49 protein-coding genes and 2 other RNA genes (1 of these 51 running past the window's edge) are annotated in these 56,940 nt (G+C 65.4%); 27 read left to right on the plus strand and 24 right to left on the minus strand.

Translation table 11 applies throughout. The annotated features are described in order from the left end of the window. Positions 1-356 precede the first annotated feature (356 nt). Positions 357-899 carry a GNAT family N-acetyltransferase gene (locus ABQZ00_RS05300; RefSeq protein WP_055849802.1) on the minus strand — a complete coding sequence of 181 codons (543 nt, stop codon included), beginning with the start codon at positions 897-899 and terminating at the stop codon, positions 357-359. A gap of 395 nt (positions 900-1,294) precedes the next feature. Beyond that, positions 1,295-2,203: a 23S rRNA (adenine(2030)-N(6))-methyltransferase RlmJ gene (locus ABQZ00_RS05305; RefSeq protein ID WP_323537419.1), complete on the minus strand. Its 909-nt coding sequence runs from the start codon at positions 2,201-2,203 to the stop codon at positions 1,295-1,297. A 204-nt stretch (positions 2,204-2,407) separates the two neighbouring features. Here ABQZ00_RS05305 and creB point away from each other — a divergent pair, with 204 nt between their 5' ends. After that, positions 2,408-3,112 carry a two-component system response regulator CreB gene (gene creB / locus ABQZ00_RS05310; RefSeq protein ID WP_193552624.1) on the plus strand — a complete coding sequence of 235 codons (705 nt, stop codon included), beginning with the start codon at positions 2,408-2,410 and terminating at the stop codon, positions 3,110-3,112. 49 nt (positions 3,113-3,161) lie between these two features. Further along, a complete protein-coding gene (gene creC, locus ABQZ00_RS05315; RefSeq protein ID WP_323537418.1) occupies positions 3,162-4,610 on the plus strand; it encodes a two-component system sensor histidine kinase CreC in 1,449 nt (482 codons plus the stop codon). Positions 4,611-4,614: 4 nt separating this feature from the next. Here creC and ABQZ00_RS05320 read toward each other — a convergent pair. Both ABQZ00_RS05320 and ABQZ00_RS05325 read right to left on the minus strand, forming a co-directional pair. Then, a non-coding RNA gene (locus ABQZ00_RS05320) (sX9 sRNA) lies at positions 4,615-4,685 on the minus strand. A gap of 204 nt (positions 4,686-4,889) precedes the next feature. Continuing rightward, entirely contained in the window at positions 4,890-5,702 is an 813-nt protein-coding gene (locus tag ABQZ00_RS05325) for a C1 family peptidase (protein ID WP_323521262.1), read from the minus strand. Positions 5,703-6,144: 442 nt separating this feature from the next. Here ABQZ00_RS05325 and creD point away from each other — a divergent pair, with 442 nt between their 5' ends. The 7 genes from creD (at position 6,145) to ABQZ00_RS05360 (ending at position 12,942) form a co-directional block, all read left to right on the plus strand. Next, a complete protein-coding gene (gene creD / locus ABQZ00_RS05330; protein WP_323518515.1) occupies positions 6,145-7,464 on the plus strand; it encodes a cell envelope integrity protein CreD in 1,320 nt (439 codons plus the stop codon). A gap of 7 nt (positions 7,465-7,471) precedes the next feature. Beyond that, positions 7,472-7,894, plus strand: a complete 423-nt coding sequence (locus ABQZ00_RS05335) for a hypothetical protein (RefSeq protein ID WP_115562502.1) — start codon at positions 7,472-7,474, stop codon at positions 7,892-7,894. 51 nt (positions 7,895-7,945) lie between these two features. Beyond that, a complete protein-coding gene (locus ABQZ00_RS05340) occupies positions 7,946-8,548 on the plus strand; it encodes a GNAT family N-acetyltransferase (RefSeq protein WP_323537417.1) in 603 nt (200 codons plus the stop codon). Positions 8,549-8,618: 70 nt separating this feature from the next. Next, entirely contained in the window at positions 8,619-9,515 is an 897-nt protein-coding gene (locus ABQZ00_RS05345) for a carbon-nitrogen hydrolase family protein (RefSeq protein ID WP_323537416.1), read from the plus strand. Positions 9,516-9,671: 156 nt separating this feature from the next. Next, complete coding sequence (locus ABQZ00_RS05350; protein WP_323537415.1) at positions 9,672-10,763, plus strand: DUF3616 domain-containing protein; 1,092 nt, start codon at positions 9,672-9,674, stop codon at positions 10,761-10,763. Between the two features lie 243 nt (positions 10,764-11,006). Then, the gene (gene gltX, locus ABQZ00_RS05355; protein ID WP_115513430.1) at positions 11,007-12,410 is read left to right on the plus strand and encodes a glutamate--tRNA ligase; all 1,404 of its coding nucleotides are present in this window, start codon (positions 11,007-11,009) and stop codon (positions 12,408-12,410) included. Positions 12,411-12,423: 13 nt separating this feature from the next. Continuing rightward, positions 12,424-12,942 (plus strand): transcriptional repressor, encoded by a 519-nt coding sequence (locus tag ABQZ00_RS05360; protein WP_104616814.1) that lies wholly within the window; start codon positions 12,424-12,426, stop codon positions 12,940-12,942. 489 nt (positions 12,943-13,431) lie between these two features. Here ABQZ00_RS05360 and ABQZ00_RS05365 read toward each other — a convergent pair whose 3' ends face one another. Continuing rightward, complete coding sequence (locus ABQZ00_RS05365) at positions 13,432-14,052, minus strand: TetR/AcrR family transcriptional regulator (RefSeq protein WP_055849822.1); 621 nt, start codon at positions 14,050-14,052, stop codon at positions 13,432-13,434. Between the two features lie 127 nt (positions 14,053-14,179). On the opposite strand from ABQZ00_RS05365, the gene ABQZ00_RS05370 reads away from it, so the two are divergent. From ABQZ00_RS05370 to ABQZ00_RS05385, 4 genes are read left to right on the plus strand one after another with little or no spacing between them, the layout of a single operon-like run. Next, a complete protein-coding gene (locus ABQZ00_RS05370) occupies positions 14,180-15,379 on the plus strand; it encodes an efflux RND transporter periplasmic adaptor subunit (protein WP_323537414.1) in 1,200 nt (399 codons plus the stop codon). 15 nt (positions 15,380-15,394) lie between these two features. Then, positions 15,395-18,541, plus strand: coding sequence for an efflux RND transporter permease subunit (locus ABQZ00_RS05375; protein ID WP_115528493.1), 3,147 nt, complete (start codon positions 15,395-15,397; stop codon positions 18,539-18,541). 1 nt (position 18,542) lies between these two features. Beyond that, positions 18,543-20,036 (plus strand): efflux transporter outer membrane subunit, encoded by a 1,494-nt coding sequence (locus ABQZ00_RS05380; protein ID WP_323537413.1) that lies wholly within the window; start codon positions 18,543-18,545, stop codon positions 20,034-20,036. A gap of 7 nt (positions 20,037-20,043) precedes the next feature. Further along, positions 20,044-20,718 carry a TetR/AcrR family transcriptional regulator gene (locus ABQZ00_RS05385; protein ID WP_323537451.1) on the plus strand — a complete coding sequence of 225 codons (675 nt, stop codon included), beginning with the start codon at positions 20,044-20,046 and terminating at the stop codon, positions 20,716-20,718. 92 nt (positions 20,719-20,810) lie between these two features. On the opposite strand, the gene ABQZ00_RS05390 is transcribed toward ABQZ00_RS05385, so the two are convergent. After that, the gene (locus ABQZ00_RS05390) at positions 20,811-21,710 is read right to left on the minus strand and encodes a LysR family transcriptional regulator (protein ID WP_323537412.1); all 900 of its coding nucleotides are present in this window, start codon (positions 21,708-21,710) and stop codon (positions 20,811-20,813) included. Between the two features lie 340 nt (positions 21,711-22,050). Between ABQZ00_RS05390 and ABQZ00_RS05395 the strand changes: the two genes are divergently transcribed. After that, the gene (locus ABQZ00_RS05395) at positions 22,051-22,557 is read left to right on the plus strand and encodes a (R)-mandelonitrile lyase (RefSeq protein WP_161961654.1); all 507 of its coding nucleotides are present in this window, start codon (positions 22,051-22,053) and stop codon (positions 22,555-22,557) included. A gap of 144 nt (positions 22,558-22,701) precedes the next feature. Here ABQZ00_RS05395 and ABQZ00_RS05400 read toward each other — a convergent pair whose 3' ends face one another. Next, complete coding sequence (locus ABQZ00_RS05400; RefSeq protein WP_323537411.1) at positions 22,702-23,613, minus strand: AraC family transcriptional regulator; 912 nt, start codon at positions 23,611-23,613, stop codon at positions 22,702-22,704. 210 nt (positions 23,614-23,823) lie between these two features. Between ABQZ00_RS05400 and ABQZ00_RS05405 the strand changes: the two genes are divergently transcribed. Continuing rightward, on the plus strand, positions 23,824-24,027 hold the full coding sequence (locus ABQZ00_RS05405; RefSeq protein ID WP_323515712.1) for a hypothetical protein: 204 nt from the start codon (positions 23,824-23,826) through the stop codon (positions 24,025-24,027). 242 nt (positions 24,028-24,269) lie between these two features. Here ABQZ00_RS05405 and ABQZ00_RS05410 read toward each other — a convergent pair whose 3' ends face one another. Next, complete coding sequence (locus tag ABQZ00_RS05410) at positions 24,270-25,190, minus strand: LysR family transcriptional regulator (protein WP_323537410.1); 921 nt, start codon at positions 25,188-25,190, stop codon at positions 24,270-24,272. A 98-nt stretch (positions 25,191-25,288) separates the two neighbouring features. Here ABQZ00_RS05410 and ABQZ00_RS05415 point away from each other — a divergent pair, with 98 nt between their 5' ends. Then, a complete protein-coding gene (locus ABQZ00_RS05415; protein ID WP_323537409.1) occupies positions 25,289-26,497 on the plus strand; it encodes an MFS transporter in 1,209 nt (402 codons plus the stop codon). A gap of 156 nt (positions 26,498-26,653) precedes the next feature. Then, positions 26,654-27,685: an aldo/keto reductase gene (locus ABQZ00_RS05420; RefSeq protein WP_323537408.1), complete on the plus strand. Its 1,032-nt coding sequence runs from the start codon at positions 26,654-26,656 to the stop codon at positions 27,683-27,685. Between the two features lie 69 nt (positions 27,686-27,754). Here the strand turns inward: ABQZ00_RS05420 and ABQZ00_RS05425 are convergent, their stop codons facing one another. The 5 genes from ABQZ00_RS05425 to ABQZ00_RS05445 form a co-directional block, all read right to left on the minus strand. Continuing rightward, entirely contained in the window at positions 27,755-28,339 is a 585-nt protein-coding gene (locus tag ABQZ00_RS05425) for a hypothetical protein (RefSeq protein ID WP_323537407.1), read from the minus strand. A 1-nt stretch (position 28,340) separates the two neighbouring features. Continuing rightward, positions 28,341-30,167 (minus strand): S8 family serine peptidase, encoded by a 1,827-nt coding sequence (locus ABQZ00_RS05430; protein ID WP_503064240.1) that lies wholly within the window; start codon positions 30,165-30,167, stop codon positions 28,341-28,343. 93 nt (positions 30,168-30,260) lie between these two features. Then, entirely contained in the window at positions 30,261-30,872 is a 612-nt protein-coding gene (locus tag ABQZ00_RS05435; RefSeq protein WP_115528486.1) for a hypothetical protein, read from the minus strand. Between the two features lies 1 nt (position 30,873). After that, the gene (locus ABQZ00_RS05440) at positions 30,874-32,622 is read right to left on the minus strand and encodes a S8 family serine peptidase (protein WP_503064267.1); all 1,749 of its coding nucleotides are present in this window, start codon (positions 32,620-32,622) and stop codon (positions 30,874-30,876) included. A 922-nt stretch (positions 32,623-33,544) separates the two neighbouring features. Then, the gene (locus ABQZ00_RS05445; protein WP_323537405.1) at positions 33,545-35,923 is read right to left on the minus strand and encodes a TonB-dependent receptor; all 2,379 of its coding nucleotides are present in this window, start codon (positions 35,921-35,923) and stop codon (positions 33,545-33,547) included. 289 nt (positions 35,924-36,212) lie between these two features. On the opposite strand from ABQZ00_RS05445, the gene ABQZ00_RS05450 reads away from it, so the two are divergent. Further along, positions 36,213-36,287, plus strand: a non-coding RNA gene (locus ABQZ00_RS05450) — sX9 sRNA. A 102-nt stretch (positions 36,288-36,389) separates the two neighbouring features. Here ABQZ00_RS05450 and ABQZ00_RS05455 read toward each other — a convergent pair. The 3 genes from ABQZ00_RS05455 to ABQZ00_RS05465 form a co-directional block, all read right to left on the minus strand. Continuing rightward, on the minus strand, positions 36,390-37,619 hold the full coding sequence (locus ABQZ00_RS05455) for an MFS transporter (RefSeq protein WP_323537404.1): 1,230 nt from the start codon (positions 37,617-37,619) through the stop codon (positions 36,390-36,392). Next, positions 37,616-38,038, minus strand: a complete 423-nt coding sequence (locus tag ABQZ00_RS05460; RefSeq protein ID WP_115528483.1) for a MarR family winged helix-turn-helix transcriptional regulator — start codon at positions 38,036-38,038, stop codon at positions 37,616-37,618. Before ABQZ00_RS05460 ends, ABQZ00_RS05455 begins: the two co-directional genes overlap by 4 nt. A 453-nt stretch (positions 38,039-38,491) precedes the next feature. Continuing rightward, complete coding sequence (locus ABQZ00_RS05465; RefSeq protein WP_323515692.1) at positions 38,492-40,558, minus strand: TonB-dependent receptor; 2,067 nt, start codon at positions 40,556-40,558, stop codon at positions 38,492-38,494. Positions 40,559-40,717: 159 nt separating this feature from the next. Between ABQZ00_RS05465 and ABQZ00_RS05470 the strand changes: the two genes are divergently transcribed. Then, entirely contained in the window at positions 40,718-41,134 is a 417-nt protein-coding gene (locus ABQZ00_RS05470) for a MerC domain-containing protein (RefSeq protein ID WP_115529109.1), read from the plus strand. A gap of 279 nt (positions 41,135-41,413) precedes the next feature. Beyond that, complete coding sequence (locus ABQZ00_RS05475; protein WP_055849858.1) at positions 41,414-41,596, plus strand: 30S ribosomal protein THX; 183 nt, start codon at positions 41,414-41,416, stop codon at positions 41,594-41,596. A gap of 266 nt (positions 41,597-41,862) precedes the next feature. Here the strand turns inward: ABQZ00_RS05475 and ABQZ00_RS05480 are convergent, their stop codons facing one another. The 4 genes from ABQZ00_RS05480 to ABQZ00_RS05495 are packed head-to-tail and all read right to left on the minus strand — an operon-like array spanning position 41,863 to position 46,592. Next, positions 41,863-43,200, minus strand: coding sequence for a chloride channel protein (locus tag ABQZ00_RS05480; RefSeq protein WP_323537403.1), 1,338 nt, complete (start codon positions 43,198-43,200; stop codon positions 41,863-41,865). A gap of 45 nt (positions 43,201-43,245) precedes the next feature. Next, positions 43,246-44,550, minus strand: a complete 1,305-nt coding sequence (locus ABQZ00_RS05485) for an alkaline phosphatase family protein (protein ID WP_323537402.1) — start codon at positions 44,548-44,550, stop codon at positions 43,246-43,248. Between the two features lie 36 nt (positions 44,551-44,586). After that, positions 44,587-45,132, minus strand: a complete 546-nt coding sequence (locus tag ABQZ00_RS05490; protein ID WP_115513415.1) for a methylated-DNA--[protein]-cysteine S-methyltransferase — start codon at positions 45,130-45,132, stop codon at positions 44,587-44,589. Continuing rightward, complete coding sequence (locus ABQZ00_RS05495; RefSeq protein WP_323537401.1) at positions 45,129-46,592, minus strand: AlkA N-terminal domain-containing protein; 1,464 nt, start codon at positions 46,590-46,592, stop codon at positions 45,129-45,131. Before ABQZ00_RS05495 ends, ABQZ00_RS05490 begins: the two co-directional genes overlap by 4 nt. Before the next feature lie 145 nt (positions 46,593-46,737). On the opposite strand from ABQZ00_RS05495, the gene ABQZ00_RS05500 reads away from it, so the two are divergent. The 4 genes from ABQZ00_RS05500 (at position 46,738) to ABQZ00_RS05515 (ending at position 49,496) form a co-directional block, all read left to right on the plus strand. Further along, entirely contained in the window at positions 46,738-47,922 is a 1,185-nt protein-coding gene (locus ABQZ00_RS05500) for a COG3904 family protein (protein ID WP_503064241.1), read from the plus strand. A 77-nt stretch (positions 47,923-47,999) separates the two neighbouring features. Next, on the plus strand, positions 48,000-48,254 hold the full coding sequence (locus ABQZ00_RS05505; protein ID WP_115528477.1) for a hypothetical protein: 255 nt from the start codon (positions 48,000-48,002) through the stop codon (positions 48,252-48,254). A 275-nt stretch (positions 48,255-48,529) separates the two neighbouring features. Beyond that, positions 48,530-49,069 carry a DUF4019 domain-containing protein gene (locus ABQZ00_RS05510; RefSeq protein ID WP_055849873.1) on the plus strand — a complete coding sequence of 180 codons (540 nt, stop codon included), beginning with the start codon at positions 48,530-48,532 and terminating at the stop codon, positions 49,067-49,069. Between the two features lie 25 nt (positions 49,070-49,094). After that, positions 49,095-49,496 (plus strand): MAPEG family protein, encoded by a 402-nt coding sequence (locus tag ABQZ00_RS05515; RefSeq protein ID WP_055849874.1) that lies wholly within the window; start codon positions 49,095-49,097, stop codon positions 49,494-49,496. Positions 49,497-49,703: 207 nt separating this feature from the next. Here ABQZ00_RS05515 and ABQZ00_RS05520 read toward each other — a convergent pair whose 3' ends face one another. The 4 genes from ABQZ00_RS05520 to ABQZ00_RS05535 form a co-directional block, all read right to left on the minus strand. Continuing rightward, positions 49,704-50,018 carry a hypothetical protein gene (locus tag ABQZ00_RS05520; protein WP_323537400.1) on the minus strand — a complete coding sequence of 105 codons (315 nt, stop codon included), beginning with the start codon at positions 50,016-50,018 and terminating at the stop codon, positions 49,704-49,706. Beyond that, on the minus strand, positions 50,015-50,269 hold the full coding sequence (locus tag ABQZ00_RS05525) for an RNA-binding S4 domain-containing protein (RefSeq protein WP_104617131.1): 255 nt from the start codon (positions 50,267-50,269) through the stop codon (positions 50,015-50,017). The genes ABQZ00_RS05520 and ABQZ00_RS05525 overlap by 4 nt, the downstream gene beginning before the upstream one ends. A gap of 134 nt (positions 50,270-50,403) precedes the next feature. After that, positions 50,404-51,051: a hypothetical protein gene (locus ABQZ00_RS05530; RefSeq protein ID WP_115528473.1), complete on the minus strand. Its 648-nt coding sequence runs from the start codon at positions 51,049-51,051 to the stop codon at positions 50,404-50,406. 23 nt (positions 51,052-51,074) lie between these two features. Further along, positions 51,075-51,569, minus strand: coding sequence for an RNA polymerase sigma factor (locus ABQZ00_RS05535; RefSeq protein ID WP_323537399.1), 495 nt, complete (start codon positions 51,567-51,569; stop codon positions 51,075-51,077). 177 nt (positions 51,570-51,746) lie between these two features. Here ABQZ00_RS05535 and ABQZ00_RS05540 point away from each other — a divergent pair, with 177 nt between their 5' ends. The 3 genes from ABQZ00_RS05540 to ABQZ00_RS05550 all read left to right on the plus strand — a co-directional run. Further along, complete coding sequence (locus tag ABQZ00_RS05540; protein WP_323537398.1) at positions 51,747-53,657, plus strand: DEAD/DEAH box helicase; 1,911 nt, start codon at positions 51,747-51,749, stop codon at positions 53,655-53,657. Positions 53,658-53,922: 265 nt separating this feature from the next. Continuing rightward, positions 53,923-56,328 (plus strand): putative bifunctional diguanylate cyclase/phosphodiesterase, encoded by a 2,406-nt coding sequence (locus ABQZ00_RS05545; RefSeq protein WP_323537397.1) that lies wholly within the window; start codon positions 53,923-53,925, stop codon positions 56,326-56,328. A gap of 79 nt (positions 56,329-56,407) precedes the next feature. Beyond that, on the plus strand, positions 56,408-56,940 hold the 5' portion of the coding sequence (locus ABQZ00_RS05550; RefSeq protein WP_055849889.1) for a pseudouridine synthase. 190 nt of this gene lie beyond the right edge of the window; 533 of the gene's 723 nt are visible here — the first part of the coding sequence; the start codon lies at positions 56,408-56,410; the stop codon falls past the right edge of the window.

The following is a 56,940-nucleotide window of genomic DNA, read 5'->3' on the forward strand; positions in this document are numbered from 1 at the left end:
CCCGACGATCTCGACTGGTCCTTGCCCGCCTACGGGCGCGGGACCTTACGCGGCGTGGATGCCGCGTAAGAGCCTACAGGGACGTACAGGAGAGTTTTTTGGGCCCGGTGCTGGTTCGGCATGCCGTCGATAGGACCGCTCACCGCGCCTGGCTTGAACCATGCACACCGACGATCTCGACTGGTCCTTGCCCGCCTACGGGCGCGGGACCTTACGCGGCGTGGATGCCGCGTAAGAGCCTACAAGGACGTAGTTGCGGCGTGTCCCGCGCTGGTGGGCGGGCAGGACCCTGCAACCAGCAAGCACCGTAACGGCCTTTAGCGAATCCCCAATCCCGACTCCCCAATCCCAGCCCCTCAGGCATCCAGCTCCAGCACCATCCGCACCAGTTCCGGCGAATCCGGATGCGCCTGCGGCTTGAAGCCCAGCGATTCGGCCAGCTGCAGCATCGGGACGTTGCTTTGCAGCACGTCGCCGAACAGGCAATCCAGATACTTGCGGCGCGCCCACTTCACCAGCTTGCGCATCAATTGCCGGCCCAGGCCCTGGCCGGCGACGAAGCTGCTGACCAGGATGGTGTATTCGGCCTGGCGGGTGCCCGGCACCAATGCTGCGCGGGCCACCGCGCCGACCAGGGCTTCGCCCGGGGGCAATTGCTCGGCGGCGACCAGCACGATTTCGGTCTTGGGGTTGGGATGGGTCAGGCGCTGCACCATCTCCGGGGTGATTTCGGCGGAGGAGCGCACGAAGCGCGCGCGGATTTCCTCCGGTCCCAGCAGGCTGAATGCCCCTTGCAGCGGCGGGCCGTCCTCGGGACGGATCGGGCGGAGCAACAGGGTGCGGCCATTGGGCAGGCTGAAGTTTTCATGCCAGGGAGGCATGCGATTGCGAATGGCCATGACCGGTGTTCCTTAAAGATCGGAAGATTCTGGCACCAGCCCGGCGCGCAACCATGAATGAATCCGGTGCGCCGCTGAGGGCCATCAAGGGGTGGCAGTGCTTCCCAGACAACTGTAACGAGCGGAGCCGTGAGCCGGTCGTGAGCTTGCCCGCACGCGATCACCCCCGCCGTTGCCGCCTGTTGGCGGGGGCTGGATGGCGGCCTGCTGGATCGATCACGACTGTTTGAGACCAGGCCCGGCGGTCGCGCCAAGGCCCTGCCTCATGCCAATGCCAGGCTGCTGCGGCCGTCAGTCAGCAGCCGATGCGCACTGACGCCGGTGCAAGGCGCACCGTGCGACGTGTGCAGTCGCCGCACAGCGGCCAGGCGAATGCTGCACGGATTACGGGTGTATCAGGCGTCCTGGCGCAGCCATTCCAGCCGCGTGGAAGCGCCAAGTTCGCCAAGATGCTTCTTGAGCACCGGCAATGCCGGCGCCAGCACCTTGTCGAATTGCCAGGGCGCGTTGACGATCAACAGCCCGCTGCCGGTCAGGCGCAGCGGCGAGTCGTCCGGGCGCACCTGCAGCTCGGCCACCAGCACCGACTTGGCCGGCAACGTGGCCGCTTTGCGCATGAACGGCTGCAGGCTGCGACGCAGCTTGATCGGGTACCACACCATGCAGATCGCCTGCGGCCAGCGCGCCAACGTCTCGCGCACGCTATGGATGATCTGCTGGTATTCGGCGTCCTGCGACTCGTACGGCGGGTCGATCAGCACCAGCCCGCGGCCGATCTTGGTGTCGCCGGCGCGCGGCGGCAAAAATGCGCGGATGGCCGCATAGCCGTCGCCGGCATGCACGCGCACGCGGCTGTCCTTGGCGAACAGGGTCTTGAGCGCCTCCGCCTCGTCCGGCTGCAATTCGCAGAACGCCATGCGGTCCTGCTCACGCAGGGCCTGCGCGGCCAGCAGCGGCGAGCCGGGGTAATGGTTGAGCTGGATGCCGGCGGTGGGGCGGGCCGGCTTTTGCCCCGGTAAGGCGGGGCGGGCGACGGTCTGGTTGTCGGCCTGGACCGCACGCAGATAGCGCTCGACCACCTCCGGCAAGGTGGACTCGGCCATCAGCCGCATCACGCCGGCATCGGCTTCGTTGGTCTTGCGGCTTTCTTCGCCACCGAGCTGGTAGCGGCCGCGCCCGGCGTGGGTGTCGAGCACGAAGAACGGCGTGTCCTTGCGCTTGAGGGTGTCGATCAGCGCCAGCAAGGCGATGTGCTTGAGCACGTCGGCATGGTTGCCGGCATGGAAGGCGTGGCGATAGTTCATCGGGGAAGTGTAGAGCGTGCGCGGCCCTTTGCGCGGCGCGCGGGTGCGCGGCGTGGCGGGATGCACCAGCGGTATGGGCTTGAGGGCGTGGCGCCGGGCGCGCGCAGCTGCCCCGGCTATCTGTTGCCAACGTCTGTTGCCGACGCTTGCCTACGTGCCGCGGCCTGGCAGCGTGCGCGCTATGGGGCGCGCCGGCATGCGGCTATGCTGCGCGCCATGTCCGACTCTCCCGCCCGCGTACTCGTCGTCGAAGACGAAGCCGCCATCGCCGATACCGTGCTTTACGCGCTGCGTAGCGAAGGCTATGCGGCGGAACATTGCCTGTTGGGCCGCGACGCACTGGCGCGGCTGCGTGCCGACCCGGCCGATGTGGTGGTGCTGGACGTGGGTTTGCCGGACATCAACGGCTTCGAGGTGTGCCGCAGCCTGCGCAGTTTCAGCGAGGTGCCGGTGATCTTCCTGACCGCGCGCAACGACGAGATCGACCGCGTGCTCGGGCTGGAGTTGGGCGCCGACGATTACATGGCCAAGCCGTTCTCCCCGCGCGAGCTGGTGGCGCGGGTGCGCGCACGTCTGCGCCGCCGCAGCGTGGCAGCAGTGGCCGAACCGGGTTGGCAGCCGCATGGCGCGTTCGCGATCGACCGCGACGGCAGCCGCATCCGCTACGGCGATGCCTTGTTGCCGCTGACCCGTTACGAATACGCGTTGCTGGCTGCGCTGCTGCAACGCCCCGGTGCGATCCTGAGCCGTGCGCAGTTGATGGATCGCGGCTGGGATGCCAGCGCCGACAGCGCCGATCGCACCGTCGACACCCATATCAAGACGCTACGCGGCAAGCTGCGCCTGGCCGGCGTGCCGGCCGACCCGATCCGCACCCATCGTGGCCTTGGCTACGCCCTGGAGCTGTAGCCGATGGACGGGCATGTGCGTGATGCGTTGAACGGGGTGGGGCGCTGACATGCGGCTCGGTCTCAAGCTGTTTCTGGGCTTCTTCCTGATCGTGGGCCTGGCCGCGTTCTTCGTGATGCGGGTATTCGTCAACGAGGTCAAACCCGGCGTGCGTCAGGCGATGGAATCCACGTTGGTGGATGCGGCCAACGTGCTGGCAGAAATGGCCAGCAGCGACCTGGCCGCCGGGCACATCGTCGACGGCCGCTTTGCGCACAACCTGGCGCAGGCGCAGCAGCGCGACCCCAAAGCCTGGGTGTGGCGCTTCCGCAAGAACAATGTGGATTACCGCGTCACCGTGACCGATGCGCGCGGGGTGGTGGTGTTCGATTCGCTGGGCCGCGACGTGGGCCGCGACAACTCGCGTTGGAACGATGTCTACCGCACCTTGCGTGGCGAATACGGCGCGCGTTCCAGCCCGGAACTCGATGGCGACCCTAAAGCCACCGTCATGCATGTGGCCGCACCGATCTACGCGCCCGACCAACCCGGCAAGTTGATCGGCGTGCTGACCCTGGCCCAGCCCAATCGCAGTATCGACCCGTTTATCGAAGCCAGCCAACGCAACATCCTGCAGCGCGGGGCCTGGTTGATCGGTATTTCCGCGTTGATCGGCATCCTGATGACCTGGTGGCTGATGCGCGGCATCGGCCGGCTCAACCGCTATGCGCAGGCCGTGAGCGCCGGTATCCCGGTGCCGCCACCCAAACCGCGCGGCGATGAAATCGGCGACCTCGGCCAGGCGCTGGAAACCATGCGCCGCAAGCTGGAAGGCAAGGCCTACGTCGAGCATTACGTGCAGTCGCTGACGCATGAAATGAAAAGCCCGTTGGCGGCGATCCGTGGTGCATCGGAGTTATTGACCGAGCCGTTGCCGGAAGCCGATCGCCAGCATTTTGTCGCCAGCATCCGCGCGCAGGAACAACGGCTCACCGAAACCATCGACAAGCTGCTCGCACTGGCTGAGGTGGAACAACACGGTCGGCTGCAGACGCGCGCGCGCATCGCTGTGAGCAGCGTGCTGCAAGCGGCGTTGGAGGCGGTTGCGCCGCGTGCCGCCGCAGCGGGTGTGCAGCTGGAGAGTGCCGCGCCGCCCGATTCGAGCGGCGAGCAGCACGTGTCTGGCGATGGATTTTTGTTGCGTCAGGCGCTGATCAATCTGCTGGAAAATGCGATTGCGTTTTCGCCGCAGGGCAGCAGTGTGCAGCTGCGTGCGCACATACATGCAGGGCACTGGCAGCTGTCGGTCGAAGACCGGGGCAGCGGGGTGCCGGACTACGCCATCGAACGCGTCTTCGAGCGCTTTTACTCGTTGGCGCGGCCGCAGACCGGGCAACGCAGCTCCGGCCTCGGCTTGCCGTTCGTGCGCGAGGTGGCACGCCTGCACGGTGGCGACGTGGCGCTGGGTAATCGCGACGGTGGCGGTGCGATTGCGACCTTGCGGCTGCCGATCGGCTAAGCGCGGCTGACACAACGTCGCGAGCAGTTGTCAGGTGAGTGTGGACGGCGCGCTCAGACCCGGAGAGAGGGCCATGTCGCATCGGCCACGCCCGCCTGGCGGTGACGCCGGCATGTTGTTGGCCGCTCTTGGTATTGGGTTGAGCTTGTGCAGCAGTAGGACGCCGAGAACGCACCATCGCTGCACGAAATGCGGCATGCGGCATGCGGAATACGGCATGCACCAGCGCGCATGCCGTATCCGTATCAGCCGTACATCGCAGTGCGCATCCGCGGTGCGCTAGTGCACCACGTCGGCGGCGGTGACGTCCTTGGCCACCACCGACCAGGACAGCTTGCCAAAGCCTTTGTTACCCCACTCGGTGCCCCAGCTGTTTTCGACGATCAGCCCTTCGCTGTCGTAACCCAGTGCGATCACCGCATGTCCGCCCAGGATCGGGGTCTTGATGTCGTAGTCGACCTGATTCTTGGGTGTGAGGTCCTCAAAACCCTGCCGCACATAGAAGCCGATGGCGACCGGCGTGGAGGAGGCCAGCGCCAGTTTGATCTGCTCGATCAGGGCGCGCCCGCCATCGCCGTTGCCCGCATACAGCACGGTGTATTTCCGGTAGGGCGTGGGGTTTTTGGCGGCGTTGGCGCGGTCGGCGGCGGTGGGTGGGTTCTTCCAGTTGTAGTTGCCCCACGAATACTGCTGCTCGGTAGCGATGCCTTGCGCCAGCGCCACTTCCAGCGGGGCTTCCAGCGTGGAGCCGTCATCGACGCCACCGTTGACCTGGCTATAGAGATACATCGGGGCAAAGCGGGTTTGCGCCTGTTTGCTGGCATTGGCGTACCAGCCGGTCAAGGTGTGCGCGGTGGCCCACGACGCACACGATCCCACCTGGCCCTGATCGCCCGGCGTGATCGCCCAGGCGGTCAGATCCACCGAGGCGGGAAGGGATTTGGCCGCGCTCGCGGTTCCGAATAGCGGGGTGACCGGCTGCATCAACGACGATGGCTTCAAACCCATTCCGTGCGTTGCCGCCTGCGCTGCGGCGGAGGACAGGCTCAGGGCGGCGAGCACGCAAAGCGCAAGTGAACATTGCTTGTTCATGGAAGACAGACTCCAGGGAGTAGAGGAATGCAGTCGTGCGCACTGTTGGAACCACGGCCGGCAAGCGGGCACACGGGTGGGACGACACCGATGCGGTGCACGCAGAAAAAAGGAAAGAGACGCCGAAGACCGACAAAACCAGAAAGCCGTAAGCGGAATAACTCAGGAAAAGAAGGGATGGCCCTGAAGTGCGTAGCTGCATGCTCATCCTTGCGCCTGGCGCGAAAGAACGCGGCGGTGATGCGAAGTGTCATCACTGAAACGGAAGCGTGCACTGGGCCTGCGTTGCACTTTTAAAGCGTGAAAACGTGATTTCCTGACTGGGTCACAGTGCCGGCCTCCGCGCGTGCAGAGGCGGCACTTCACATTCGCTTCAAATTCGCCTCAAACCCTCGACACCGTCGCCTTGCACCCTGACCACCTCCCAGAATGAGGATGGCCGATGAAATCCCTGAAACTGTTGTTGCGGTTCGCCACCATCGGCGGGCTGATCCTGCTGTTGCTGATTCCCTTGTTGCTGATTCGCGGCACCGTGCAGGACCGTGCGCAGTACCGCGACCAGGCGGTGGAGCGGGTGGCGCAGAGCAAGGCCGGCGAGCAGCAGTTCATCGCACCGGTGCGGGTGTTGCCATACACCGAAGATGTGCAGGTCACCGAGCCGGACGAGGAGGGCAAGTCGCACAAGGTCTGGCGCAAGCGCGATGGGCAGCTGCTGCAGACCCCGCGCACGCTCAACCTGAGCGGCGAGTTGATGCCGTCCGAGCGCAAGATCGGCCTGTTCCGCGTGCAGGTGTATTCGTGGAAGGCCAAGCTCAAGGCCGAATTCGACCCGCTCGAGTATCCGGCCGTGGCAGGGCGCAGCTATGGTCAGCCGCATCTGGCCGTGGGCATTTCGGACGTGCGTGGGTTGGTCGGCACGCCAACGCTGCGGGTGGACGGCCGCACGCTGACGCTGGAAAGCGGCGCTGGCGGCCTGGCGTCACGCTCGGCCGGCATTCACGCCAATCTGCAGCCCTTGGGCGATCCGCTGGCCGGCAAGCTGGTCGATGGCAATGCGGTGGATATGGCATTCGTGCTGGATGGCACGCGCAGTCTGACCATCGCGCCGATTGCCGACAATAACGACATCGCGCTGCGTTCGGCCTGGCCGCATCCGTTGTTCGGTGGGCGCTTTCTGCCGAATGCGCCGACCATCAGCGAGCGTGGCTTCGATGCGAGTTGGTCGCTGTCGTCGCTGGCAACCGGTGCGCAGACGCAGCTGCAGTCGTCGCAGTCGTCGCTGGATACGCTGGAAGTGCGTCTGGTCGACCCGGTGGATGTGTACACCCAGGCCGATCGCGCCAGCAAGTACGGCATCCTGTTCGTGGTGCTGACCTTTGTGGCGTTCGTGTTGTTCGAGCTGATCAAGCGCTTGCCGATCCATCCGTTGCAATACCTGCTGGTCGGCCTGGCACTGGCGATCTTCTTCCTGTTGCTGCTGAGCCTTTCCGAGCACATCGCGTTCTGGCAGGCATATCTGGTGTCGGCGGCGGCGTGTATCGGCCTGCAGTTCTTCTATCTGTCCGGGGTGTTGCGGAGTTGGGTACGCGCTGCCGGGTTCTCGGTGATGCTGACGGCGTTGTATGGCGTGCTCTATAGCCTGCTGGTCTCGGAAGACAACTCGCTGCTGATGGGGTCGTTGCTGCTGTTCGGCATCCTGGCCAGCATCATGTGGGTGACGCGTAAGGTCGATTGGTACGAGCTTGGCAACAGCCTGCGCTGAGGTCGACATGCGCGCGCATGCACAGGTGTACCGGCGGGCGCAGCGTTTGCTGCCCGCCGGAATCGACACGGTGGCGCTGCTTCCCGCAGCGCCACTGTCGCAGTGGGAAGGCTCGCCGCTGTCGGCGTTGCCGCTGGCGCGCGAAGGCCGCCGTGGGGTAATCGGTCTGCGCCTGCATGCGCGCACGGCGCAGGCCTTGCGTGTGGATGGATGCAGTTTTTTGCAGGCGTCGCGGCAGCAGCAGGCGCCGGCACCGGACGCACGTGTGCGCGGCTACGGGCCGTGGCAGCGCTTGAGTAACGGTAGTTACTGGGCGCGCAGTATCGATGCGCTGCTTGGGGTGCTGGTGGCCCAGGAAGAAGCGGCGGTGTGGCTGATGTGGCAACAGCCCGGCAACGCGGCCCAGCGCCATGACGGCTGGCTGCGTTGAGCCGCGGCAGTGCAGCAGCGCAACGCGGCCAGGCTCGCTTACCATGTCCGCATGACCGGCACCTCCCTGATCGTTGAAACAGTCCACGGCAACGCGGTGTTGCCGTATCTGGATGCGGTAGCGCAGTTGCGCATCGCAGTGTTCCGTGCATGGCCGTATCTGTACGACGGCGATGCCGGCTACGAACGCGACTATCTGGCTGCCTATGCCGCTTCGCCCGATAGCGTGTTCGTCCTGGCGCGCGATGGCGATGCGGTCATCGGCGCCTCCACCGGCTTGCCGTTGCTCGACGACAGCGCCGCTTTCCACAAGCCATTCATCGCCGCCGGCATCGACCCGGCCAGCGTGTTTTATTTCGGCGAATCGGTGTTGTTGCCAGCGTATCGCGGGCAGGGCATCGGCCATGCCTTCTTCGACAGGCGCGAGGCGCATGCTCGCGCATTGGGCCGCTTTACGCTCGCCGCGTTCTGCTCGGTGGAACGTGCAGCGGACGACCCGCGCAAACCTGCCGACTATCGCCCCAACGATGTGTTCTGGCGCAAGCGCGGTTACGCGCCGCAGCCAGGCATGCAGGTGCGGCTGGAGTGGGCGGAGTTGCAACACGGGCAGATCGACCACAGCTTGAGTGTGTGGACGCGCGCGCTGAAACCTTGAGCGTGGTGAAGTCGATTGCGTTGCTGCGCACGTTTTACGTCGCTATAGAGCCGTTAAAGGAAGCTTGCCGATGAATGCTCCGCTCACCATTGCCGTTGCCAAATATCCGATCGGCAAACCCGTGGATTTCGCAGCCTTCGCCGCGCGCATGTCGGCACTGATCGGCGAGGCTGCAGCTGCCGGCGCGCGGGTGGCGGTGCTGCCGGAATATCTGTCGTTGGAGCTGGCTGCTACGTTCGGCACGCAGGTGTCGGCCGGCCTGCCCGAATCGTTGGCGGCCATCCAGGCGCTGCGAACGTCGTGGCTGGAGCTGTTTGCCGGCCTGGCGCGGCAGCACCGGTTGCATCTGATTGCCGGGAGTTTTCTGCTGGATCTGGGCCAGGGCCGCTATCGCAATCGCAGCGACTGGTTCACGCCCGACGGCGGCCACGGTTGGCAGGACAAGCTGCAACTGACCGGGTTCGAAAAAGCCACCGGGCTGATCGAACCGGGCGATGCATTGAAGGTGTTCGCGCTGGACGGCGTGCGTGCGGCGATTGCGATCTGCTACGACAGCGAGTTCCCGTTGCCGGTGCGCGCGCAGTACGAAGCCGGCGCGCGCCTGTTGATCGTGCCCAGTTGCACCGACACTGCCGCCGGCGCCACCCGCGTGCGGGTCGGTTGTCTGGCGCGCGCACTGGAAAACCGCATGTTCGTCGCGCAATCGGTCACCGCCGGTGAGGCGCCCTGGAGCCCCGCGCTGGACATCAACACCGGCGAGGCGGCGGTGTTTGCACCGATGGATGTAGGCTTCCCCGCCGACGGCGTGCTGGTGCAAACCGAAGCAGACACCGTCTGGGCGTATGCCGCGCTGGACTTCGATGCGTTCGAAGCCAGCCGCGCCCACGCGCAGGTGGCCAACGACCGCGATTGGTCGGGGCAGTTGGCGCCGGAAGTGGCGCGTGCCAAGCTGGCCGCGTTCGATTGACCAAGAACGATTGATCCCCTGCTTGCATCGTGCGCAGGCGCGGAGGTTGCAAACGCGGCGGGTGCGCTCAGCACCTGCCGCCGCATGCAGCGACCGCGCAGCTACGTGCTCAGGCCTTCAATCGCCCAACTTCGCAACACCACCCACCAGGTTCCCATGGCCAAGAAAACCCTGATTCCGCATAGCGTCCGGCTGGAGTTCGCACCCGGCGCGCTGGTGCACAGCAATCTGTCCGGCGCGGCGTTTACCGACGACTGGCTGTGGGTGGCCGGCGACGAAGCCTGCGCGGTGGATCGCCTGCGCAAGCTGCAGCCCACCCAGCGCGAGACGCTGCGCTTCGGCGAGGGCCAGAGTTTCCCCCTGGCCGAGCTGCTGGATCTTCCGGGAGAGGACGCAGAAGAAGCCGATCTGGAAGGCATGGGCCTGTCGGACGGCTATCTCTGGGTGATCGGCTCGCATGGCTTGAAGCGCAAGAACGCCAAGCCCGGCCGCGACGATGCCGACAACGCCAAGCGCCTGACCAAACTCAAGCTCGACGCCAACCGCCGCCTGCTGGCCTGCCTGCCGATCGAGTCCGATGCCGATGGCACGCCACGGCTGGTGCGCGAGGCTGCCGATGGCCGCCGCGCGCTGCGGCTCAAGGGCGACGCCAAGCACAACCAGCTTACCGAGCTGCTGGCCGACGACGCGCACTTTGGCCCGTTCCTGAAGATTCCCGGCAAGGACAACGGCTTCGATATCGAAGGTATCGTGGCCGACGGCAAGCGCCTGCTGCTTGGCCTACGCGGGCCGGTGCTGCGCGGCTGGTCGGCGCTGCTGGAAATCCAGGTGGAAGCGCATGGCGACCATCTGCGCCTGGCGCCGCTGGACGACGACGGCACGCTGCTGCGCAAGCACTTCCTGCAACTGGGCGGGCTGGGCATCCGCGATCTGCATTATTCCGGCGACGATCTGTATCTGCTGGCCGGCCCCACGATGGTGTTGAACGGCGAGATCCGCCTGTTCAAATGGCCGGACGCACGCACCGTGCTGGCCGCCAACCGCGAGCCGGAGCGCTTTCAGCATGCCTTGCTGGAATCGGCGGTGCTGCCGCATGGCAAGGACAGCGACCGCGCCGAAGCCATCTGCAACCTGCCGCCGCAGCTGGCCGGCAAGGTTCCCAGCTGGCTGGTGTTGTACGACGCGCCCGGCCCGGCGCGCAGCGATGGCGAATGCGTGGTGTACGGCGACTTGTTGCGCAATCGCTGAGCCAGGCCGACGCCGGCCGCAGCGTGCAGTGCGCAGCCGGCGGTCGATCTTCAAGGCTCTGATCGCAGCGCAGACGCGAGCGACTGAAGGCGTTGCGCTGCAAGGGCACGGGCGTGCCGGCACCGCCGTCGATACGCGACGCGGCGCCGCTGCGGCCCCCGACATCACCGTCGCCGCACCTGGGCGGGCAGGGCCACGCTGCGCAAGGTAAAATCGGCGCACTCCCGTTTCGCCGAGCGTTCCATGACCTGCCGCACCCGCTTTGCTCCCAGCCCCACCGGTTACCTGCACATCGGCGGCGCCCGCACCGCCCTGTATTGCTGGTTGGAGGCGCGCCACCGCGGCGGCGAGTTCGTGCTGCGCATCGAAGACACCGACCGCGAACGCAGCACCCAGGCGGCTATCGACGCCATCCTGGAGGCGATGGACTGGTTGGGCCTGGGCTACGACGAAGGCCCGATCTACCAGACCCAGCGCATCGCCCGCTATCAAGAGGTAGCCGAGCAGCTGCTGGCGCAGGGCAAGGCCTATTACGCCTACGAAAGCCGCGAAGAGCTCGACGCCATGCGCGAGGCCGCGATGGCCAAGCAGGAAAAGCCGCGCTACAACGGCGCCGCGCGCGAGCAGCAGCTGCCGTACCGCGACGACCCCAACCGGGTGATCCGCTTCAAGAACCCGGTCGGCGGCACGGTGGTGTTCGACGACCTGATCAAGGGCCGTATCGAGATCGCCAACAGCGAGCTCGACGACATGGTGATCTTCCGCCCGGACGGCTTCCCCACCTACAACTTTGCGGTGGTGGTGGACGATTGGGACATGGGCATCACCGAGGTGATCCGCGGCGACGACCACATCAACAACACTCCGCGCCAGATCAACATCTATGAAGCGCTGGGCGCGCCGGTGCCCAAGTTCGCGCACATGCCGATGATCCTGGACGAGCAGGGCGCCAAGCTGTCCAAGCGCACCGGCGCGGCGGACGTGATGCAGTACAAGGACGCCGGCTACCTGCCGCATGCGCTGATCAATTACCTGGCCCGTCTGGGCTGGTCGCATGGGGACCAGGAGTTGTTCAGCCAGCAGGAACTGCTGGACCTGTTCGACGTCAAGGACGTCAACTCCAAGGCTGCGCGCCTGGACATGGCCAAGCTCGGTTGGGTCAACCAGCATTATCTGAAGACCGACGACCCGGCCAGCATCGCACCGCAGCTGGAGTATCAGCTCGCCAAGCTTGGTCTGGACATCGGCGCCGGCCCGGCCGCTGCCGATGTGGTGGTGGCGCTGCGCGAGCGCGTGCAGACGCTGAAGGAAATGGCCGAAAAAGCCGTGGTCTGGTACCAGCCGCTGGAAACCTACGACGAAGCGGCGGTGATCAAGCACCTGAAGCTCGGCGCCGAAGTGCCGCTGGGCAAGGCGCGCGAGATGCTGGCGGCGCTGAGCGAGTGGAGCGTGGAGAGCGTGTCGGCGGCACTGCACGAGGCCGCTGCGGCGCTGGAACTGGGCATGGGCAAGGTCGCCCAGCCGCTGCGGGTGGCCATCACTGGCACCCAGGTCAGCCCGGACATTTCGCAGACGGTGTACCTGGCCGGCCGCGAGGGTGCCTTGAAACGCATCGATGCGGCACTCATCAAGATTGGAGCGGCCTGACGCCGGAGCCTGTATGACCAAGCACACGCACACCCAACCGCACGACCAGGACCATGCCTGCACGGCCCCGCATCATCACGTGGACGATGCCAACAGTTTCGTGCGTGCGGTGGAGCGCGCCTGCAGCGAGCGCGGCCTGCGGCTGACGCCGATCCGCGCCAACGTCCTGCGGCTGATCGCCGATGCCGGCAAACCGGTCAAGGCGTACGAACTGCTGGACTGGGTGCGCGAAGGCAAGGGCGTGGGCGCCGATGCCCCGCCCACGGTGTACCGTGCGCTGGATTTCTTGATGGCCAATGGCTTTGTGCACAAGCTCGAATCGGTCAATGCCTTCGTCGCCTGCCACCACCCCAACAGCGCCCAGCACTCGGTGCCGTTTTTGATCTGCGACCGCTGCCATAGCGCCGTGGAACTGGAAGACCGCGAGGTGGTGGCGCAACTGGAAGCCCGCGCCAAGGCGCTGGGATTCCAGCCGCAGGCGCAGACGCTGGAAGTGCATGGCCTGTGCGCCAAGTGTGCGGTGGCGGAGTAAGCCATCGCCAGGTCGCGCAACGCGCGGCTTCGACACGCCCGCGGCGCGATGCCAGGGCTGCAGTGTGCGTAGGAATGCAGTGAGACGGCGGTAGCGCGCAGCCGGTTGAATGCGGCAGATCATCGGTTCCGATGCCGCCAAGTGGCGGCGCCATGGGTGTCGCTGCGTGGTACAGCAACGCGTTGACGGCCCGCCGCGTTCAAGCCAGCGGGTCATCGATCATCGGTCAGTGAGCGCTCGCTTTCCCGATGCCTGACCTGCGCGCCACGTCACCGACATTTCAATCCCGCTACGGCGCATGGAGTTCACGCAGCGCCTCCAGGCCGGGTTGAAACAGCGCGTTCGTTGCGCCGGTTCCATGCCTGATCGCGCTGACGGCGCGGTCATTTCAGTGTTGAACCACCACACAAGCCAATGCACGCGTCATGCGCTCGCCTACGCAGGTGATGGTGCGCGCAGCACAAACCGCAACGGCGCGGATGCAGCGCTTTAGGCCGTCTTGCCCGCCTCGCAGCCATACGCCGCCAGAAACATCTCCACCGCGCGTTGCGTGGCGTCGCGCAGATACTCGGGCGACGGATCTTTCAGCGCGCCGAACAGGCAGGGCATCAGCGTTTCCGCTTCAAACAGGGCGCCCAGTTGGCGTGCGGCCAACGACGCGTCGGTACGCCGCATCAGGCCACGGTCGATCTGCAGTTGCAGAAAGTCGGCGACGCGCTGCATGCCTTCTTCCGGACCGGCATTGAAGAACAGCGCGCCGACTTCCGAGCGGCCGGAGACGCCGATGATGGTCTGCCAGATGGTGATCGAGGAGGGGGCGCACAGGAAGGTGAGGATGTCCTCGCCAAAACGCTGCAAGGCCACGGCAATGGGGCCGCTGCTCTGCGACAGCGCATCCAGCAAGGGGTCGATGTAGCTGTCGGACATGTCTTTGGCAAACGCAACGAATAGCTCTTCCTTGGACGGAAAATAGCCGTACAGCGTGCGCTTGGAGCCGCCGACCCGGGCCGCGATCTGCGACATCGACGCCCCTTCGAAGCCCAGTTCGAGGAATACCTCGCTGGCAGCCTGAATGATGGCGTCGCGTTTTGCTTCGGTTCTGACCCGCATCCCGTCCTCCTGCTAATTCATAAGTATACCAACTGGGCAGAAATGCTTGACGCCCACGGTTGAGCTTATTAGGATACCGAACCGTACCGTTTATATTCTTTAATCGCGCGTCTTCGGAGACCTTCTCGTGCGTTCTCAAGCCTCTTACCGCCTGCCGTTGTTTGCTGTTGCCGCCACCGTCCTGCTCAGCGCCTGCGGCAGCCCGCCGGGCGGACCACCGCCAGAAGAGGGCACTCCCGAGATGGCGGTGCTGACCGTCAAGCAGCAGCCAGTACCGCTGACCACCGCGCTGCCGGGGCGCACCGTGCCGTACCTGATTGCCGAAATCCGGCCGCAGGTAGGCGGCATCGTGCAGTCGCGCCAGTTCACCGAGGGCGGCGACGTCAAGGCCGGGCAGACGCTGTACCAGATCGATCCGGCGACCTACCGCGCCAGTTACGCCAGCGCCCAGGCCACGCTGGCCAGGGCGCAGGCCAATCTGCGCACCGCCAGGCTCAAGGCCGAGCGCTACACCGAGCTGGCGCAGATCAAGGCGATCAGCCAGCAGGAAGGCGACGACACCGACGCGGCGCTGGGCCAGGCCGAGGCCGACGTTGCCGCCGGCAAGGCCAGCGTGGAGACCGCGCGTATCAACCTGGCGTTCGCCCGTTTGGACGCCCCGATCTCCGGCCGCATCGGCCGCTCCAGCGTCACGCCGGGCGCGTTGGTGACCGCCAATCAGGCCACCGCGCTGACCACCATCCAGCAGCTGGACCCGATCTATATCGACGTCACCCAGCCCAGCGTGGCGGTGTTGCGGCTGAAGCAGGCGATGGCGCGCGGCGACCTGGAAAAGGCCGGCGAAGGCGCGGCCAAAGTGTCGCTGCTGCTGGAAGACGGCAGCCGCTATCCATTGCAGGGCCAGCTGGCGTTCTCCGATGTCACCGTCGACCAGAACACCGGCTCGATCACCCTGCGCGCGGTGTTCCCCAACCCCAACGCGGATCTGCTGCCAGGCATGTACGTGCGCGCAGTGCTGCAGGAAGGCGTCAAGCAACAGGGCGTGCTGGTGCCGCAGCAGGCGGTCTCGCGCAATGGTGCCGGCAAGCCGACCGTCTTCGTGGTCGGCGCCGACCACAAGTTGCAGTTACGCGTGCTGGACACCGACCGCGAAGTCGGCGACCAGTGGCTGGTGCGCAGCGGCCTGAAGCCTGGCGAACAGGTGGTGGTCGAAGGCGCTTCGCGTGCGCGCGACGGCATCCAGGTCAAGACCGTGCCATGGCAACCAAAGCGCAGCGACGCTGCGGGCGTGACATCTGCGCCCAGCACGCCGCGTGCGGCAAATTAAGGCGGATCAGACGACATGGCACGCTTTTTCATCGACCGTCCGATTTTTGCGTGGGTGTTGGCCATCATCGTGATGCTGGCCGGCATCCTGTCCATCGCCACCTTGCCGATCGCGCAATACCCCAGCATCGCGCCGCCCGCCGTCGCCATTACCGCCAATTATCCGGGCGCCTCGGCGCAGACGCTGGAAGACACCGTCACCCAGGTCATCGAGCAGAAGATGAAGGGGCTGGACCATCTCAGCTACATGGCCTCCACTAGCGAATCCAGCGGTGCGGTGACCATTACGCTGACCTTCGACAACGGCACCGACCCGGACACCGCGCAAGTGCAGGTGCAAAACAAGTTGTCGCTGGCCACGCCGTTGCTGCCGCAGGAAGTGCAGCAGCAGGGTGTGACGGTGACCAAGTCGGCCACCAATTTCCTCAACGTGCTGGCCTTTACCTCCGAAGACGGCAGCATGAGCGACTCGGACCTGTCCGACTACGTGGCAGCCAACGTGCAGGAAACCATCAGCCGTGTCGAAGGCGTGGGCGACACCACGTTGTTCGGTTCGCAATACGCCATGCGCGTCTGGCTGGACCCGGACAAGCTGAGCAATTTCAATCTCACCCCGGTGGATGTGCGCACCGCCATCCAGGCGCAGAACGCGCAGGTGTCGGCCGGCCAGCTCGGCGCGTTGCCGGCGGTGGCCAACCAGCAGCTCAATGCCACCATCACCGCGCAGACCCGGCTCAAGACTGCCGAGCAATTCGAAAACATCTTGCTGCGCACGCAGGCCGATGGCGCGCAGGTGCGGCTGCGCGATGTGGCACGTATCGAACTGGGTAGCGAAAGCTACAACACGGTAGGCCGTTACAACGGCAAGCCGGCCGCGGGTCTGGCGATCAAGCTGGCCACCGGTGCCAATGCATTGGATACGGTGCGCGCCATCGACAAAAGCCTGGAAGAACAGGAGAAATTCTTCCCGCCGGGCATGAAGGTGCAAAAGCCGTACGACACCACGCCGTTCGTGCGCATCTCCATCGAGCAAGTGGTGCGCACCTTGATCGAAGCGGTAGTGCTGGTGTTCCTGGTGATGTATCTGTTCTTGCAGAACTTCCGTGCCACCTTGATTCCGACCATTGCGGTGCCGGTGGTGTTGCTGGGTACCTTCGGCGTGCTTGCCGTCTTCGGTTTCACCATCAATACGCTGACCATGTTCGCGATGGTGCTGGCGATCGGCCTGCTGGTGGACGATGCCATCGTGGTGGTGGAAAACGTCGAGCGCGTGATGGGCGAGGAGCAGTTGTCGCCCAAGGACGCCACACGCAAATCGATGGACCAGATTTCCGGTGCGCTGGTTGGCGTTGCGCTGGTGCTGGCGGCGGTGTTCGTGCCGATGGCGTTCTTCGGCGGTTCCACCGGGGTGATCTACCGCCAGTTCTCGATCACGATTGTCTCGGCGATGACCTTGTCGGTACTGGTGGCGATGATCCTGACCCCGGCCTTGTGCGCCACCTTGCTCAAACCGGTGCACAAAGGCCATGGCATGGCCACTACCGGTTTCTTCGGCTGGTTCAACCGCGTATTCGATCGCGGCAATCACCGCTATCAGGGCGTGGTGCGGCACATGCTGGGCAAGGGCTGGCGTTACATGCTGGCCTATGCGGTGTTGCTGGCGCTGGTGGTGTTCGGTTTCATGAAGTTGCCTGTGGGCTTTTTGCCGGACGAGGACCAGGGCACGTTGTTCGTGCTGGTGCAATTGCCGCCCGGCGCTACCGATACGCGGACCAACGAGGTGCTCAAACAGGTGGAGCATCACTTCCTGGTCGATCAGAAGGATTCGGTGTCAGGCGTGTTTGCGGTGTCCGGTTTCAGCTTTGCCGGCACCGGGCAGAACGTGGGGTTTGCCTTCGTCAAACTGCGTCCGTGGGACGAGCGTACCGGCAAGGGCCAGAGCGTCACCGACGTGGCCGGCAAGGCCGGCGCTTTTTTCGCCAGCATCCGCGATGCCAGGGTGTTTGCGTTTGCGCCGCCGGCGGTGTCGGAGTTGGGCAATGCCACCGGCTTCGATCTGATGCTGCAGGACCGCGCAAATCTGGGCCATGACGCCTTGATGCAGGCGCGCAATCAGTTGCTGGCCGAGCTGTCGCAGGACAAACGCCTGGTGGCGGTGCGCCCGAACGGGCAGGAAGATACGCCCGAGTTCAAGCTGGAGATCGACCCGCACCGTGCGCAGGCGATGGGGGTGTCGATCGCCGACATCAACAACACCTTCGCCAGTGCGTGGGGCAGCGTGTACGTCAACGACTTCATCGACAAGGGACGGGTCAAGAAGGTGATGCTGCAGGCCGACGCGCCTTACCGTATGAACCCGCAGGACGTCGACCGCTGGTTCGTGCGCAACAGCGCCGGCACCATGGTGCCGTTCAATGCCTTCGCGACTGCCAGCTGGCAATCGGGCTCGCCGCGGCTGGAGCGTTACAACAGCGTGCCGTCGGTGGAGATCCTGGGCATGGCGCTGCCCGGCGCGGCGTCCAGTGGCGAAGCGATGCAGATCGTGGAAGCGGCGGCGGCCAAATTGCCGCCGGGCATCGGCTTCGAGTGGACCGGGTTGTCGCGGCAGGAAAAATCCTCCACCGGCCAGACCGGCCTGTTGTACGGCCTGTCGATCCTGATCGTGTTCCTGTGTCTGGCCGCGTTGTACGAAAGCTGGGCGATTCCGTTCTCGGTGATTCTGGTGGTGCCGCTGGGCGTGTTCGGCACGCTGCTGGGCGCGATACTGACCTGGAAAATGAATGACGTGTACTTCCAGGTGGGGTTGTTGACCACCATTGGCCTGGCATCGAAAAACGCGATCCTGATCGTGGAGTTTGCCAAGGAGCTGCACGAGAGCGGCAAGAGCCTGATCGAGTCGGCGCTGGAAGCGGCGCGCATGCGTTTGCGGCCGATCCTGATGACATCGCTGGCCTTCATCCTGGGCGTGGTGCCGTTGGTGCTCGGCAGCGGTGCCGGTGCCGGTGCGCAGCATGCGCTGGGCACGGCGGTGATCGGCGGCATGTTGTCCGGCACGGTGCTGGCGATCTTCTTCGTACCGCTGTTCTTCGTGCTGGTCAGCGGGTTATTCAAGCGCCGCGCGCAACCTGCCACGCCCGCTACTCCGCAACCGACAGGACACTGACATGACACCGATTCGCATGACACTTGCCGCGATCGCGGTGGCCAGCGTGCTGTCTGGCTGCACCATGATGCCGCGCTACACGCGCCCCGATGCACCGGTGCCGGACCACTTCGCCGGTGCCGGTACCGGTTCCACCACAACGCTCGATGCCGCCGAAACCGAACAGGCGCGCAACGTGGCCGATATCGGCTGGCGCGAGGTCTTCACCGACCCCGCGTTACAGCAGGTCATCGCGCTGGCGTTGCAAAACAACCGCGACCTGCGCGTGGCCGCACTCAATATCGAAGTGGCGCGTGCGCAATACCGGGTGCAGCGCGCTGCATTGGTGCCGGCCATCGATGGCACCGGCACCTCCAACAACGCGCGCACGCCGTCCGAACTGGCCATCCCCGGGCAGCCGGCGGTGTTCCGCACCTACAGCGGTAACGTCGGCATCAGCGCCTACGAACTGGATCTGTTCGGGCGCGTGCGCAGCCTCAAGGAGCAGGCGCTGCAACAGTTTCTGTCCACCGCCGAAGCGCGCCGCAGCACGCATATCAGCCTGGTCGCCGAAGTCGCCACCGCCTATCTGACGCTGGCTGCCGATCAGGCATCGCTGCAGCTGGCGCAGTCCACCTTGAGCAGCCAAAGCGATAGCTATCGCCTGCAGCAACGCAGTTTCGAGCTGGGCGTGGCCTCGCAGCTCACGTTGCGCCAGGCGCAAACCACGGTGGAAACCGCACGCGTGGATGTGGAGCGCTATACCGCGCAGGTGGCGCAGGATCGCAATGCCCTGGTGCTACTGGTCGGCACGCAGTTACCGGACTCCTTGTTGCCGCGCGCGTTACCCGACGGTGCTAGTGTGGACGGCAACGTGCTGGCCAGCGTGCCGGCAGGGGTGTCCTCGCAGTTGTTGCAACGTCGCCCGGACATCCTGGAGGCCGAGCGCAACCTGCGTGCGGCCAATGCCAACATCGGTGCAGCGCGTGCGGCGTTCTTCCCCAGCATCAGCCTGACCGGCTCGTTGGGCTCATCCAGCAGCAGCCTGTCGAACCTGTTCGATTCGGGCACCCGCGCCTGGAGCTTCGTGCCGTCGCTGACCTTGCCGATCTTCAACGCCGGGCGCAATCGCGCCAATCTGGACATGGCCAAGGCCAATCGCGATATCGAAGTGGCCCGCTACGAAAAATCCATCCAGAGCGCGTTCCGCGAAGTGTCCGACGCGCTTGCGCAACGCGACACGCTGGGCCGGCAATTGCAGGCCCAGCAGGCATTGGTCGATGCAACTGCCGATAGCTATCGGTTGTCGCAGGCGCGTTTCGAGCGCGGTATCGATAGTTATCTGCAGGCGCTGGATGCGCAGCGCTCGCTGTACAGCGCACAGCAGACCTTGATCGGCACGCAGTTGTCGCGCTTCACCAATCTGGTGACGTTCTACAAGGCGATGGGCGGCGGCTGGTTGCAGACCGCAGAACCGGAGATGGCCAGCGTCGCGACAGCGCAGCCCCGTGGGTGACGAAAGCTTGGCCAGTGATACGCCGCCACGTGCACGTTCGCCATTCGGCAAACGTGGCGCGATCCTGGCGGCGGCGCGTGCGCTGTTTCAACATGACGGCTTCGACCGCACCAGCATGGACAGCATTGCCCGCCATGCGCTGGTGTCCAAGGCCACGGTGTACGCGTATTTCGCTTCCAAGGAGGTGTTGTTCCGCACCACGCTCGAGGCATTGGCGCATGCCCCACGCAGTCATTGGGACGTGCTGCTGCAGGCGCGTGGTCCACTGGATCAGCGCCTGATTGCCGTTGCCAATGCGCTACTAAACGTTGCAAGCCGCAGTGCGCCGGACGATAGCGCCTACGGGCTGGTGCGACCGCCGCTAGTGCCCAGCCAGATGCGCGAGGAGATGTGGATGCTGTGCTTCGAGCGCTACGACCGCATGATGCGCACGCTGTTGGCGCGTGAGGTGGACAAAGCTGCGTTGGCGATCGACAACCTGCCGGACGCACCGGTGCATTTCTTCGGGCTGATGACAGGGCTGCCGGCCAATGCGGCAGCACGCGAGAAGGCATCGCATGACCGCGCCTTACAGCAGGCGGCCTATGTTAGCGGCGCGGTGGCGCTGTTCTTGCGTGCCTATCGTCCGCTGGCGGCACATCCGACGGCGCAACGTAAACGCGAGACACCCAGCGGGTTTTAGCGGCGATCCCGAGCAGCAGCGTGCCTGCGCGCGATGTGCGGTTGTGGGAAGGCTTCGTCGCGCGCAGGCATGCTCCTATCGAAACGTGCTTATCAGCGCGTCAGACCTTGCCGTAGCGCATCGATCACCACGCGCAGTGCGGCCGAGGATTGGCGGCGGCTGGGGTAGTACGCGTAATAGCCCTCGAATGGCTCGCACCAGTCCTCCAGCACGCGGCGCAGCTGGCCGGCGGCGATGTGGTCCAGCACCATGGATTCCGGCAGATACGCGATACCCGCGCCGGCCAATGTGGCGCGCAACATCGCACTGCTGCTGTTGAAGGTCCATTGCCCGTCCACGCGCACCTTGACCTCGCGCCCGGCGTTGTCGAACTCCCAGGCCAGCAACCCACCGTGTGTGGGCAGGCGCAGGCCGATGCAGTTGTGCTGCGCCAGATCGGCCGGAACGGCCGGGATGGTGTGATGCACGAAGTAGCCCGGTACCGCGACCACCGCCATGCGCTGCGGCGGGCTGATCGGCACTGCAATCATGTCCTTGGCCACCTGGTCGCCCAAGCGGATGCCGATGTCGTAGCGCTCGGCCACGATATCGGCCAGACCGTAATCCACGGTGACTTCGATCTTGAGGTCCGGATAGTCGGGCAACACTTTCGAAAGCGCCGGCCACACGTAGGCATCGGCGGCGTGGCCGGCGCTGGTGATGCGGATGGTGCCGGCCGGCTTGTCGCGGAAGTCGGTCAGCGCAGACAGCTCGTCGTCGATCTCCTGCAGCCGCGGCGCCACCGTTTCGAACAGGCGCGCACCGGCTTCGGTCATTGAGACGCTACGCGTGGTGCGGGTCAGCAAGCGGATGCCCAAGCGCGTTTCCAGGGCACGCACGGTATGGCTCAATGCCGATTGCGAGACGCCCAGTTGCGCGGCAGCGCGGGTGAAGCTGCCTTCGCGCGCAACGGTGACGAAGACCTGCAGGTCGTTGAGGTTTTCCCGAGCCATTGCTGCCAGTGCCCGCTCCAGGCATGCGATTCATGCGGCGAGCATCATGCGCGATGGCGTGTGATGGCCTCAATGTCGTGGCGGCCCGCAGCGCAGGCGCATTGATGCGCTGCGTTTCTAGCTGCATGCAGATTTGCAGGGGGAGTGCAGGCGCGCATGCGCGCTACAGTGCAGGCAACCGGATGCGGGGCAGGGCGTTGCTTTGCTGCCGACAGCCCTACCGATGCGGTTGCTGCTCGATCGCGCAGTAGCTGTTGGTTCGCTTCGACCCGAGACGCGCCCTGTGCGTCGCCCGGCAAGCGACCGCTACGTTGTTTCACCATGTTCAAGGAGTACTGCAATGAATCTGTTCGCAACTGCAATGTCGTTGTCGATGATGGCCGCTACCACCGCTCCGGGGGGTGAGGGGCAGGGTGGCGAGGAGCATGCGGGGCAGACGCAGGCACCGATCAAGGTAAGCCGTGCCGGCGGCGCGGCGTCGGCCGTGGGCCCGGCCGATTACTTCACCGGCAAGGTGCGTATCGATGCGCCGTTTCAGGCCGATGCGCCGGCACGCGTGGGCGGCGCCACGGTGACCTTCGAGCCGGGCGCGCGCACTGCGTGGCACACCCATCCGCTGGGGCAGACGCTCATCGTCACCGCCGGTGCGGGGCGGGTGCAGGAATGGGGCAAGCCGGCGCAGGAGATTCGCCCCGGCGACATCGTGTGGATTCCGCCGGGCGTCAAGCATTGGCACGGCGCAAACGCGACGGTGGCGATGTCGCACATTGCCATCGCAGAATCGGTGGATGGCTCGCCGGTGACCTGGCTCGAGCAGGTGACAGAGGCACAGTACAAGGCCGATTGAATAAGCAATCACGCTGCTGTGGTGGGTCTACCGTTTTCGACGGCACCTACTTATTGCATCAGCATCGCTGCGTGGGCAGCGCAGATGTCGCGCACAGCGCGATGTCTGCGTGCAGAAGGCTGCAGCGAGGTCAGTCCAGTAGTCTCACGCCGCTTCCGTCGCGTCGGGCGCGCTTGCGCGTAACCGCTGCGCATCGCGCGCGGGCGGCTCGCCCAGAATGCGCGCGTAGTCGCGGCTGAATTGCGATGCGCTTTCATAGCCGACCCGAAACCCCGCATCGGCCGCGGTGAGCGCGTCGGCCACCATCAGCCGGCGCGCCTCGTGCACGCGCAGATGCGAGCGGTACTCCAGCGGTGTCATCGAGGTCACCGTCTTGAAATGTGCATGGAAGGTAGAGCGACTCATCGCCGACAGATCGGCGATTTGTTCGATGCTGAAACGCTGGGCGTAGTGCTCGCGCAACCACACGATGGCCTTGGAAATCTGGTTGAGGCGGCTATCGGCAATGGCCATCTGGCGCACTACCGTATTGGCGGGGTCGGCCATCAGGCGATAGAGCAGTTCGCGCGTCACCAGCGGTGCCAGCGCGGCGATCTCCTGCGGTCGGTCGAGCAGGCCAGCCAGCCGCACCGCGGTGTCGTACAGCTGCGGTGTGCTGCGGTTGAGCAACAGACCGGCGGCTGTGGCATCGCGCTGCGGCTCGGCAAGTTCCGCATGGTGGATGGCCAGCTCGCTGAGTACGGCGGTGTCCAGGTCCAGGCAGAAGCACAGGTACGGATGCGTGGCGCTGGCCTCGATCACCGAACCGACGATGGGTAGATCGACCGACGCCACCAGATACATCTGCGGATGATAGTGATAGGCCTGCGCGCCCAGCATCGCGCGCTTGCGGCCCTGCGCCACCAGGCACAGCATCGGCGTGTAGACGGTGGGGATGGCGTCGGTGGCGACGGCGCTGCGCATCACATGCAACCCGGCGATCGGCGTGGCGTGCATGCCGTCGGCCGGCGCGTGGCGCAGCAGGATGTCAGTGAGGTCGGCGGTGGCGGATGGCATGCGGAACGCTCGTGCGCTGGCGCTGTGCGGCACAGCCGCGGTAGCGCGATCCTACAAGGGACGCCGTGGTGCGCCCATCAATGGCAGACTCGACAATGCCGCGGATCCTTGCGCGTGGCGGTGCGGCCGCAGCCATCAAGCCGATGCCGCTGATCGATCACTCACGCACATTCCGTATTCTTGCGACCTGTCTCCGGTGCCCCGATCGTCATGCCTGCAAAACCCCGATCCCTAGCTGCTCCCTCCACCCCTGCCGACTGGAAGGCGATCGAGCAGGCGGCAACCGCCGAGCTTGCCCGGCGCACGCAGCTGGCGCACCAGCAGATCATCGGCCTGTTGCGCACGCACGGACATCTACTCAGCGACGCCCAGCGCCGCGCGCTTGGCAAACGCCTGCAGCGCAGCGGGAAATAAGGCGTTCGCACCGCCGGCACCCTGGCCGCGTTGCGCACACAGTTGGCCTAAGTCTGCAGGCGGAAAACGTAGCGTGCAGCATGCGCGCAACACTCCGTAGCGCCCCAACGCCACGCCGCTGCGCGGCATCGCGGCCAAGGGGCAGAGGCCGCGCTGCGGCGGGGCGCCGGATCAGACCTCGGCGCTCATCGCCGCGCTGGACGACGACGCACACGATCTTTAGCGGGCCGTCATGCCGGCGCTCATGCGCCTGACGACGATTCCCATGGCGGCGTCTGGCCGAAGTGTTCGAGCAGGAACTCCACAAACGCACGCACCCGCGGCGGCTGCAGCTGACGGGCGGCCATCACGGCGCTGATCTGCGAGGTGGGAGGCGGGTAATCGGTCATCACTTCGACCAGCCGGCCGGCGCGCAGGTCGTCGGCGATATGCCAGTACGAATACATCCCGATGCCTTGCCCGGCGAGCACCGCATCGCGCACCAGTTCGCCGAAGTTGCTCTCGAAGCGGCTCTGCATGCGCACCCGTACCTGGCCGCCCTCTGGTGTCTGCAGGGTCCACAGGTCCTGGCGGCCAGTGCGGCCCATCAGCAGTACGCCTGGATGCTGCATCAGTTCTTCGGGAGTGCGCGGTGTGCCGTGCCGCTGCAGATACGCAGGCGAGGCGGCGAGCGTGCGGCGGTTGTCGGCGATGCGCCTGGCCACCAGGCCGGAGTCGTCCAGCGCGCCGATGCGAATGGCCAGGTCGAAGCCCTGCTGGACCAGGTCCACCAGGTCGTCGCTCAGATGCGCGCTGATGCGCAGGCGCGGGTGGCGGGCCTGGAAGGCGGGCAGCAGCGGGGAAATGTACTGACGCCCGAACGAGGCCGACAGCGTGACCCGCAAGGTACCGCCGACATCGTGGGCGCTCTCGCGCAGGTCGTCGGCCAGCGCTTCCAGGTCGTCCACCAGCACCCGGCCGCGCGCCGCCAGTTGCTGCCCTTCCGGTGTGGGATGCAGACGGCGGGTGGTCCGGTGCAGCAGGCGCACGCCGAGGTCGCGTTCCAGCCGCTTCAGGCGCTGGCTGGCGACCGCCACCGACAGGTCCAGGGTATTGGCGGCGGCGGTGATCGAGCCCAGGTCCAGCACGCGCAGGAACAGCGCGATATCACCGAGACGGTCCATACATTGTCAACATGGCATTGAAAGTGAATCAGCATAACAGGGCTTCTTGAAGAGGATCGCGCGGCGCAGGCTGTGCGCAGTCCTCCAGGGTTTCTGTCATGTCCTCTGCTGCTGCATCCCGTCTGCCGCCAGCCCTGCTGGCGTTGACCATCGGTGCCTTTGGTATCGGAACAACCGAATTCGTCATCATGGGCCTGTTGCAGCAGGTCGCCACCGACCTGGACGTTTCGCTCACCGCGGCCGGCCTGCTGATCAGCGGCTATGCGCTGGGCGTGAGCATCGGCGCGCCGGTGCTCACGTTGCTCAGCGCTCGCTGGCCGCGCAAGGCCGTGCTGGTGAGCCTGATGATCGTCTTCACCCTGGGCAATCTCGCCTGTGCCCTGGCGCCCGACTACGCCAGCCTGATGGTCGCGCGGGTGCTGACCTCGCTGGCGCACGGCACGTTCTTCGGCGTCGGCGCGGTGGTGGCCACCTCCCTGGTGCCGCCCGAGCGGCGTGCCTCGGCCATCTCGTTGATGTTTGCCGGCCTCACCGTGGCCACCCTGCTGGGCGTGCCGGCCGGTGCATGGCTGGGCCTGCAACTGGGCTGGCGGGCCACCTTCTGGGCGGTGACGGTGATCGGGGTGCTGGCCACAGCTGCGGTTGCGCTGTGGGTGCCGGCCGCCGCAGGCGCGGCTGCGCCGGTGTCATGGCGACAGGAAGTGGCGGTGTTGCGGCGCGGGCAGGTGTTGCTGGCGCTGGCGATGACGGTGCTGGGCTATGCCGGCGTGTTCGCGGTGTTCACCTACATCCAGCCGCTGCTGGTGCAGGTGACCGGGTTCGCGCAGGCGGCGGTGTCGCCAGTCTTGCTGGTCTTCGGTGTTGGCATGATCGTGGGCAATCTGCTGGGCGGGCGCCTGGCCGACCGGCGCGCCACTGCCGCGTTGCTGGGCACACTCGTTGCGCTGGTGGCGGTGCTCGCTGCGATGGGTCTGGCCCTGCACAACAAGACCGCGATGGTGGTGGTTGTCGGGCTGCTGGGCGTGGCCGCCTTCGCCACCGTGGCGCCGCTGCAATTGCGTGTGCTCGAACATGCACGCGGTGCCGGCCAGAACCTGGCCTCCAGTCTCAATATCGCCGCATTCAACCTGGGCAATGCCCTGGGCGCCTGGCTGGGCGGTGTGGTGATCGCCACGCACGCCGGCCTGGTCGCTACCCCGTGGATCGCCGCGCTGTTGAGCGCCGTTGGCCTGGGCATCGCGTTGTGGAGCGTGCAGCTGCAACGCCGTCGCGCCGCTGCGCCGGACGCATGCGCGCAGGTGGGTTGATTCGATTCTTCAGGCGTAGCGCGCAGACCGCGCAACCGGCAGGCGTGCGGTCATTGCGCGGGTGATCGGTGAGCAGAGCGTCGTGCCTGGCACCGCGTGGTGTCGGATCGACCGGCATTGCGCGCGGGTTTTCTTTCGGTTCCAAGGAGCATTGCAATGGACACACGTTTTCTCGGCCGTTCCGGCTTCAAGGTACCGGTGCTCGGTCTGGGCACCGGCACGTTTGGCGGCAAGGGGCCGCTGTTTTCTGCGTGGGGCGATACCGGTGTGGCGCAGGCGCGGCGCATGATCGATCTGTGCCTGGAAGCGGGCCTCAACTTCTTCGACACTGCCGATGTGTATTCCGACGGCGCCTCTGAAGAGATTCTTGGCCATGCGCTGCAGGGCCGCCGCGATCAGGTGATTCTCTCGACCAAGAGCGGTCTGCGTCTGGGCGATGGGCCCAACGATGCCGGTGCATCGCGCTTCCGTTTGCTGCGTGCGGTGGATGCGTCGCTGCGCCGTTTGCGCACCGACTACATCGACCTGCTGCAACTGCATGCATTCGATGCGATGACGCCGGTGGAAGAAACACTCTCCACGCTCGATGAGTTGGTGCGCGCAGGCAAGGTGCGTTATCTGGGCGCCTCAAATTACGCCGGTTGGCAGCTGATGAAATCGTTGGCCGTGGCCGACGCACAGGGCTGGAGCCGCTTTGTTGCCAACCAGGCCTATTACTCGCTGGCCGGGCGCGACTACGAATGGGAGTTGATGCCGCTCGGCATCGACCAGGGCATCGGCGCGGTGGTCTGGAGCCCACTTGGCTGGGGCCGGCTGACCGGCAAGCTGCGTCGCGGTCAACCGCTGCCGGACAACAGCCGCCTGCATGCAACCGCCACCGCCGGCCCGGCGATCGACGATGCACGGCTGTTCGATATCGTCGATGTGCTCGACGGCATTGCCGCAGACACCGGCCGCAGCGTGCCGCAGATCGCCATCAACTGGCTGCTGCAACGGCCCACCGTGAGCACGGTGCTGATCGGTGCGCGCGACGAAGCACAGCTGCGGCAGAACCTGGGCGCGGTCGGTTGGTCGCTGACACCGGAGCAGCGTGCGCGCCTGGATGCGGTGAGTGCGGTGGAGCCGCCGTATCCGTACTACCCCTATTGGCGCGGGCACTTTGCCGAACGCAACCCGTTGCCGGTGTAACGCGGGTTGCGCCATCGCGCCACGCTGCCGCCCGCTGGCGACAGCGTGGCGTGCATCACCGTAGCCGCATCACAACGGCCGTGCCGCGCGCGGAATCACCTCAGGCTTGATCGCACCCACGCCCTTGCTGCCCTGCAATTGTGCGCAGTTGTCCAATGCAGCTGCTACCGAGTCGTAGCCGATCATCGCGCTGCCATCAATGGCCGAGGCATAGATCACCTTGCCGCCCGTGCGCGTTGCCAAGGCCCGCGCGATGGCAGGCGTGGTGTCGAATAACTTGATCGAAGCGCCCAGCAATGCCAGGTGGCCGCTCCGCGTTTCCAGCGCTGCTGCGATGGTTGCCGGTTGTTGTACATCTGCGGTGCGTGCGTGACCCGTGCTGTCGAGATAGACCGCGTAGCGATCGAAGCGTGCAACTGGCGCATCCGCGCTGGTTTGCGCGTTCTGCAGCGGCTGCGTGCTTGCAGTGGCGTGCGCCGCGTCGGCAACCCGCACCACCGCGCCAGGAATCAAGCGGAAACTGGCATGGCCCACCACAATGGTTTGCCCGGTCGCCGCAGCGCGCAGGCGTGCGCGCTCGTTCACTTGTGCCGACGCAGGAACGCAAATGCTGGCTGCAACAATACCGAGTAGGGCAATCAGAGCTGTCTTCATGTCAGTGGCCCACCACGCGCATCTCGAATTCCTTCAATTGTTGCTTGCCGTTGTCGGCGAGCATGTCGGCCACCTCCAGGGTCCAGCGCCCGGCAGAGGGCTCGTCCAGGAAGGCATTGCTTGAGGTCAGGAACACCACCACGCCTTCGTCGCTCTTGTCGAGCGTTGAAAATGGCGTCATCACGGTGCTGCGGGTGCCGCTGGGCGACACCAGCACTACGCGCAGGTTGCGCGGGTCCTTATGCGTGCCCAGGAAGTACAGCTGCACGCCTTCCACCTTGAAGGATTTGCTGATGTCGATCGCCAGTTTTGCGGGTGAGCCAGCACCGCCGATGGTGCTGCTTTTGCCGTCGTAGGCCATCCACTCGGTGTCTTGCATCGCCGGCAGCGAGGTGAAATGTACGGCACGTTCCACTGCCGCGGCCGCGTCCACCAGGCCGAATCCGTACCAGTTGCTGAAACGGTGGCCGGCCGCGTTGGTGATCCAGCCAGGCTCGATCACACTGCCGTTGTAGAGCACCTTGGGTTGTTGTGGATCGACCTGCACTGCGGTGGTCGCCAGGAGGTACTTGACGTCGCGCAGCGTCAGTTGCGGGTTGGCGCTCAGCATCAAGGCGGCAACGCCTGCGACGGTGGGTGCGGAGGCCGATGTGCCGTTCATGCGTGCGGTGTAATTGCACGATGCATCGATCTTGGACTTGCTGGTATCCAAGGCATTCTGCATCGCGCGTGTGCGGTCGCGATTGTTGCCGGCGCTGCAGCCGCTCAAATCGGTAGTGACGATCGCAGGCGAGAAGAAGGGCTGCGGACCCTGCGCATTGACGATGCCATAGAGCTCCTTGAAGGTCTCCGGATGCGGGTCGAAGCGACGCTGAAAGCCATACTCGCCAGAGAGCCCGGACACCCACAATGCAGACCCGGGAGAGGAGTAACTGGCACGCACGCCGTTGGCATTGACTGCGCCGACCACGATCATGGTCGTCAGGCTGTTGATGTTGTCTATGTTGGCACTGCTGCAGGCAACGCCAAGCTGCCGGGTCTGATCGCTGCAGCGATCGATCAGCTTGCCCTGCGCATCCGTATCGATCAGCGTATTGAACGAGTTGCCCGACGATTTGACGTAGATGCCGCCCTTGCCGCCGCGCTGGGCCCGCATCAGCTTTTCCAGGGAGCGTTGTTCGTCGAGGTCGCTATATTGATAGACCGCGGCCGAGACCCCGAAGCTGTTGTTGTAGACATCCATGACCTGCGCTTCGGGCCCGTCGCCCCAGGAGTAGCGGTTGTTGACGTACTGGGTACTGCCATCAGTGGTGTCACCGGCGTTGAAGCCGGCCAGCTTGGCTTCCGGGGCAACGCCACGCCCGCCGATGCCATTCCAACCCCGCGCAGCGATGATGCCTGCCACTGCGGTGCCATGATCGCCATCGATGTCATCCGCACGCGGCGTAGGGTCGTTGGAACCGTTCAAGAAATTGTGCGAACCGTTGGGCAGGATGTTGTCGACCAGGTCCGGATGCGCAATCTCCAGGCCGTTATCGATCACCGCCACATTGACGCCCGCACCGCGGATGCCCTGCGCGTGCAGGATCTCCACGTCCAGGTCCACGCCGTGCAGCGGGCGTCCATCGCCGAATACCGGCTGGCCTTGATTGAGTAGATGCCACTGGTAGCGGAACAGCGGGTCGTCGCCTTGCGTTTTCGGCCTGGCCGCTGCCTGTGCTGCGTTCTGCGCGACAACCTCATCTGCAGTGGCAGCACCGCTGCACAGGCACAGTGCCAGCAGCAGCGCAGACGGCAGCGCACAGCGCCGCGAAGAAAAAATCATCATGACGTCTCATCAGTAAAGGGGAACTGCGGAGATGGCGCCGGTGACAGCACGCCGGTGAGAAGGGGCGCAGGTGTCTGCCTGCGCCGTGGAAACTCACATCGGTTGCATGATCGCCTGCGTCACTACCAGCGATGCCTGCGCAATACCGCGACTGGCCTGCAGCTGGGTCGCTGCGCGTTGTGCCTGCTCGATCGAGGCATAGGCGATCACCGCATCACCATTCACCTGGGAGGCGTAGACGATGTTGCCGCCGGTCCCTCTGGCCGCCGTGGTCGCTGTGGCAGGTGTGGTGCCGGTCAGCTTCACCTGCGGCCTGACCAGCACCACCCGGTCGGTCCGCTCGTTCACTGCAGCGGCGAGCGTGTGCGTGGACGCGCCGGGTTGATTGCGCGCCGCGCCGGCAGGCGGATCAAGCACCACCAGGAAGCTGCCAATGCGTGCGATCACCTTGCTGCCCGGCGGCGGCGTGGCAGATCCCGCAGGCGCAACGCTGCCAGGCCCCACTCTCCGCTTGGCACCGACAGCGGATGTCTTCTGCTCGATGACCGTGGCAGTCAACATGCGGAACGTGTCCGTTCCGGAGCGGAAGCGTGTACCGGTAGCCGCTGCCAGCAGGGCCTGTGGATCGGTCGATTGCGCTGCATGCGCAACGCCGCTTGCAACGCTGCAGCCCATCAACAAGGAAACAATAAGCGCGATCTTCATGTCAGTGCCCCACGATGCGAAGGTTGAAGGACTTGAGCGCGGCGGTCTTGCTGGGTTCGCTCATGTCGGTGACTTCCAGTGTCCAGGTGCCGAGCGAGGACTCGTCCAGAAACGCATTGCTGGAGGTGAGGTCGATGTAGAAGCCGGTCTTGGCATAGGCCGCGGGGTCCAGGACCGAGAACGGCGTGGCCACCACACTGCGGGTGCCGCTGGGCGAGATGAGCACCACGCGCAGATTGCTCGGCGTCAGATGCGCAGACCGCAACGACAACTGCACTGCTTCTATCTTCATCGCCTGGGTGATGCGGATGCGCAGCGTGCCCGGCCGTGCCGGCCCGCCGATCTGGCTGGGCGGATTGGTGGACGCGACCCATTGCGTATCGCGCATGGGTGGCAGTGGAGTGAAGTGGCTCGCCTTGTAGACGGCTGCCGCGCCATCGGCCAAGCCGAACCCGTACCAATTGCTGAAGCGGTGTCCGGCGGCATTGGTGATCCAGCCCGGGTCGATCACGCTGCCCTGGTAGACCGCACGCGGCTGCCAGGGGTCGATCTGGCGTGCAGTGGTGGCCAGGATGTATTTGACATCGCGTGCGCTCAGTCTTGGGTTGGCACTCAATATCAGCGCCGCGACGCCGGAAACGGTAGGAGCCGCTGCGGAAGTGCCGTTCATGATGGCGTTGTAGTTGCAAGATCCCTCGATCTTGGAGGCACTGGTGTCCAATGCATTGATGGGTGTGAGGCCGTCGAAGTTGGAACCTGCAGAGCAACCGCTCAGGTCGGTGGTGACAATCGCCGGGTCGTAAATAGTCCGAAGGTCGATGTCTGGAGCGAACTTGCGCTGATATCCGTATTCGCCGCCAATTCCGGAGATCCAGAGCGCTGAGCCGGGCGTGGAGTACGACGAACGCACTCCCTTCGCGTTAACGCTGCCGACCACGATGGTGCCAACCAGACTGTTGATCGCCTCGATGTTGTTCAGCGTACAACCGACATTCAATGCGCGTGTCGTGTCAGGGCACAGATCGATGGTATTGCCTTCCGCATCGTCGATCAGGAAATCTTGGAAGTTGTTGCCTGACGACTTGACGTAGATGCCGCCAAGACCGCTGCGGGTCGAGCGCATCAATGTTTCCCAGGAGCGTTGCTCTGCCCGAGTAAAATCGAGGTAGAACGATGCATTCGTTCCCCAGCTGTTGTTGAATACATCGATATTGCGCCCCTCCGGTCCCTCACCCCATGCGTAAAGGACGGCTGCGTAGTTTCTGGACGAATCGCGAGCCAGGAAGTCGAATCCTGCCAGCAGCACGTCCGGCGCCACCCCGCGCCCGCCGCGGCCGTTCCAGCCGACCGCGCCGACGATGCCGGCCACGGAGGTACCGTGGCCGCTACCCGGATCGATCGGCGTGGGGTCGTGCGAGCCGTCGCCAAAGTTGTAGGACCCGTTGGGCAGAATGTTTTCGGACAGGTCTTCATGCGCCAACTCCAGTCCGTCATCCACCACACCGACGCGTACGCCACGGCCGCGGATGTTCAGCGAATGCAGGATGTCCACATCCATATCGACGCCGGGCACCGGGCGGCTGTCGGCGATCACGGCCTGTCCCTGATTGGAAATGTGCCATTGGTAGCGCAGCAATGGATCGTTGCCCTTGGAGCTGGCAGTGGTGGTGGCAGTGATGGTGGCCGCGGTCACTGGCGTATCGGCCAGTGCGGGGAGTGACGCGCCTGTGATCAGTAAGGCACCGATCAACAGCGCGAGAGGGCGCCTGCGATAAGAGTTCATTCCGTTTTAGTCCAGTCAAGGGTAGGCACGATCGACGCGACACAGTTCCCCTCCGGCCGATCAGACAATCGGCCAGTGCAACGGCTTCAACAGATTCGGGCGGTGCCTATCGAGCCCGAATCAGAAGCATCAGGGGACGTCTAGGTGAATCCACGCGGCAGCAGCCGCGGCGAGCAAAACCGATCAGGCAGCGCCGAACAGATGCGTTTGGCAGTGCCAGCACGCAGTCAGGGTCAGGTGGGATCGGATGAGACGTGCAGGAGAACAACGCGAAGAAGCAGTAACAGGGTCCATGTCCATGTATCCCGAAAGAGCCAGTGAAACGCATCGATCCGAAACGCTGGATGGATGCGACCGGGTCATCAGTCGGCTCCCCTGTGCGCGTCCGCGCAGCCGACGCTGGCAATGCGAATGCAGTGGCAGCGATTCGATTAAAGATGGCCCACTCCGCGCTCGCAAGCTGAGCGCCAGAAGACAGTCGCGTGACTGGTTGCGCAATTTATGCCAGGCATGCGTATTCACGCGCGCAAAGCGAAGTTTTCGGCCGCGGAATTGGCCGCAATAGTGTGAAATGTATTGCGTGCCCATAGGCACAACGCATCACGATGCGTGGGTCCGCTTCGCATCCGGGTCGGCGCACTGCGCAGATTGCGACGTTCATGCGCATCTGTCGCAGTGATGCGATGCCATACGATTCAGGACTGAGATGCCTTATGAGGGCGCGCGGCCAACGGCGCCTGGGCCGACATCCATGTCACCCGCATCGTTCAATGCAGCGTAGGGACGTGCCGGCCCGGTGACAGCATGGGCTGTCGCAATAGAAAAGGCGCCGATCCCGCGCGTGCCCCGGGATCGACGCCTTGATGCTGCGATGTCTTGAACCTGTCAGCTACCAGCGATACGCCACCGACATCTGATACTGCCGCCCGGCGATCGGCCGGCCCATGAACACACCGCCGGTCGCCGCACCCGGCACGCGCACGTTGCCTTCGGTGAGCCCCAGCGTATCGGTGACGTTGCTGCCGCTGGCGGTCACTTCCCAATGCTCGCCCATATGCAGATTGGCGCCGATGTCGACCATGTCGTAGGAGGGCAGGCGTTGGCTGTTGGCCAGATCGGCAAAGCGATCGCCGATGTAGGAATACGTGGCAAATACCTTGAGATCGCCGAACGGCAGCATCCAGTAATAACTCGGCGTGAGCCGGAACTGCCGCTTGGGTTGGCGCATCACCTGGTTGCCGGTGAACTCGCGATAGTTGCGGTATTTCGCATCCAGCCATACCCCGGTACCGGCCAGCTCGAAGCCGCCGAACGGGCGGATCGCGCCTTCCACCTCCAGGCCGCGCGCGCGCGAATCGCCAACGGCGGTGAAGTTATCGCCATTGGCCAGGAATGCCTGGAACGGCGAATTCTTGAACGTGTTGTAGAACGCGGTGAGATACAGGTCGTAGGCGCTGGCACCGGACTTGAGGCCAAGCTCGTACTGGTCCACTTCCTGGACGCGGTTCTGACCATCGCGCAGGTTATCGAAGCCGGGAAACTTCACACCCGAGTTGACGCGTGCGAACAGGCTGTTGCTGTCATTGAGTTTGAAGTTCAAGCCGGCCGTCCACGAGAACGCCTCGTCGTCCTGATCGATGCGGCGTGTGGTCGCCAAGGCCAGCGAGGTGGCGTTGTCGTACAAGGTTGCCGGGTTGCCATCCAGGTCCACCGTGCTGGTGTCGTGCACATTGCCGGTCACGCTCTGGCGCTCGTAGCGTGCGCCCAGGTCCAATCGCAGCCGGTCGTTGAGTTCCCACTCGTCGGCCACGAAGGCGGCGATGTTTTCGCCGTCGTAGTTGGCGCGCAGATTCAAGAACGCGGTGCTGGTGAAGCCCTGGCGCGTGGCCCGGCGTCCATCGTCCAATGCCACGTCGATGCGACGTGCGTTGTTCTGTGCGGTGAGCAACATGGTGTTGCCCAGGTACCAGGTATCGGCCGAGGAATACTTGGCGTAGTATGCGCCCACGGTCAAGGTATTGCCGGCAAACAGCTCGCGGCTCAAGCGCAGATCGTTGGTAAAGGAATTCAGCCGCTTGTCCACCGACCACCAGCCGGCTTCGAGCACCTGTTGATTCGGGTCCACTGCGCCGCCGCCATTGGTATAGGTCGCGCTACCGCTGCTGCCATAGCCGGCAATGAAATCGCTCAACCGCAGCGGCGCATCGCCGGTGAACAATGCATAGGTGGGCGCGCTGCCGCTCATCACGTTGAAGCGGTCGGCAATGGTCCAGTCGCCGATTTCCCAATTCAGTTCGCCGCCGAATACATCGATGTTGACACCGCGCCCATCGGCCAGGTCGCGTTGCACGGTCTCACCGTTCGGCCCGACCAGCAGGTCCACGTTGCGGAAATCGCGACCGAGCAAAGTGCCGGTCTGCGCATTCAAGCCGGGAAAGCTGGACAAGTCGTTGCCGTTATTGCGCGACAGCAGCGGAATCGCGGTGTAGAAGGCGTTGTTGTCGTCGGTATGCCGCGCATAGAACGACAGCTCGCCGCTGTCCCAACGCTTGCTCAAGGTGGCGCTGAACTGGCCGCCCTTGTCGGCAGAAAATTGTGGGTCGCGCACGCCATCGGTTTCGCGAAAGAAGCCGCCCACGCTGTAGTACCAGCCATTGCCCATCGGCCCGCTGTTGAACACATCGATGCGGCGCAAATCATTGTTGCCGCCGGTCAGTCGCACGCTGCCCTCCGGCTCGTCCTGGCCTTTTTTCTGGATGAAATTGACCGTCAGCCCGGGCTGGCCGTTGGAAAAGATCGGGCTGGAGCCGCCACGCAGCACTTCCATGCGCTCGACGGTGTCGTCGACGCGGAACAGCGTGGAGTTCTCCAGAAACGACAGGGTCGGCGGCGGAAACAGCGGTGAGCCATCCAACTGCATGGTCACAAACGGCGCGTCGCCTTCGGAAGGCATGCCGCGCACGAAGATGTTGGCACCGGTGCCGCCGCCGCTGGGTTCGGCCCACACGCCCGGTACGATCTTCAACAGGTCGGCAGTGCTCTGCGGCACCGCTTGCTGGATCTGTTCGGGGCTGGCGGTGGTGATCGAAAAGCTGGCATCGCGCTTGGCCAATCCCTTGAAGCGCGCGGTACCGCTGACGATCACCGCATCCAGCGTGGTGGCGTCCTGCTTGGTTGTCTCTTGCGGTGCGGTCTGCGCGTGCGCCATCGGCGCAAGCAAGGTGGCGATGGTCAGCGATAACGCGTAGCGGGGCATGGATGAAGTCATGATGATTTCCTTCTGTCGCAGCAACCGGCAGATCCCGTCGCAGTGTACGGCGTGCTGCCTGAAAAAGTGACTTGCCGCACAGGAATGCATCGATGGTGCAACAAGCCTGCACAGCGCGTGTTGCTGTTCTAACGGAGTCGCGCATAAAAGCTGTTGTGCGCCGCGTCAACGCATGCAGCGATCGACGTGTGCGTGATGCGCGAGCGTACGCATGGATCGAGCGGCTCTAGGGCAGCTCGGGAAACGGGTGTGCAGCTGCCAGGCAGACGCAGCTGATGCTCGCTGCGGCGTGTGCCACGCATACATCCCGATTCCTCCGCGTCGCCGCACCAAACTGACGACGGCTCGCTACGTTTTGGTAGCGGCTCTTGGCGCGCATGTTGACTCGAACGCATGCAGTGGCAACCACGTGCGATCGCTGCTGCGCGCAGCGTGCCGAAGATGATTGCGTTGTTCTACGCGCGTCTTATGTCGCGGCAACGGTGCGCAGCGGCGCCGCTTCGCGAATCGGCAGGTTGATCAGCGCGGCCGCAACCGCAAGCACCATGTCGCCGTACCACATCCAGCTATAGTCGCCGCTGTGTTCCAGCACCACTCCGCCCAGCCAGGCGCCGAAGAAACCGCCGAGCTGGTGCGAGAGCAAGGTCAGGCCGAACAACGTGCCCATGTAGCGCGGACCGAACAGCTTGCCGATCAATCCCGCAGTCGGTGGCACCGTTGCCAGCCAGGTGAAGCCTAGCGCCGCAGCGAACAGATAGAACGTCAGCGGTGTGGGCGGTGCGAGCAGGTACACGCCGATCAGCACCGCGCGGCTGGCATACATCGCGCATAGCAACCACTTCATGCGCACGCGTTCGCCCAGCTTGCCGGCGACCAGACTGCCGGCCACGTTGAACAGGCCGATCAACGCGATCGACACTGCCGAGACGCTGGCCGGCAACCCGCACAGCGCCACCTCGCCGGGCAGATGCGTGACCAGGAAGGCGATATGCACCCCGCAGGTGAAAAAGCCCAGATGCAGGCACCAATAACTGCGGTCGCGTACCGCCAGACTTAGTTGCGCGCGCAGGCCGATGTCATCGGCGGCACGCACAGATGCACTGCCCGCTGCGGATGGCACGCGGCGTAGCGGCCAGGCCAGCGGCAAGGTCAGCAGCGACACGAACGCCAGACCGAGCATCGCCTTGGCCCAGCCGGCCGCGCCGATCATCACCTGCACCAACGGGGCGAAGACGAACTGGCCCATCGAGCCGCCGGCATTGATCAATCCGGCCGCAAACGAACGCCGTTCCGGTGCGATGCGGCTCGCGGTGGCGCCAATCAAGACTGAAAAACTGCCAGCGCCGGCACCGGCTGCCGCCAACACGCCCAGCGACACGATCAAGCCCCATTCGCTGGCCAGCCATGGCGTCAGCGCCAATCCCAACGACAGCAACACGCCGCCGAACAGCAGCACCGGCAGCGGCCCGCGCTGATCGGCGATTGCACCGAACACCGGTTGCACCGCGCCCCAGACCAATTGCCCGATCGCCAGCGCGAAGCTGATCGAGGCGATACCGATGCCGGTCTGCCGATGGATCGGCTCGACGAACAGCCCGGTGGTCTGGCGCGCGCCCATGGTCAACATCAGCATCGCCGAGGCGGTGAGCAGCAGGCCCCATTGCGCACTGGCGCGCGCGGTCGCCGACGCGCTCATGCGGCGGTATCCAGCACGGCGTCCAGGCGGTCCAGCGTGGCATGCAGCTGCGCGGTGGGCGCTGCACCGAACAGCGTCTCGATGCGTTGCTGTGCGGCGAGCCAGTGCGGTTGTGCGCGCCGCAGCAACCCACGGCCGCTGCGGCTCAGGATCAGCCACGTTTGCCGGGCATCCTCGCCGCGCTGAGTGGTGATCCATCCAGCGGCAAGCAAGGGCTTGAGGTTGCGGGTGAGGGTGGTGCGGTCCATGCCCAAGGCCTGTGCCAGTGTGCCCAGCGACTGCGCTGTATCGAGCCGGCGCAGGATCGAATACGCGTTGAGGCTCAGCCCCACCGGTGCCAGCGCATGGTCGTACAGCTGCGACATCCGACGCGCCGCCCGGCGCAAATGAAAGCAGGTGCAGTTGGAAGTGCTGGACATGAACGCGCTCCGCAGGATGCGCGCATATTGCGTGTATATGCACTTATCTACAAGTGGCCAGCCGTGCTGCAGCTTCCCAAGCAACCGCGCTTCTCCATAAATGCCGTAGTCCCCCAACCAGCCAACCACGTAGGAGCGCACCCGGGCGCGACCACGCATGACCGTGACCGGTCATCGCGCAGTAGAGCGTGCACTGCCATATCTAGCTCCGCGGACGACAGCCACCGGTGTTACGAAACAGCCGGTGCTGTTACACAGGGACTACCGCTGTGCAATGAAGGCTGCACAACGCGTCCGCGTTGTCCCGGTGCCGGTCCGTCCGTGCGATTCGGGTTGCGACAAGCACTACATCCCAAGCGCGGCAATCCGATCGGCGACTCATCGAAAACCCCACACAAAAAAGGCCGCCCGAAGGCGGCCTCGCTTCTACTCAGCGGGGGAGAGAGACCGCTGTCAGAAGAACATCCGCACGCCGAACGAGGCGCTGCGGCCAGGCAACATCACATCGTCCTTGAGGAAGGAGGTGTGCACGCGTGCGTCCTGATTGGTCAGGTTGTTGCCGTCCAGAAACACTTCCCACGCATTGCTGCCGCGGTCCACGTGATACGCCAGATGCGCATCCACGAAGGTGTAGCCATCGGTCGGGGTTTCGTTCACCGCCACCTTGTCCTGCTTCATGGTGCGGGTGGCGCCAATCGAGGCGCGCCATGCGTCGGCATTCCAGCGCATCTGCGCACCGAAGCGGCCCGGCGCGATGCGCGGCAGATTGTCGCCGTCCTTCAGGCGTGCACGCACGGTATCGCCGAACACGCGCAGGTCCCATGCGCCGGTGTCGTTGTTGGCCAGGTGGAACGTCGCTTCGCCTTCGAAGCCGTGGAAGATCGCATCGGCCTGCGTCCACTGGCGGATCGGCAGGAAGTCGTTGTCTTCTGCGTTGAACCACTGATTGCCGGTGTCGACGATGTAGACGAAGTCGTTGTAGCGGTTGTAATACGCCGCCACCTTGGCATCCACCCATTCGTTCTGGAAGTTAAGCCCCAGCTCGGCCTGGTTGGCCTTTTCGGTCTTCAGATTCGCATCGCCGATCTCGAAAGCGAGCGTGGCGATATGCGGGCCGTTGGCGAACAGTTCTTCTTCGGCCGGTGCGCGCTCGGCGTGATCCAGGTTGGCGGTCAGGCGCCACTGCTCGTTGAAGCGGAAGCCGCCGCTGGCCGAGAAGCTGGTCGGGGTGAAATCGCGGTCCACGCCGATGTCGGTCTGGTACTTGACCTTGTCCACGCGCGCACCGACTTCGGCGGTGACGCGCTCCCAGCTGTTGCGCGCCACGGCGAATGCGCCGAGCGAACGGGTATCTGTCTTGGGGACGAAGGATTCTTCGCCCACTGCCTGGAAGGTGGTATCGCTGCCTTGCAGGCCGAACGCGGTCTGCCAGCCGCCACCAAAGGTGAACGAGGCTTCCACGCGGCCTTCGTTGGCGCGCTTGGTGAACACGGTGCCGACTTCGGTGCCTTCGAACTCGGTGTGCGCGTAGTCGGTATGGCCGAAGCTGTAACGCAGCGCGCTGCCTTCGCCCCACGGATCGGTCAACCCGCCCTTGAGGTCGTAGCGGTCCTGCTGCAGCTTCAACGACACGCCACGCTCGCCGAGGGACGGGTCGCCCGGCTCACCGGGGTTGCCATAGTTGTCGCGGAAGCGCGAGGCCGACAGGCCGACAAAGCCCCAATCGCCGGAGAGCGAGGCGCCGATCGAGCCCACCTTGGAGTCGATCCAGCTATTGCGCTGGCGGCCTTGCGGGGTGTCGTAATCGTTCTGGTTGCGGTACACGCCATCGGCGTGGATCGACAGGCCGCTGCCGTTGCCGGCATCGACACGGAACATGTCGGTGTTGCCGTCCTTGTCGCCGCCATCGAAGCGCACTTCGGCGCGGCCGCTGAAGCCGTCCACCGGCGTTTCGGCAATGCGGCCATCGACCACGTTGACCACGCCGCCGATCGCGCCGGAGCCATACAGCAGAGTGGACGGTCCCTTCAACACTTCGATCTGGTTGGCCAGAAACGGCTCGATGGCAGGCGAATGGTCCTGGCTGACGGTGGACACGTCCTGGGTGGACAGGCCATCGCGCAGCACCGCCACGCGCGGGCCGTCCAGGCCGCGAATGATCGGCCGGCCGACGCCGGGACCGAAGTTGGAGCTCTGCACGCCCGGCAGGCTGGCCACGGTCTCGCCCAGGCTCGAACTGCGCACCTCATCCAGACGCTCGCCGGCCAGCACCTCGACCGGGCGGCTCAGCTCGCCGGCCGCATCGCGCAGCGGGCTCGCGGTCACAACCACCTTGTCCAGGTCCTTGATGTGCCGGCCGCTGGAATGGGTGGCGTCATGCCGGGTGTCCGACGTCGGCGGCGTCTGCGGGTCGGCAACGTCCGGTGCGTCTTCGGCCATGGCCAGGGCAGGAGTCAACAGACTGGTCAGTGCCAGTGATAGAGCGGAGCGGCGCAGCGAGGGGATGAGCGTGGGGGCCATGTGGATCGGACTCTCTAATTGTTACTATATATCAATAGGATGGCGCAGCTTGCCTGCTGCGCCGACGGCAAGACCCGCTCTGCGCGATGCAGTGGTGCGGGCCTGGAACAAGGAAGATGTTATATTATTCCACGTCGCCGCGAGCACCTGCTGGAAGTCATGCCTCTGCCCACACTTCGCCATTTGCTAGACCGCTTCGGTGCGACCGGGTCGCTGCTGTGCGCCGTGCACTGCGCGGTACTGCCGCTGGTGCTGGCGCTGGCGCCGTCGCTCGGGTTGTCGTTCTGGCTGGGCGACGGCGTCGAACTGGCGATCGTGATGTTCGTGACCTTGCTGGGTCTTTTTAGTCTGGTCCTGGGGTATCGCCGCCACAAGGCGCTGCATGCGCTGGCGCTGCTGCTACCTGGCCTGGCGCTGCTTTGGGTGGGTCTGTTGTACGACCCGCTGCATCATTCGGTAGTGCCGCACGCGGTGGTGATGACGCTGGGCGGCGCCTTGGTCGGCATTGCCCACCTGGTCAACCTGCGGCTGAATCACGGTCATGCGCATGTCCATGACGCGAGCTGTGCGCACTGATATGCGCTGACGCGCGACTGCGCGATGGTTGCAGTCGGTGGTGAGGACGATCGTTTTGACGCTGTTGCCAGGCCGCCGCCGTGAGGTGACAGCCAGGCGCCTGCCGATGGTGTATCCGCTTCACGACCGGCTGGCTCACAGGCCTGTAGGCCGTCCGGGCTGCGCGGCCCCGGGCCGACGTGATAGGCTTATCGGTCTTGCGCGAGGGCACCGCCGGTGCAAGCCTCGCCAAACCCGTGCCAGCACGGGAATTTGTATTCACATTCAGGAGTCGACGAAATGGGTAAGGGTGACCGTAAGACCGCCAAGGGCAAGCGCTACAACGCCAGCTACGGCAATTCGCGTTCGCACGCGGTGAGCAAGGTTGTCGTGGGTGCAGCTTCCCCGGTTGCCAAGAAGGGCGTGGTCAAGGCGCCGGCCAAGAAGGCTGTTGCCAAGAAGACCGTCGCCAAGGCCAGCTGACCCCAGCCCGCTTTGCGATCTAAAAACGCGGCGCTTGCGCCGCGTTTTTTTATGCCTGATTTCAGCGAAAAACACTGATCGAATGCTTGCCAACGTGCCCGTGCTGATGCGGGTCTGAGCGGTGGCTGCGGTAGCGCGTCATCAGCGTCGGCATCCGTTGCGATGACGCGCAACGCATCCGAGCAGTGGCGCGCGCCATGTCATCAATCGGCGCCGTTCTTGATGCAGTCCGATAAAGCCCTGCGCGCATCGATAACGCCGCGTCCCTAGTGCGCTGTGTCCGCAGCCGGCGTTGGGTTCTTCGCCGCTGGCGTCAGCAACTGCTCGGCCAGTCCGCGATAGATTGGCGTCTTGCACACCAGCCCGGACACCGCGCGTGCAATCAACACGGTAGCCAGGATTGGCAGCAGCATCTGGCTGGTGTCGGTGAGCTCCAGCGAAATCACTGCCGATGTCAGCGGTGCCTGTGTGACGCCGGTCAGGTAGGCGCACATGCCCAGCAACACGAAAGTGCGCGGGTCCACGCTCGGCATCAGCACCGACAGGTTGTGGCCGATGCCGGCACCCACCGCCAAGGCGGGCGAGAACAGGCCGCCCGGGATGCCGGCCAGGTACGAGACCAGGTTGGCGATAAGCTTCATCAAGCCGAACTCATGGCCGACCACGGCATGCCCCTGCACCAGGCTGCGGGCCTGCTCGTAACCGGTGCCGAAGGCGCCTTGCCCGAACACCAGTGCCAGCCCGACCAGCGCCACGCCGCATAACGCGGCCAGCAGCACCGGGTGCCGCTGGCGCAGCGCGCCCAGCCAGCGCGGTTTGCCGCTGACGCTGGCCAGTACCAGCCGCGCGAAGATCCCGCCGAGCAGCCCGGCCACGCTGCCGCACAGCGCGATCGCCAGCCACGCCTGGCCCAGCGGCAAGGCCACCGCCACTTTGCCGAAGTAGGTGTAGTTGCCCAGCAACCCCAGCGACACCACGCCGCCGACGATCACCGCAGTGAGTAAGGTGCCGGAGAAGCGGTGCTCGAAGCGCCCGCTCAATTCTTCGATCGCAAAGACCACGCCGGCGAGCGGCGTATTGAAGGCTGCGGCAATACCGGCCGCGCCGCCGGCAAGCAGAAAATGCGAGAGCTCGCGCGGATCGTGAAAGCCGAACCAGCGACCGAACACGTGCATCAGGCTGGCGCCGACATGCACGGTGGGGCCTTCGCGCCCGACCGATGCGCCGCCGAGCAGCGACAGGGTGGTCAACGCAAGTTTGCCCAGCGACACACGCAGCGACAGATTGGTGTCGCGAAACGCCTGGTCCGGATGCTCCAGCGCAGCGATGACCTGCGGGATACCGCTGCCGCGGGTGGGGCGCATTGCCCCGGAGGTGAGCCAGGCGAGCAGGGCGAAGATGCCCGGCGTCAGCAGCAGCGCCCACCAGATCGAATGCGCGGTGATGCGTTGAAATAACTGGAAGGCGGCATCGCTGGCCTTGGCGAACACGATGGAGACCAGGGCCACCGCAATGGCGCCGCCCCAGAGTGCAGCGCGACGACGCCAGCCTTCGCTGGACAACAGCGGCCGCAAGCGGCGCGGCGAGGGATCAGAAGCAGACATCGCCCTATTGTCGCATCCGCTCGCCGCCGCGGGTGTGCGCAGTGCTCAGTGCGCAGCGTCCGGCGGCACGCGCAAGGCCGGCAGCAGGGTGGCCGGGTTACCGTCGTTGGGCGCTGCGGTGATGCCGAGCAGGCGCGTCATCAAGGCATATACATCGACGTTGTCGAACCCCGGCAAAGTCTTGCCCTGCGCCAGATCCGGGCCTTGCGCCACGAACACCGCACGCATCGAGGGCAGTGCAGGATCGAACCCGTGCGAGCCGCGCACGCCTTGTTGCGCGCGCTTGGCCAACTTGTCGGGGAACAGTGCGTCCCAGCCTTCGTGCATCTGGCACACGATCGGCGGAATGCGCGGATGCGTGCCGTAATGCCAGCGCGCCGGTAGTTCGGTTTTACGCCAGCAGTCGTACTGCGCATGCGTGCCGAGCAGCATGGCTTCGGCGCTGGCCTGTTGCCCGGGCTGCGGAGTGAAACCGATCACCTGACCATCGGTGACCGCGGTGGCAATCGCGGGCGGCGCGATGGCTTCCACGCTGATCGCATGCCCTGGCGCCACTTCGGCCATACCGTGGTCGGACACCACGACGATGTTGGTGCGCGCACGGGTGCCGTCGCGCTGCATGCCGGCCAGCAACCGGCCGATGGCGGCATCGACTGCGCGCACGCTGTCGGCGTATTCGCGCGATTCCGGGCCGTGATCGTGGCCGGCTTCATCCACGTGTTCGAAGTACAGCGTAACCAGACGATTGCGCTGCGCACCGGAGCGCGCGAGCCAGTCCAGCGTTTCGTCCACACGGGCGTCCAGGCCGACACCTTCTTCGTAGTGACGCCATTGCGTGGGGCGCACGCCCTGGATGGCCGCCTCGCTGCCCGGCCACGACCAGGTCGCTGCATGCAGGCCGGCCCGTTCTGCGCCCACCCACAGCGGCTGGCCACCCCACCAACGCGCGTCGCCCACCGCGTCCTGCTTGCTCAGCCAGAAGCTGCCCAACGCGGGGTCGCGCATGCTGTTGTGCACGATGCCGTGGTGGTCCGGGCGCAGACCGGTGACCAAGGTGTAGTGGTTGGGAAAGGTCAGCGACGGATACGACGGCGTCATCCAACGCGCACGCACGCCATCGCGCGCAAGTTGGGACAGCGTCGGCGTGATGCCGCGATCTAGCATGTCTGCGCGCAGGCCATCGATGGAGATCAGCAGCAAGGTGTGCGGCGTGTCGTCGACTGCCACGGCCGCCGGTGTTGGCGACGATGCGGTAGGCTGCGTCGAGGCGCTGCGCATACCGGGCTGGGTGGAGCAGGCCGCCAGCAACGCGGTGGCTATCGTGGCAACTACAAGACGTCGATCGATCATGTCGCCAGTTTACGGCGCAGCGATGACCTCGCGAAGTCAGGGGGCCTGGATTGCGCGCTGGTCGCCGAACAGATCGTCAGCACGCGCGATCTGGCGCGGCGACCAGCCTTCCAGTTGCAACAACGCCTGCTTGGTCGGCAGGCCGCCGCCAAAGCCGGTTAACGTGCCGTTGGCGCCGATCACACGGTGGCAGGGCAGCACGATCGGCAACGGATTGCGGCCGTTGGCAGCGCCCACCGCGCGGCTGGCGGCGGGGCGACCTACCGCCTGCGCGAGCTGTGCGTAACTCCAGGTCTGGCCGAACGGAATTTGCGCCAACGTGTGCCAGACCTGCAGCTGAAATGGCGTGCCGGCCGGTGCCAGCGGCAGGTCGAAACTGCGTCGCCCGCCATGCAGATAATCCAGCAGTTGCTCGCGCGCTTCGCGCACCAGTGCGGTATCGGGGGCGTGCGTCCAGCGTGCACGTCCGGGCGCGTCGTAGCGGTTCTGTGCGAACAGGATATGGTGCACGGCGGTGGAATCGGCGGCCACGGTGAGCGCGCCGATCGGCGAGGGAAAGGTGTCGTAGTACAGCGTGTTCATGGGCGGGTGTCCTTGCGATCGACGGCGAGATGCCACAGGTGCAACACGGCATATGCGCGCCATGGGCGCCATGCCTGCGAACGTGCCTCGGTGGCCCGTTCGCTTAAACGTTCTGGCGCGCCGAGAACCTGCTGCAGGATCAGGTCGCCGGCCGGAAACGCATCCGGATGCGAGAGCGCGCGCATCGCGATGTAATGCGCAGTCCACGGGCCGATCCCGGGCAGCGCGGTGCAGGCGGCAACGAAGTCGGACAGGCGCTGCCCGGCGCCGAAATGCAGCCGGCCTTGTGCGCAGGCCAATGCCAGTGCGCGCAACGTGGCCGCGCGTGCGCGTGGCAGCCCGAGCTGTTCCAGTGGCGCGTCGGCCAGCTGTTCGGGCGTGGGAAAACTACGGTCCAGCCCAGGCGGCATGTCGGCATGATGGCCGCCGTGGCGGTCCACCAGCCGCGCCGCCAGCGTTGCGGCACCGGCCACGCTGATCTGCTGGCCCAACACTGCACGCACGGCGACTTCAAAGCCATCCCAGCCCCCCGGCACGCGCAGGCCGGGCCGGCGCTGGATCGCCTCGGCCAACAGCGGTTCGGATTCAAGCGTGGCATGGACGGCCTGCAGGTCGGCATCCAGATCGAACACGCGACGCACGCGGCGCACGATCTGCGGAATCTGGCGCGGGTCGGTGGCATCGATGCGCAGCAGCAGTTCCGCCCGCTGCGGCGCGGCGGCGACCTCGATCAAGCTGGCGTTTCCAGGCGTGCCGATCACGCGCCGGTAGCCGCTGGCATCGACCTGCTCGATCCCCGGAATCGCGCGGCGCTGCAAAAAGCCCAGCATCGCAGCCCAATCCAGCGGTGGGCGATACCCCAAACGCAGACGCAATTGGCCGCCTGGCACTTCGGTGCGCTGCTTGCGTAGCGCCGACGGCGGCATTCCGCAGCCCTGCAGAAAGGCCGCGTTGAAACGCCGCAGGCTGTTGAAGCCGGCAGCGAGTGCGACCTCGGTGACCGGCAAGGCGGTTTCGGTAAGCAACTGCTTGGCCAGCAGTAACCGGCGCGTGCCGTGCACCTGGATCGGGGTGGCGCCAAGCTGCTGCACGAACTGCCGTTGCAGCTGCCGCGCACTCACCCCCACCGCATCGGCCAGCGTCTGCACCGGCTGCTCCTGCAGCACGCCTTCGGCAATCATCGCCAGCGCACGCTGCACGCTTTCTTCGCCCAGATGCTGCTGCGCCTGCGGCGACAGCTCCGGACGACAGCGCAGACACGGCCGGTAACCGGCCGCACTGGCCGCCGCCGCGCTCGGGTAATAACTGACATTGCCTGGCTTGGGCGCCGGCGCCGGACATACTGGCCGGCAGTAAATGCCGGTGCTGCGCACCGCCGTGAAAAACAGCCCGTCGAAGCGCGCATCGCGCGCCAACCGGGCGCGGTCGCATTGGATTCGATCGGGCGTCAACATCTGCATGGCGCCAGTCTATGCCCTGGCTTCGGTCGAGGCTGGCCGTTTTCGGACAGGGTTGCCGCAGCGTGGCGTGTTCACGGCCGGGTCAAACCTGTGGCCCATTCAGCCATAGACTGAAGGTGAATCCGTCGCGCTCACAATCCCCATCATGCTCAAATCGCTTTGCCTGTCCGTTGCGTGTCTGCTCTTGCTGGTGGCGTGCGAACGCAGCGCGACGTCTGCCGATGCCGGGGCGGCGCAACAAAACAATGCCGGGCAGGCGGGCGATGGCGACCACATGGTGTCGGTGGATACGCCCGAGCCGGTGGCGCCACCGCCGCGTCCGCGCGCGCAGACGGGTGAGGTAGGTTGGCCGCAGGCACAGCTGGAATCGGGCCAGGCGTGGATCAGTTGCGCGACCGATTACAGCAAGGAGGCCGGCGACGGCACGCTGCTGCCGGCGCTGGATCGTGCCAGCGTGGAGGCGGCGCTGGCGCCGTGCCGCGAGACCGGGCTGGTGCGGGTGCGGTATGCGGGCAAGATCAATGCCGGCTTCGCTGCGCTGGTCTGGCGCTTGGCGGCGGTGGCCGAACAACTGCGGTTGCCGCATCGCATCGTGGATCTGGATTCCAGCGGCGGGCAGGTGGAGGCGGCGATCCGCGCCGGCGACACCATCGGCGAATCCAACTGGACCATCTGGGTGCGCGAGGGTTCGGTCTGCCACAGCGCCTGCGTATTCGTGCTTGCGGCCGGCGATAACCGCCTGGTGGCCGGCAAGGTCGGCATCCACCGGATGATGCGGATCAGCTCCAAGGCGACGTCGCGCGCAGAGCTCAATCGCGAATTGCGCGAGGTCTACGGCAACGTCAAGGATTATCTGGAGCGCAACGGTGTGGCAGTGGCGGTGGCCGATCTGATGATGACCGTGCCTAACCGCAGCCTGCGGCTGCTGACGATGGAAGAACTACGCGAGTACGGGTTGGACGGCACCAATGCCGTACAGGACGACCTGGAGCGCATCCGGCAGATGCGCAAATGCGGCGATGCGTTTGTGCGCCGCAAAGATGCGTTTCTGGTGGCGTTCGATCAAAAGTGCAAAGGCGAGGGCGCAGATCTGGATGCGGTCAACGCGTGTGGGCTGGCCCTGAAGCAGCGCTTCGGTTTTCCGGATGCGGCCTGCCCGGAAGAAAGCCCGCTGGCCGAGACCGATGCCGCCGCCTTGCCGGCAACCCCGGCGGCCGAGACGCAGACCGGTTCCGCAGCGGATGAGCGACCACCGACAGAACCGAGCGCCGCCGCGGCGCCGGATGCCGCAGAGACGGAGCCGTCGACGCCCGCGCACGCCGAAGGCTGAGGGCGGCGGCAAGTTTCACGCGTATCGCACTGCGCGCTGCCTATCGTCGCCCCATCACAACCGGGCCGGGGGGCACTATGCGAGGCAAGACCAAGGGCGTTGTACTGGCGTATCTGCCATCGGCGTTGCTGGTGCTGGTGGGCTTCGGCGTTGCCGAACTGCTGCGCGTTGCCGCCGCCGCACTGCATGCGCAATGGCCGGCCACGCTGGGGATGTGGCTTAGTCTGGCGGCGCTGGTTGCGGCCGTCGCACGCGCGTTCTGGATCAGCTGGCGCCTGTGGCGCCCACGCGGCGTGGCTGCCGTGCCGCCTGCTCCCGGCGGAGAGCTCTAGCGATTCGATCCAGGCCGAACGAACCTGGTCTGGGTTGGGGCTGCGTTGAACGCGCGGTTCGCACTGGCTGCGCAGATCCGGCCTGCCGCCTGCGCTCTACCGGCGGATCAGGCGGCTTGTTACACGCCAACGCGACAGTGTCGTCCGGATCATGCAGTCAGCCGATCCCACCCGGATCGCGCGCCGCTTGTGTTGCGCAGGTCCCGCCATAGACTGCGCTACCCGCCGCAATGTGTGCGGTCCATCGCTTTCCAACCCGTTCAAGGTGCTGTCCCATGCTCCGTCCTCGTTTGCTTGTCGCGTTGGTGTTGGCTCCAGCGCTGGCGTTTGCTCAACAACCGCAACCGTCCCGCGCGGCCACTGCCCAGCCGGCGCCTGCGGCACAAAAACCGGCGGCGGGGCAGCCCGTACCAGCGCCCAGTGCGGCCCAGCAGGCGCAGGTTGCCAAGCAGGACGTGGAGATGACCCAGGCCGCCTTGCGCGTGGCGCAGATGGTCGATGCCAACAAGGCCGCTTCGCTGTGGGACGGTGCGTCCAGCGTGGCCAAGACTGCAGTCAAGCGCGATGCCTTCGTCGCCCAGCTCGCCGGTGAGCGTGCGCGTCTGGGTGCGATGGTCGGGCGTGGTCAGGGCTCGGTGACGCGGGTGAAGTACGGACCCGGCGCGCAGGTGCCCGAAGGGTTGTACGTCAACGTCAGCTTCCCGACCCGGTTTGCCAACGCGCCGCAGCCGGTGCGCGAGCTGGTGTCGTTCCGTCTGGACGAAGACAAGACCTGGCGCGTTGCGGGCTACAGCCTGCGCACGGCGGCCAAGTGATGCGGCAGCCCATCAGGAAATTTGCATGCAACTGACCATCGAACTGCAGATGCTGGGCTGGGCCATGGTGCTCGGGCTGGTACAGCTGCTGGCTGCATCGGTCAGCATGACCGCGCAGCGCGGCACCAAATGGAATGCCAGTCCGCGCGATGGCGATGCCAAGCCGTTGACCGGCGTCGCCGCACGGCTGGATCGCGCGTTTCGCAACTATCTGGAAACCTTTCCGATCTTTGCCGCCGCGGTGCTGGCGGTGACCGTGGCCGGTCGCACCAATGCGGAAACCGCCTTGGGCGTGCAGCTGTATCTGTGGGCGCGAGTGGCCTACGTGCCGGTTTATGCGGCCGGTATCCCCTACCTGCGCAGCGCGATTTGGGTGGTGTCGTTCTGGGGCATCGTCAAGCTGGTACGCGCGCTGCTGGGTTGGTAAGGCATTACGGTTCTGGCGCGTGCACGCTTGCCGTGCATCGCGCTTGATCCCGATCGAGCGCGGTGTCGCGCGTTGGCTTCAGACTGGCGCATCGGTGGTAGCCGGTGCGCAGCATGCAATCGCTGGATAGCGTTATCCGCCGTTTTTATACGGTCATGGGCGTGCAAGCGGGCAGGCGATACGAGCATTCCGCCGCACTGGATTGCATCAGCTCGGCACCCGCGCCACGATCGCATCGATCGCCGCCTGCGTATCGCCGCTGCGCATGGCCTCTTCCAATAGCGGGATCGCCCAGGCGCATCCTGCATGGGTCAGATGCACGCGCCAGTCGCCTCGCCAGCCGTCCAGCTCGTGCAACCCCAGCATGATGCAACCGCCGCGGTCGGCATGGCCGCCATGGATGGATTGCTCCAGCCAGAACGGGCGCGCCGCGCCGAGTTCGATCGAGAACACGTAGACGTCGTGTTTCGGATCTTCGGAAGACGGCGCGATATTGCGCTGTCCGATCTCGATCACCCTCATTCGCCGGACTCAGACTCAGACTCGGACTCGGGATCCATGGCCATGACGCGAATTTCCACGTCGTCCAGTTGCACGAGCTGACCGGGGCGGATCTTCGCGGTCTTGCGCAGTTCCTGCACGCCATCGACGCTGACCGCGCCGCTGGCAACGATGGCCTTGCCCTGGCCGCCGCTATCGGCAATGCCGGCCAGCTTGAGCAACTGGTTGAGTTCGATGTACTCGCCATCCAGGTCGAATTCCAGGAATTGCATGCTGCACTCGGTCGAAAAAGAAACCGATTATCCGCCCGGAGCCGCCGCCGGCACCACCATGCGCAGGCCCGCACCAGACACATGGCTGCGCGCAGGCAGCGACAGCGCGCTGTCGCTGTCGTCAGAGTGGCCGCCTACTCGCGGCGAAACCGCGCAATCTCCTCCAGCAGGCGCTGCGCGCGGGTCAGGCTGCCACCGGCATGCGCATCGTCGATGCGGTCCAGCCAGGGGTGCTGTGCGCGCTGCAGCCGCCGATAGCCGTACCAGGTGCCGAAGGCGCCCATCACGCCCACCAGCACGTTGAGCAGCAGCCAGACGTGCGGCAGTGTGGTGCCAGTGAGGCTGCGCCAGGCGCTGTCGGCGACTGCCACCCAGAGCACCCAGAACGCGATGCCCAACCACGGCGCGACGCGCGTGCGCCAACGCCGCAGCTGGGCGAGTGCTTGTTGCGTCTGGACCAGCGGCCCGGCGAAATCCAGTTGCGACAGCAGCTGCAATTGACGGCTCGCCGAGAGCGCCAGCGCCACGCACCATAGCTGCAGCAGCACGCCGCCGATGATGGCCGCAACTTGATGGGGTTCTCCCAGCCAGCCACGAACAAACACAAGGCTCAGTGCCAGTGCACACACGAGCTGTGCCACCTGGCGCCACCACAGCGGGCGCAGGCTGGCATGCGCTGCATCGCTGCGGATGGCGCCGAGCAGGCGATGCATGTCTGCGGCCTGGCGATCCAATCGGTGTTCCAGGGCGTGCCAGGCGTGTTGCATGTCGTCGAGTTCCATTGCGGCTCCGGTGGTGTCTTGGGTCAAAGTTCGTTGCGGATGCGCGCCTTCAGGCGGCTGAGTTTTGTGGCGACGTTGGTTTCGCTGATGCCGAGCACCTCGGCGATCTCGCGGTAGCGGTGGTCGTCCAGATAGAGCAGCAGCAAGGCGCGCTCCAGCGTGGGTAGCTGCGCGATGAAGGCGTATAACGCGGCGACCTGCTGCTCGCGTGCGGGGTCGCGCGCCGCCGGGTCCGCGATTTGGTCCACCACCGCATCCAGGGCGATCGGCGCATCCGGCGCACGGTTGCGGCCGCGCAGGTCGCTGATCGCCACATTCAGCGCGATGCGATACATCCAGGTCGAAAAGCGCCGGCTGGGGTCGTAACCAGGAAATGCGCGCCACAGCTGGGCCGCGATTTCCTGGGCCAGCTCGTCGCGGTCGTCGCGATTGCGGCAATAGCTGGCGGCCACCTTCAGAACGATGCCCCGGTGCTGCCCAAGCAGGACGCTGAAGCGGGTTTGCAGGTCTGTATCCACGGGCTTGGCTCAGGTGCCGGGCAAGGCGGGGAAATGCGTGCCAGGATGATTCGCCGGGGCGGGCGAATCCTCACAACCTGAACAAAACGTCACCCCCCTTCGACACGAAGGGGGGTAAGGGCGCACAATACCCTGCTTTGCGCCTGCCGGCTCCGTGCGGCGCCTCCGGAGTTACCCATGACCCAAGAATCTTCCGCGCCGCTGCTGTTTGCAGACCTCGGCCTCTCGGACGCTGTGATGAAAGCCGTTGCCAACGTTGGCTACGAGTCGCCGTCGCCGATCCAGGCTGCCACCATTCCCGCGCTGCTTGCCGGCCGCGACGTCCTCGGCCAGGCGCAGACCGGTACCGGCAAGACCGCCGCGTTCGCGCTGCCGGTGCTGTCCAACGCCGATCTGAATCAGCTCAAGCCGCAGGCGCTGGTGCTGGCTCCGACCCGCGAACTGGCCATCCAGGTCGCCGAAGCCTTCCAGAAGTATGCCGAAGCCATTCCCGGCTTCCGCGTGCTGCCGGTCTACGGCGGCCAGCCGTATGCCCAGCAGCTGAGCGCGCTCAAGCGCGGCGTGCATGTGGTGGTGGGTACCCCGGGCCGGGTGATCGATCACCTGGATCGCGGCACCCTGGATCTGTCCCAGCTCAAGACGCTGGTGCTGGACGAAGCCGACGAAATGCTGCGCATGGGCTTTATCGACGACGTCGAAGCCGTGCTGAAGAAGCTGCCGGAAAAGCGCCAGGTGGCGTTGTTCTCGGCCACCATGCCGCCGGCTATCCGCCGCATCGCGCAGACCTATCTGAAGGACCCGGACGAAGTCACCATCGCGGCCAAGACCACCACCTCGGCCAATATCCGCCAGCGCTACTGGTGGGTGAGCGGGCTGCACAAGCTGGACGCGCTGACCCGCATTCTTGAGGTCGAGCCGTTCGACGGCATGATCATCTTCGCGCGCACCAAGGCCGGTACCGAAGAACTCGCGCAGAAGCTGCAGGCCCGTGGCCTGGCCGCGGCCGCCATCAACGGCGACATGCAGCAGGCCGCGCGTGAAAAGACCATTGCCCAGCTCAAGGACGGCAAGCTGGACATCCTGGTCGCCACCGACGTGGCCGCCCGCGGTCTGGACGTGGAGCGCGTCAGCCACGTGCTCAATTACGACATCCCGTACGACACCGAAAGCTATGTGCACCGCATCGGTCGTACCGGTCGTGCCGGCCGTAATGGCGACGCCATTCTGTTCGTCACCCCGCGCGAGAAGGGCATGCTGCGCTCGATCGAACGCGCAACCCGTCAGCCGATCGAAGAAATGCAGCTGCCGAGCGTGGATGCCGTCAACGACACCCGCGTGGCGCGCTTCATGACCCGCATCACCGAGACGCTGGCCAGTGGCCAGATCGACATGTACCGCGATCTGCTGCAGCGCTACGAGGCCGAAAACAACGTGCCGGCGATCGAGATCGCCGCGGCGATGGCCAAGTTGCTGCAGGGCGATGCGCCGTTCCTGCTGACCCCGCCGGTGCGTGGCGCGCGCGAAGAGTTCACCCCGCAGCGTGCCGACCGTGGGGATCGCGGCGATCGCGGCGAGCGTCCGCGGTTCGAGCCGAAGTTCGAGCGTGGCCCGCGTGCCAACGACGGCGAGCGCGCACCGCGTCCGCCGCGTAGCGAGGATGCCGGCAGCGAGCGTCCGCGTCGTGACCCGGCCCCGCGTGGCGAGCCGGAGTTCGGCATGGAGAGCTATCGCATCGAAGTGGGTCACACCCACGGCGTGAAGCCGGCCAACATCGTCGGCGCCATCGCCAACGAAGCCGGCCTGGAAAGTCGCTACATCGGCCGCATCGATATCCAGGACGATTACTCGATCCTGGATCTGCCGGCCGACATGCCGCGCGAACTGCTGACGCACCTGAAGAAGGTTTGGGTCTCCGGCCAGCAGCTCAACATGCGCAAGCTGGAAGACGGCGAGGCGGCGGCGTCGCCGTCCAAGCCGCGCTTCCCGCGTGGTGGCAAGCCGTCCGGTCGTCCGAACGGCCCGGGGCGTCCGATGGATCGCGCCGGCGCGCCACACCGTAAGGGTCCGCCCAAGCCGCGCGGCGAGTAAGCCCCGCTGACAATCGGCTGCGCGGCGAAGCGCGGACGCAGCCGGGGTCAGTGCCGCTATTCCTTTCAAGGCATAGCCTGGCAATGCAAGCAAGCGTGTCCCGACAGGGACCGCAGAGGGCGGATGGTCAGCCAGGCTGACCTTTTCCGCCGGCCGTCCGGCAAACGGACGCCGCCATACAGACTCGGCCATGACGGCCGCTACTGCCTTCAGGCGCCCACTGGGCGCCTGAATCGCATCGGGCGGCGGTGGACGAGGACGGGCAATGGCGCAGGCAGCACGCAGCACACGCAGTGACCGGACCATGCACATGGTGCGCGGTTGGCTGACGCTCCCTCTGGCACTGCTGATTGCCGTGGCTGTCGGCATGGCCGTGCTCTCGGCACTGGCCATCGAAATCCAGTCCGGTGCCACCGCCTGGATCGTCGGCCAGAGCCACTGGTCCAACGCCCAGCAGGAGTCGGTGTACTGGCTGGAACGCTATCTGGTGAGCGGCGATCCGGCCGACCTGCAGGCCGCCTGCCGCGCGCTGGAAGTGCCGCTGGGCGACCGCGCGGCACGCGAAGCAGTCGAACAGCCGGTGATCGCCTGGACGGCGGTCTATGCCGGACTGGCGGCCGGCCGCAATGCCCCTGAGGACATGCCGCAGATGGTGCGTCTGTACCGCTACGGCCATGTCTTTCCGTATCTGGGCGACGCCATCGCGATGTGGAAGCACACCGACGCCGACCTGTTGAAGCTGAGTGCATTGGCCGACCGTGCCGCCTCCGTGCAGGCCGCCAATACGCCGGATCCGCGCGCGCTGCAGGCCTTGCGCGACGATCTGCATCTGCTCGATGGCCGCATGCGCGGCGATGCGGCGCAATTCCAGGCGCTGCTGATCCGCTGCGCGCGGCTGCTGCACGACGTGATGGCGGCCTGCAGCCTTGCCACCTTGTTGTTGGTGCTGACCACCTGCGTGCTGGCGATGCGCCGTATCCGCGACTATCTGCTGTCGCACGAGGGCCGTTTTCGCACGGCGTTTCAACAAGCCGCACTGGGCATGGTCAAGTTCGATCTGCGTGGCCACGTGCTGGATGCCAACGCCTCGATGGCCAATATCCTGCGCTACCGCCCGGAGGAACTGCAGGCCCGCACCCTGGCCGAGGTGGTGCATCCGGACGACATCGTGCTGGACAGCCGCGGCATGATCGACTGGCCACGGCTGATGCAGTCCGGCGAGCTGCGCTTCCTGCGTGCCGATGGCGAAGTGATGTGGGGCCGCTGGAGCGCCTCGCTGGTGGAGCCGGGTCCGGAGGAACCCACGCTGGTGCTGGCGGTGATCGAAGATGTCTCGCACGCGCACGAGCTGGCCGACGAGGTCGCCTTCCACGCGCGTCACGATGCCTTGACCGGCCTGATCAACCGGCGCGAGATCGAGCGCCGACTGCTGCGTCTGATCGAGCCGCCACAATCGCCGCAGCTGTGCCATGCGTTGTGCTTCGTGGATCTGGACCATTTCAAGCTGGTCAACGACACCTTCGGGCATGCGGTCGGCGACAAGTTCCTGTGCCACTTCGCCGACGTGATCACCATGCAGCTGCGTCCGGGCGACTGGCTGGGGCGGCTGGGTGGCGACGAGTTCGCGATTCTGCTGGCCAATACCGATCTGGTGCAGGCGCAGGCCTTGCTGGAACGCATGCATGGTGTGCTCGGGCAGCCATGGAGCCATCAGGGCGGCCGGCCGCTGACGCCGAGTTGCAGCTTTGGTGTGGTGGAAATTCGCAAGGGCGCCAGCGACGTCAATGCCTTGATGACTGCGGCCGATCTTGCCTGTCATGCGGCCAAGGAAGAAGGGCGCAACCGGATTCGGTGTTTTGGCGAGAACGATCTGGCATTGGCGCGTCGTCGGCATGACGGTGGCTGGATCAGCGCCGTGCAGCAGGCCGTCGCCGAACAGCGGCTGCTGCTGTACGCACAGAAAATCCAGGTGCTGAGCGACCCCGGTCGTCTGCAGTACGAAGTGTTGGTGCGCATGCGCGCGCGCGATGGGCGTGTGCTGAGCCCTGGCGAATTTCTGCCTGCGGTGGAGCGTTACGGGCTTGGGCGCATGGTCGATGCCTATGTGCTGGAAACCTTGTGCGCGCAACTGGCCGACAACCCGATGCATGTGGCGACGCTGGATCTGTGCCATGTCAATTTGTCTGCGCAATCGATCGCGCAGCCGGACTTTCTCGATTTTGTCTGCGCCTTGTTCGAGCGCTATCCCACGCTGGTGCCCAAGCTGTGCATGGAGATCACCGAAACCGCGGTCATCGGCGATCTGGAACATGCGCAGCGCTTCGTGCAGAGCGTGCGTGCGCGGGGCTGCCACGTGGCGCTGGACGATTTCGGCAGCGGCCTGGCCTCGTTCGGCTACCTCAAGCAATTTACGGTGGATGTGTTGAAGATCGATTGCGGCTTCGTGCGCAATTACGCGCATGACGCGGTGGACCGCGCCGCGGTGCATTCCATTGCCCAGGTCGGCCTGGCACTGGGCATCGAAGTGGTGGCCGAAGGGGTGGAGTCGGAGGCGGATATCCCCGGCCTGCGCGATGCCGGCGTGGGCCAGGTGCAGGGCTTCAGCCTGCACCGTCCATGCCCGCTGGAAGACCTGATCGCGCCACAGCCGTTGCTGGCCGTGACCGGATAGGGCCAGCCGGCAGAGCCGGGCGCCACGCTGTGACTGCACAAAAGTACGTTGCCGGCTGTAAATCGCCGATAATCGAACGATGACAATCCGACTCAACAAACATATCGCCGACACTGGCTTCTGCTCGCGCCGCGAGGCCGACCGCCTGATTGGCGAACGCCGCGTCACCGTCAACGGTGTGGTGGCCGGCACCGGCGCGGTGGTGGGCGACGAAGACACCGTGCTGGTGGATGGCCAACCGCTGCGCGCGCGCGAGGCCAAGAAGCCCGGCGGCCGCAAACATGTCTATATCGCGCTCAACAAGCCGGTGGGCATCACCTGCACCACCGAGAGTTCGGTCAAGGGCAATATCGTCGAATTCGTCGGCCACGAGCAGCGCATCTTCCCGATCGGCCGCCTGGACAAGGAGTCCGAAGGGCTGATTTTGATGACCAGCAACGGCAACATCGTCAACGAGATCCTGCGCGCGGAAAACCGCCATCAAAAAGAGTATCTGGTGGCGGTCAACAAGGCGGTCACCGACGAATTCTTGCGTGGCATGGCGCGCGGTGTGCGCATCCATAACGAAACCACGTTGCCGTGCCGCACCGCGCGTATTGCCAAGTTCGGCTT

The organism is Xanthomonas sp. WHRI 10204 (assembly GCF_040202875.1).
Classification (GTDB): Bacteria; Pseudomonadota; Gammaproteobacteria; order Xanthomonadales; family Xanthomonadaceae; genus Xanthomonas.

Bases quoted from the DNA above. Each gene is read 5' to 3' on its own strand.
- ABQZ00_RS05300 (WP_055849802.1), bottom strand. From the start codon at position 899: ATGGCCATTCGCAATCGCATGCCTCCCTGGCATGAAAACTTCAGCCTG.
- ABQZ00_RS05305 (WP_323537419.1), bottom strand. From the start codon at position 2,203: ATGAACTATCGCCACGCCTTCCATGCCGGCAACCATGCCGACGTGCTC.
- creB (WP_193552624.1), top strand. From the start codon at position 2,408: ATGCTGCGCGCCATGTCCGACTCTCCCGCCCGCGTACTCGTCGTCGAA.
- creC (WP_323537418.1), top strand. From the start codon at position 3,162: ATGCGGCTCGGTCTCAAGCTGTTTCTGGGCTTCTTCCTGATCGTGGGC.
- ABQZ00_RS05325 (WP_323521262.1), bottom strand. From the start codon at position 5,702: ATGAACAAGCAATGTTCACTTGCGCTTTGCGTGCTCGCCGCCCTGAGC.
- creD (WP_323518515.1), top strand. From the start codon at position 6,145: ATGAAATCCCTGAAACTGTTGTTGCGGTTCGCCACCATCGGCGGGCTG.
- ABQZ00_RS05335 (WP_115562502.1), top strand. From the start codon at position 7,472: ATGCGCGCGCATGCACAGGTGTACCGGCGGGCGCAGCGTTTGCTGCCC.
- ABQZ00_RS05340 (WP_323537417.1), top strand. From the start codon at position 7,946: ATGACCGGCACCTCCCTGATCGTTGAAACAGTCCACGGCAACGCGGTG.
- ABQZ00_RS05345 (WP_323537416.1), top strand. From the start codon at position 8,619: ATGAATGCTCCGCTCACCATTGCCGTTGCCAAATATCCGATCGGCAAA.
- ABQZ00_RS05350 (WP_323537415.1), top strand. From the start codon at position 9,672: ATGGCCAAGAAAACCCTGATTCCGCATAGCGTCCGGCTGGAGTTCGCA.
- gltX (WP_115513430.1), top strand. From the start codon at position 11,007: ATGACCTGCCGCACCCGCTTTGCTCCCAGCCCCACCGGTTACCTGCAC.
- ABQZ00_RS05360 (WP_104616814.1), top strand. From the start codon at position 12,424: ATGACCAAGCACACGCACACCCAACCGCACGACCAGGACCATGCCTGC.
- ABQZ00_RS05365 (WP_055849822.1), bottom strand. From the start codon at position 14,052: ATGCGGGTCAGAACCGAAGCAAAACGCGACGCCATCATTCAGGCTGCC.
- ABQZ00_RS05375 (WP_115528493.1), top strand. From the start codon at position 15,395: ATGGCACGCTTTTTCATCGACCGTCCGATTTTTGCGTGGGTGTTGGCC.
- ABQZ00_RS05380 (WP_323537413.1), top strand. From the start codon at position 18,543: ATGACACCGATTCGCATGACACTTGCCGCGATCGCGGTGGCCAGCGTG.
- ABQZ00_RS05390 (WP_323537412.1), bottom strand. From the start codon at position 21,710: ATGGCTCGGGAAAACCTCAACGACCTGCAGGTCTTCGTCACCGTTGCG.
- ABQZ00_RS05395 (WP_161961654.1), top strand. From the start codon at position 22,051: ATGAATCTGTTCGCAACTGCAATGTCGTTGTCGATGATGGCCGCTACC.
- ABQZ00_RS05400 (WP_323537411.1), bottom strand. From the start codon at position 23,613: ATGCCATCCGCCACCGCCGACCTCACTGACATCCTGCTGCGCCACGCG.
- ABQZ00_RS05405 (WP_323515712.1), top strand. From the start codon at position 23,824: ATGCCTGCAAAACCCCGATCCCTAGCTGCTCCCTCCACCCCTGCCGAC.
- ABQZ00_RS05410 (WP_323537410.1), bottom strand. From the start codon at position 25,190: ATGGACCGTCTCGGTGATATCGCGCTGTTCCTGCGCGTGCTGGACCTG.
- ABQZ00_RS05415 (WP_323537409.1), top strand. From the start codon at position 25,289: ATGTCCTCTGCTGCTGCATCCCGTCTGCCGCCAGCCCTGCTGGCGTTG.
- ABQZ00_RS05420 (WP_323537408.1), top strand. From the start codon at position 26,654: ATGGACACACGTTTTCTCGGCCGTTCCGGCTTCAAGGTACCGGTGCTC.
- ABQZ00_RS05425 (WP_323537407.1), bottom strand. From the start codon at position 28,339: ATGAAGACAGCTCTGATTGCCCTACTCGGTATTGTTGCAGCCAGCATT.
- ABQZ00_RS05430 (WP_503064240.1), bottom strand. From the start codon at position 30,167: ATGATGATTTTTTCTTCGCGGCGCTGTGCGCTGCCGTCTGCGCTGCTG.
- ABQZ00_RS05435 (WP_115528486.1), bottom strand. From the start codon at position 30,872: ATGAAGATCGCGCTTATTGTTTCCTTGTTGATGGGCTGCAGCGTTGCA.
- ABQZ00_RS05445 (WP_323537405.1), bottom strand. From the start codon at position 35,923: ATGACTTCATCCATGCCCCGCTACGCGTTATCGCTGACCATCGCCACC.
- ABQZ00_RS05455 (WP_323537404.1), bottom strand. From the start codon at position 37,619: ATGAGCGCGTCGGCGACCGCGCGCGCCAGTGCGCAATGGGGCCTGCTG.
- ABQZ00_RS05460 (WP_115528483.1), bottom strand. From the start codon at position 38,038: ATGTCCAGCACTTCCAACTGCACCTGCTTTCATTTGCGCCGGGCGGCG.
- ABQZ00_RS05465 (WP_323515692.1), bottom strand. From the start codon at position 40,558: ATGGCCCCCACGCTCATCCCCTCGCTGCGCCGCTCCGCTCTATCACTG.
- ABQZ00_RS05470 (WP_115529109.1), top strand. From the start codon at position 40,718: ATGCCTCTGCCCACACTTCGCCATTTGCTAGACCGCTTCGGTGCGACC.
- ABQZ00_RS05475 (WP_055849858.1), top strand. From the start codon at position 41,414: ATGGGTAAGGGTGACCGTAAGACCGCCAAGGGCAAGCGCTACAACGCC.
- ABQZ00_RS05480 (WP_323537403.1), bottom strand. From the start codon at position 43,200: ATGTCTGCTTCTGATCCCTCGCCGCGCCGCTTGCGGCCGCTGTTGTCC.
- ABQZ00_RS05485 (WP_323537402.1), bottom strand. From the start codon at position 44,550: ATGATCGATCGACGTCTTGTAGTTGCCACGATAGCCACCGCGTTGCTG.
- ABQZ00_RS05490 (WP_115513415.1), bottom strand. From the start codon at position 45,132: ATGAACACGCTGTACTACGACACCTTTCCCTCGCCGATCGGCGCGCTC.
- ABQZ00_RS05495 (WP_323537401.1), bottom strand. From the start codon at position 46,592: ATGCAGATGTTGACGCCCGATCGAATCCAATGCGACCGCGCCCGGTTG.
- ABQZ00_RS05500 (WP_503064241.1), top strand. From the start codon at position 46,738: ATGCTCAAATCGCTTTGCCTGTCCGTTGCGTGTCTGCTCTTGCTGGTG.
- ABQZ00_RS05505 (WP_115528477.1), top strand. From the start codon at position 48,000: ATGCGAGGCAAGACCAAGGGCGTTGTACTGGCGTATCTGCCATCGGCG.
- ABQZ00_RS05510 (WP_055849873.1), top strand. From the start codon at position 48,530: ATGCTCCGTCCTCGTTTGCTTGTCGCGTTGGTGTTGGCTCCAGCGCTG.
- ABQZ00_RS05515 (WP_055849874.1), top strand. From the start codon at position 49,095: ATGCAACTGACCATCGAACTGCAGATGCTGGGCTGGGCCATGGTGCTC.
- ABQZ00_RS05520 (WP_323537400.1), bottom strand. From the start codon at position 50,018: ATGAGGGTGATCGAGATCGGACAGCGCAATATCGCGCCGTCTTCCGAA.
- ABQZ00_RS05525 (WP_104617131.1), bottom strand. From the start codon at position 50,269: ATGCAATTCCTGGAATTCGACCTGGATGGCGAGTACATCGAACTCAAC.
- ABQZ00_RS05530 (WP_115528473.1), bottom strand. From the start codon at position 51,051: ATGGAACTCGACGACATGCAACACGCCTGGCACGCCCTGGAACACCGA.
- ABQZ00_RS05540 (WP_323537398.1), top strand. From the start codon at position 51,747: ATGACCCAAGAATCTTCCGCGCCGCTGCTGTTTGCAGACCTCGGCCTC.
- ABQZ00_RS05545 (WP_323537397.1), top strand. From the start codon at position 53,923: ATGGCGCAGGCAGCACGCAGCACACGCAGTGACCGGACCATGCACATG.